This is a genomic window from Enterococcus sp. AZ179, from assembly GCF_050498885.1.
Lineage (GTDB): Bacteria > Bacillota > Bacilli > Lactobacillales > Enterococcaceae > Enterococcus_D > Enterococcus_D entomosocium.
Genome location: NZ_JBMHEO010000001.1, coordinates 1,019,559 through 1,077,229 on the forward strand (window position 1 = coordinate 1,019,559; position 57,671 = coordinate 1,077,229).

At 44.9% G+C, this 57,671-nt stretch carries 53 protein-coding genes and 1 other RNA gene (2 of these 54 cut by a window edge); 12 read left to right on the forward strand and 42 right to left on the reverse strand.

Annotation, left to right across the window (positions count from 1 at the left end):
• The 17 genes from sapS to IGI88_RS04910 form a co-directional block, all read right to left on the reverse strand.
• A protein-coding gene (gene sapS / locus IGI88_RS04830) for a two-component system sensor histidine kinase SapS (protein WP_016621950.1) crosses the window boundary here: on the reverse strand, positions 1 to 489 show its start. The gene continues 549 nt to the left of window position 1, outside the view; 489 of the gene's 1,038 nt are visible here — the first part of the coding sequence; it begins with the start codon at positions 487 to 489; the stop codon falls past the left edge of the window.
• Positions 486 to 1,160 (reverse strand): two-component system response regulator SapR, encoded by a 675-nt coding sequence (sapR, locus tag IGI88_RS04835; protein ID WP_005227794.1) that lies wholly within the window; start codon positions 1,158 to 1,160, stop codon positions 486 to 488. Before sapR ends, sapS begins: the two co-directional genes overlap by 4 nt.
• Before the next feature lie 159 nt (positions 1,161 to 1,319).
• Complete coding sequence (locus IGI88_RS04840; protein ID WP_005227790.1) at positions 1,320 to 1,523, reverse strand: hypothetical protein; 204 nt, start codon at positions 1,521 to 1,523, stop codon at positions 1,320 to 1,322.
• Between the two features lie 19 nt (positions 1,524 to 1,542).
• On the reverse strand, positions 1,543 to 3,048 hold the full coding sequence (locus tag IGI88_RS04845; RefSeq protein ID WP_005233485.1) for a phosphoglucomutase: 1,506 nt from the start codon (positions 3,046 to 3,048) through the stop codon (positions 1,543 to 1,545).
• A 103-nt stretch (positions 3,049 to 3,151) separates the two neighbouring features.
• Entirely contained in the window at positions 3,152 to 3,646 is a 495-nt protein-coding gene (locus IGI88_RS04850) for a methylated-DNA--[protein]-cysteine S-methyltransferase (RefSeq protein ID WP_005233483.1), read from the reverse strand.
• A gap of 201 nt (positions 3,647 to 3,847) precedes the next feature.
• Positions 3,848 to 5,770, reverse strand: a complete 1,923-nt coding sequence (locus tag IGI88_RS04855) for an ABC transporter ATP-binding protein (protein ID WP_228085046.1) — start codon at positions 5,768 to 5,770, stop codon at positions 3,848 to 3,850.
• The gene (locus IGI88_RS04860) at positions 5,709 to 7,448 is read right to left on the reverse strand and encodes an ABC transporter ATP-binding protein (RefSeq protein ID WP_042890682.1); all 1,740 of its coding nucleotides are present in this window, start codon (positions 7,446 to 7,448) and stop codon (positions 5,709 to 5,711) included. Before IGI88_RS04860 ends, IGI88_RS04855 begins: the two co-directional genes overlap by 62 nt.
• 186 nt (positions 7,449 to 7,634) lie before the next feature.
• Positions 7,635 to 9,182: a PASTA domain-containing protein gene (locus IGI88_RS04865; protein WP_005233477.1), complete on the reverse strand. Its 1,548-nt coding sequence runs from the start codon at positions 9,180 to 9,182 to the stop codon at positions 7,635 to 7,637.
• Entirely contained in the window at positions 9,175 to 9,849 is a 675-nt protein-coding gene (locus IGI88_RS04870) for an ABC transporter ATP-binding protein (RefSeq protein ID WP_005227776.1), read from the reverse strand. The genes IGI88_RS04865 and IGI88_RS04870 overlap by 8 nt, the downstream gene beginning before the upstream one ends.
• Positions 9,850 to 9,861: 12 nt before the next feature.
• The gene (locus tag IGI88_RS04875) at positions 9,862 to 11,412 is read right to left on the reverse strand and encodes an ABC transporter permease (RefSeq protein ID WP_016621953.1); all 1,551 of its coding nucleotides are present in this window, start codon (positions 11,410 to 11,412) and stop codon (positions 9,862 to 9,864) included.
• Positions 11,413 to 11,725: 313 nt separating this feature from the next.
• Positions 11,726 to 12,172: a D-aminoacyl-tRNA deacylase gene (gene dtd, locus IGI88_RS04880; protein WP_008382058.1), complete on the reverse strand. Its 447-nt coding sequence runs from the start codon at positions 12,170 to 12,172 to the stop codon at positions 11,726 to 11,728.
• 6 nt (positions 12,173 to 12,178) lie between these two features.
• A complete protein-coding gene (locus IGI88_RS04885; RefSeq protein WP_005233463.1) occupies positions 12,179 to 14,389 on the reverse strand; it encodes a RelA/SpoT family protein in 2,211 nt (736 codons plus the stop codon).
• Between the two features lie 187 nt (positions 14,390 to 14,576).
• Positions 14,577 to 15,242 (reverse strand): deoxyribose-phosphate aldolase, encoded by a 666-nt coding sequence (locus IGI88_RS04890; RefSeq protein WP_016621954.1) that lies wholly within the window; start codon positions 15,240 to 15,242, stop codon positions 14,577 to 14,579.
• A gap of 4 nt (positions 15,243 to 15,246) precedes the next feature.
• Positions 15,247 to 16,002: a 16S rRNA (uracil(1498)-N(3))-methyltransferase gene (locus IGI88_RS04895; protein ID WP_429969524.1), complete on the reverse strand. Its 756-nt coding sequence runs from the start codon at positions 16,000 to 16,002 to the stop codon at positions 15,247 to 15,249.
• A 1-nt stretch (position 16,003) separates the two neighbouring features.
• The gene (gene prmA, locus IGI88_RS04900) at positions 16,004 to 16,951 is read right to left on the reverse strand and encodes a 50S ribosomal protein L11 methyltransferase (RefSeq protein ID WP_005233456.1); all 948 of its coding nucleotides are present in this window, start codon (positions 16,949 to 16,951) and stop codon (positions 16,004 to 16,006) included.
• Positions 16,952 to 16,962: 11 nt separating this feature from the next.
• On the reverse strand, positions 16,963 to 17,451 hold the full coding sequence (locus tag IGI88_RS04905) for a DUF3013 family protein (protein WP_034872159.1): 489 nt from the start codon (positions 17,449 to 17,451) through the stop codon (positions 16,963 to 16,965).
• Positions 17,387 to 18,085 carry a DNA-3-methyladenine glycosylase gene (locus IGI88_RS04910; protein ID WP_042890686.1) on the reverse strand — a complete coding sequence of 233 codons (699 nt, stop codon included), beginning with the start codon at positions 18,083 to 18,085 and terminating at the stop codon, positions 17,387 to 17,389. Before IGI88_RS04910 ends, IGI88_RS04905 begins: the two co-directional genes overlap by 65 nt.
• A 216-nt stretch (positions 18,086 to 18,301) precedes the next feature.
• On the opposite strand from IGI88_RS04910, the gene IGI88_RS04915 reads away from it, so the two are divergent.
• The 4 genes from IGI88_RS04915 to IGI88_RS04930 all read left to right on the forward strand — a co-directional run bounded on the left by IGI88_RS04915 (position 18,302) and on the right by IGI88_RS04930 (position 20,862).
• Positions 18,302 to 19,579, forward strand: a complete 1,278-nt coding sequence (locus tag IGI88_RS04915) for a replication-associated recombination protein A (RefSeq protein ID WP_008382049.1) — start codon at positions 18,302 to 18,304, stop codon at positions 19,577 to 19,579.
• 85 nt (positions 19,580 to 19,664) lie between these two features.
• A non-coding RNA gene (ssrS, locus tag IGI88_RS04920) (6S RNA) lies at positions 19,665 to 19,859 on the forward strand.
• Positions 19,860 to 20,027: 168 nt separating this feature from the next.
• Complete coding sequence (locus IGI88_RS04925) at positions 20,028 to 20,318, forward strand: hypothetical protein (protein ID WP_005233435.1); 291 nt, start codon at positions 20,028 to 20,030, stop codon at positions 20,316 to 20,318.
• 64 nt (positions 20,319 to 20,382) lie between these two features.
• Positions 20,383 to 20,862, forward strand: coding sequence for a universal stress protein (locus tag IGI88_RS04930; protein ID WP_005233432.1), 480 nt, complete (start codon positions 20,383 to 20,385; stop codon positions 20,860 to 20,862).
• Between the two features lie 284 nt (positions 20,863 to 21,146).
• Here IGI88_RS04930 and IGI88_RS04935 read toward each other — a convergent pair whose 3' ends face one another.
• Positions 21,147 to 22,727 carry an ABC transporter gene (locus IGI88_RS04935; RefSeq protein WP_086298415.1) on the reverse strand — a complete coding sequence of 527 codons (1,581 nt, stop codon included), beginning with the start codon at positions 22,725 to 22,727 and terminating at the stop codon, positions 21,147 to 21,149.
• Positions 22,728 to 23,483, reverse strand: coding sequence for an ABC transporter ATP-binding protein (locus IGI88_RS04940; protein WP_008382046.1), 756 nt, complete (start codon positions 23,481 to 23,483; stop codon positions 22,728 to 22,730).
• A gap of 270 nt (positions 23,484 to 23,753) precedes the next feature.
• Between IGI88_RS04940 and IGI88_RS04945 the strand changes: the two genes are divergently transcribed.
• Complete coding sequence (locus IGI88_RS04945) at positions 23,754 to 25,754, forward strand: KUP/HAK/KT family potassium transporter (RefSeq protein ID WP_008382045.1); 2,001 nt, start codon at positions 23,754 to 23,756, stop codon at positions 25,752 to 25,754.
• A 313-nt stretch (positions 25,755 to 26,067) separates the two neighbouring features.
• Complete coding sequence (gene abc-f / locus IGI88_RS04950; protein ID WP_101699431.1) at positions 26,068 to 27,651, forward strand: ribosomal protection-like ABC-F family protein; 1,584 nt, start codon at positions 26,068 to 26,070, stop codon at positions 27,649 to 27,651.
• A 96-nt stretch (positions 27,652 to 27,747) separates the two neighbouring features.
• Here abc-f and IGI88_RS04955 read toward each other — a convergent pair whose 3' ends face one another.
• The 15 genes from IGI88_RS04955 to IGI88_RS05025 all read right to left on the reverse strand — a co-directional run bounded on the left by IGI88_RS04955 (position 27,748) and on the right by IGI88_RS05025 (position 39,878).
• The gene (locus IGI88_RS04955; RefSeq protein WP_005227746.1) at positions 27,748 to 29,208 is read right to left on the reverse strand and encodes a peptide MFS transporter; all 1,461 of its coding nucleotides are present in this window, start codon (positions 29,206 to 29,208) and stop codon (positions 27,748 to 27,750) included.
• Between the two features lie 357 nt (positions 29,209 to 29,565).
• The gene (locus IGI88_RS04960) at positions 29,566 to 30,750 is read right to left on the reverse strand and encodes an acetate/propionate family kinase (protein ID WP_005233419.1); all 1,185 of its coding nucleotides are present in this window, start codon (positions 30,748 to 30,750) and stop codon (positions 29,566 to 29,568) included.
• Between the two features lie 24 nt (positions 30,751 to 30,774).
• Positions 30,775 to 31,779, reverse strand: coding sequence for a class I SAM-dependent methyltransferase (locus IGI88_RS04965; RefSeq protein WP_005233418.1), 1,005 nt, complete (start codon positions 31,777 to 31,779; stop codon positions 30,775 to 30,777).
• A 167-nt stretch (positions 31,780 to 31,946) separates the two neighbouring features.
• Positions 31,947 to 32,318 carry a competence type IV pilus minor pilin ComGG gene (gene comGG, locus IGI88_RS04970; RefSeq protein WP_008382038.1) on the reverse strand — a complete coding sequence of 124 codons (372 nt, stop codon included), beginning with the start codon at positions 32,316 to 32,318 and terminating at the stop codon, positions 31,947 to 31,949.
• Positions 32,281 to 32,706 carry a competence type IV pilus minor pilin ComGF gene (gene comGF / locus IGI88_RS04975; RefSeq protein WP_005233416.1) on the reverse strand — a complete coding sequence of 142 codons (426 nt, stop codon included), beginning with the start codon at positions 32,704 to 32,706 and terminating at the stop codon, positions 32,281 to 32,283. The genes comGG and comGF overlap by 38 nt, the downstream gene beginning before the upstream one ends.
• Positions 32,696 to 33,010: a hypothetical protein gene (locus tag IGI88_RS04980; protein WP_005233415.1), complete on the reverse strand. Its 315-nt coding sequence runs from the start codon at positions 33,008 to 33,010 to the stop codon at positions 32,696 to 32,698. Before IGI88_RS04980 ends, comGF begins: the two co-directional genes overlap by 11 nt.
• Positions 32,991 to 33,455, reverse strand: coding sequence for a competence type IV pilus minor pilin ComGD (gene comGD / locus IGI88_RS04985; RefSeq protein ID WP_005233414.1), 465 nt, complete (start codon positions 33,453 to 33,455; stop codon positions 32,991 to 32,993). Before comGD ends, IGI88_RS04980 begins: the two co-directional genes overlap by 20 nt.
• Positions 33,439 to 33,744, reverse strand: a complete 306-nt coding sequence (comGC, locus tag IGI88_RS04990; protein ID WP_005233413.1) for a competence type IV pilus major pilin ComGC — start codon at positions 33,742 to 33,744, stop codon at positions 33,439 to 33,441. The genes comGD and comGC overlap by 17 nt, the downstream gene beginning before the upstream one ends.
• Entirely contained in the window at positions 33,741 to 34,769 is a 1,029-nt protein-coding gene (comGB, locus tag IGI88_RS04995; RefSeq protein ID WP_016612983.1) for a competence type IV pilus assembly protein ComGB, read from the reverse strand. Before comGB ends, comGC begins: the two co-directional genes overlap by 4 nt.
• Entirely contained in the window at positions 34,723 to 35,685 is a 963-nt protein-coding gene (comGA, locus tag IGI88_RS05000) for a competence type IV pilus ATPase ComGA (protein WP_101699432.1), read from the reverse strand. Before comGA ends, comGB begins: the two co-directional genes overlap by 47 nt.
• Positions 35,686 to 35,773: 88 nt before the next feature.
• Positions 35,774 to 36,430: a tRNA (guanosine(46)-N7)-methyltransferase TrmB gene (gene trmB, locus IGI88_RS05005; protein WP_005233410.1), complete on the reverse strand. Its 657-nt coding sequence runs from the start codon at positions 36,428 to 36,430 to the stop codon at positions 35,774 to 35,776.
• Positions 36,431 to 36,487: 57 nt separating this feature from the next.
• Positions 36,488 to 37,267 carry a phosphotransferase family protein gene (locus IGI88_RS05010; protein ID WP_005233409.1) on the reverse strand — a complete coding sequence of 260 codons (780 nt, stop codon included), beginning with the start codon at positions 37,265 to 37,267 and terminating at the stop codon, positions 36,488 to 36,490.
• A gap of 104 nt (positions 37,268 to 37,371) precedes the next feature.
• On the reverse strand, positions 37,372 to 38,583 hold the full coding sequence (locus IGI88_RS05015; protein WP_087664548.1) for an ABC transporter permease: 1,212 nt from the start codon (positions 38,581 to 38,583) through the stop codon (positions 37,372 to 37,374).
• Positions 38,580 to 39,314 (reverse strand): ABC transporter ATP-binding protein, encoded by a 735-nt coding sequence (locus tag IGI88_RS05020; protein ID WP_005233406.1) that lies wholly within the window; start codon positions 39,312 to 39,314, stop codon positions 38,580 to 38,582. Before IGI88_RS05020 ends, IGI88_RS05015 begins: the two co-directional genes overlap by 4 nt.
• Before the next feature lie 84 nt (positions 39,315 to 39,398).
• Positions 39,399 to 39,878 (reverse strand): hypothetical protein, encoded by a 480-nt coding sequence (locus IGI88_RS05025; RefSeq protein ID WP_005233404.1) that lies wholly within the window; start codon positions 39,876 to 39,878, stop codon positions 39,399 to 39,401.
• Between the two features lie 211 nt (positions 39,879 to 40,089).
• Here IGI88_RS05025 and IGI88_RS05030 point away from each other — a divergent pair, with 211 nt between their 5' ends.
• From IGI88_RS05030 to IGI88_RS05040, 3 genes are all read left to right on the forward strand, one after another.
• Entirely contained in the window at positions 40,090 to 40,515 is a 426-nt protein-coding gene (locus tag IGI88_RS05030; protein ID WP_005233401.1) for an HIT family protein, read from the forward strand.
• The gene (locus tag IGI88_RS05035) at positions 40,516 to 40,890 is read left to right on the forward strand and encodes a YtxH domain-containing protein (protein ID WP_005227717.1); all 375 of its coding nucleotides are present in this window, start codon (positions 40,516 to 40,518) and stop codon (positions 40,888 to 40,890) included.
• 115 nt (positions 40,891 to 41,005) lie between these two features.
• Positions 41,006 to 42,040, forward strand: coding sequence for a peptidylprolyl isomerase (locus IGI88_RS05040; RefSeq protein WP_061053367.1), 1,035 nt, complete (start codon positions 41,006 to 41,008; stop codon positions 42,038 to 42,040).
• 169 nt (positions 42,041 to 42,209) lie between these two features.
• Here IGI88_RS05040 and IGI88_RS05045 read toward each other — a convergent pair whose 3' ends face one another.
• The 5 genes from IGI88_RS05045 to IGI88_RS05065 form a co-directional block, all read right to left on the reverse strand.
• Positions 42,210 to 43,154, reverse strand: coding sequence for a 3'-5' exoribonuclease YhaM family protein (locus IGI88_RS05045; protein ID WP_034872173.1), 945 nt, complete (start codon positions 43,152 to 43,154; stop codon positions 42,210 to 42,212).
• A gap of 16 nt (positions 43,155 to 43,170) precedes the next feature.
• Positions 43,171 to 45,846: an AAA family ATPase gene (locus IGI88_RS05050; RefSeq protein WP_176257010.1), complete on the reverse strand. Its 2,676-nt coding sequence runs from the start codon at positions 45,844 to 45,846 to the stop codon at positions 43,171 to 43,173.
• Positions 45,843 to 47,033: a metallophosphoesterase family protein gene (locus IGI88_RS05055; RefSeq protein WP_034878261.1), complete on the reverse strand. Its 1,191-nt coding sequence runs from the start codon at positions 47,031 to 47,033 to the stop codon at positions 45,843 to 45,845. The genes IGI88_RS05050 and IGI88_RS05055 overlap by 4 nt, the downstream gene beginning before the upstream one ends.
• A gap of 193 nt (positions 47,034 to 47,226) precedes the next feature.
• Positions 47,227 to 47,568: a YlbF family regulator gene (locus tag IGI88_RS05060; RefSeq protein WP_005227708.1), complete on the reverse strand. Its 342-nt coding sequence runs from the start codon at positions 47,566 to 47,568 to the stop codon at positions 47,227 to 47,229.
• Positions 47,569 to 47,638: 70 nt separating this feature from the next.
• On the reverse strand, positions 47,639 to 49,801 hold the full coding sequence (locus IGI88_RS05065) for a PBP1A family penicillin-binding protein (RefSeq protein WP_008382020.1): 2,163 nt from the start codon (positions 49,799 to 49,801) through the stop codon (positions 47,639 to 47,641).
• A gap of 191 nt (positions 49,802 to 49,992) precedes the next feature.
• On the opposite strand from IGI88_RS05065, the gene IGI88_RS05070 reads away from it, so the two are divergent.
• A complete protein-coding gene (locus IGI88_RS05070) occupies positions 49,993 to 50,847 on the forward strand; it encodes an RluA family pseudouridine synthase (RefSeq protein ID WP_016620005.1) in 855 nt (284 codons plus the stop codon).
• A 96-nt stretch (positions 50,848 to 50,943) separates the two neighbouring features.
• Here the strand turns inward: IGI88_RS05070 and IGI88_RS05075 are convergent, their stop codons facing one another.
• The 3 genes from IGI88_RS05075 to IGI88_RS05085 form a co-directional block, all read right to left on the reverse strand.
• Complete coding sequence (locus IGI88_RS05075) at positions 50,944 to 52,020, reverse strand: M23 family metallopeptidase (RefSeq protein ID WP_016620004.1); 1,077 nt, start codon at positions 52,018 to 52,020, stop codon at positions 50,944 to 50,946.
• A 141-nt stretch (positions 52,021 to 52,161) separates the two neighbouring features.
• Positions 52,162 to 52,881, reverse strand: coding sequence for a pseudouridine synthase (locus IGI88_RS05080; protein WP_101699435.1), 720 nt, complete (start codon positions 52,879 to 52,881; stop codon positions 52,162 to 52,164).
• A 69-nt stretch (positions 52,882 to 52,950) separates the two neighbouring features.
• Positions 52,951 to 54,597, reverse strand: a complete 1,647-nt coding sequence (locus IGI88_RS05085) for a putative polysaccharide biosynthesis protein (protein ID WP_008382016.1) — start codon at positions 54,595 to 54,597, stop codon at positions 52,951 to 52,953.
• Positions 54,598 to 54,796: 199 nt separating this feature from the next.
• Here IGI88_RS05085 and murE point away from each other — a divergent pair, with 199 nt between their 5' ends.
• Both murE and IGI88_RS05095 read left to right on the forward strand, forming a co-directional pair.
• The gene (gene murE, locus IGI88_RS05090; RefSeq protein ID WP_101699436.1) at positions 54,797 to 56,317 is read left to right on the forward strand and encodes a UDP-N-acetylmuramyl-tripeptide synthetase; all 1,521 of its coding nucleotides are present in this window, start codon (positions 54,797 to 54,799) and stop codon (positions 56,315 to 56,317) included.
• A 200-nt stretch (positions 56,318 to 56,517) separates the two neighbouring features.
• Positions 56,518 to 57,671, forward strand: the 5' portion of a protein-coding gene (locus IGI88_RS05095) for an ISL3 family transposase (RefSeq protein WP_086298954.1). It continues 142 nt past the right edge of the window; the window shows 1,154 of its 1,296 coding nt (coding positions 1-1,154); it begins with the start codon at positions 56,518 to 56,520; its stop codon lies off the right edge, out of view.

The window sequence follows — 57,671 nt, forward strand, 5'->3', positions numbered from 1 at the left end:
TTCATTTTCTAGTAAGATGAATTTTTCATCTGGAATATCAAATTCGATCGAATGCAAAAGCAATCGTGATGCGGCTAAAGGTACTTTGATTTCATGGACCCACGAATCGATGTATTCCTTTTGTTCTTCTTGATTGCTGACGACTTGCTGCATCAATTCTTGGTGCTCTCGGATCAACTGATTGATGTAAGATTCGATCCGTTCTTCTTCCGCCGAGCGTGCTCCTTGCAAGTAGTTTTGCAGCAAGCTGTCTCCGGGCTTGGGGGTGATTTTTTGCCAAAAACGCCGCTTAGATAAGTAGCTGATTGCCAAAAAGAACACCATCAAGACACTTTGCATCAAAAAGAGATAGCCGACTGTACCCCAATCCATCGGGGAATGAGGAGTCAGCCAAAAAACTAAGACCGTCAACACGAAAAAGACCAGCCAGCCAATAAACAGCAGCCAACGATCTTTCAAAAAACTGCGCAAAACCCGCCACTTTGTCATGGTACGATATACCCTTGACCAACCTTGGTTTCAATGTAGCCATTCATCCCCGCTTGTTCGATTTTTCGTCGCAAACGATTGATATTGACCGTCAAGGTATTGTCATCTACAAAACGCTCGTCATCCCATAAGGCCCGCAAGAGTTTTTCACGACTTAAAATCTTGCCGTGATTTTTCATCAAAATATACAGCAGGCGGTATTCGTTTTTGCTAAGATCGATGCTTTCGCCATTGATATACATGCTGCTGTTGTCGATATTGAGGGTCAAACCGTTATGCACTAACGTCTCGCTGCTGCTTTCTACATAGTTGTAGGAACGGCGCAATAAGGCATTGATTTTTGCAATCAGAACGTCGATCTCAAAAGGTTTTGTCACAAAATCGTCCGCCCCCATATTCATGGCCATGATCATATCCATATTGGTATTGCGACTGGAAATAAAAATGATTGGTACTTTGGAAGCTTCGCGGATTTTTTGACACCAATAGTAGCCATCAAAAACCGGCAAATTAATATCCAGTAAAATCAGTTGGGGCTCTTGTTCTTCAAAGTCAGTCAACACTTGATGGAAATCCGTCGTGCCAAAGGTCTCAAACTGCCATTTTTCTAGTTCTTCGATAATCAGTTGGCGAATCACCGCTTCATCTTCTACTACCATTATTTTTGCCATATCCGTGAATTCCCTCACTTTGCGTAATTTTCTCCTCTTTACTTTATCAAATATCAAAAACGAATGCGAACATTAATCGCCGTTTTTAGCAAACCCTAAAAAACCTCTTCACTGTCCTGAGGAATCAGTGAAGAGGCAAACAAAAAACGGACGACTAGGTTACTCGATGATCTCAACAGTCTCAATTAGTAGTTTTCCGATAAACAATAAAATCCCATCGAAAAAAAGCACACTCATGTTGACACCTAATAGCATTGATAACCGTTCAACGACATCGATTTTTGGTCGTTTGTTCAAATAACGAAACAAGAAAAAATTCACACCATACGTCACTGCCATGATCAGCAGCATCAAGATCACCATTTTAGTTCCCTGCTTTTCTTCAAATTTTTGGTTGCTGTGCTAAAAACTGTGTCAGTTTGCTTTGATCGATGGCTTCATACTGCGATAGGAAGCGACCGATTGCTTGAACGACTGCCGGTAGATGACCCGCTTCATCATTTTCGATCTGCAGCACCAGCAGTGGTTCGTGCAAGCTCATTCGCAGCAAGAACCAGCCTTGGCCATAGGGCGCTGTCAAGTTGATGCGAATGCCTTCCTCATTTTCTGGATCGATCTGCCAGCCTGGCAGCAAATGATCGGCTAAATCCGCGATCACTTGGCGACCATAGTCTTGATAGTCGGCTTTTTGGATCGCAAAGCGCAATTCTTGGGTCTCGGCGGGTTGTTGCAACGCCGCGATCAGCTCATCCAGTGTCGTGCCTTGCTGTTGCAATTGTGGCAGCATCATCAAGAGCTTGGCGATCACGTACGCCCCGTCATCTAAAAAGAAATTTTCTTTAAACGCGGCATGCCCGCTGGTTTCGATGGCTAACTGTGTGTCCAGTCCTGCTTCATTCAATTCAATCGCTTTGTTGATCACATTGCGGTAGCCAGAAATATAGCGTACTTGCTGTCCTCCCAGTGCTTCGATAAAAGTTTTTAAATGATTGGAGGTTGGCGAATTGGTGACGATGCGCGTGCCTGGGTGTTCCGCTAAGATGATCTTGCTTAATACAGCAATCATATTGTTGCGGTTCAAGGGCTCACCGCTTTTGGTCACGACAGCCGAGCGGTCGACATCGGTATCGAAAATAATGCCTAGATCGGCTTGTTCTCGTAAGACGGCTTCACGAATACTTGCCATCGCCTCTTTATTGTCTGGATTAGGGATATGATTGGGAAAATGCCCATCCGGTTCTAAAAATTGCGAGCCATTCGTATCTGCCCCTAGCGGCAGCAACACTTTTTCAGCAAAAAAGCCGCCGGCACCATTGCCTGCATCAACAATGATCTTTAATCCAGCCAAAGGTTTTTCCTCATTGGTTCCCATCCCTTGGCGAATTTTTTGCAGTAGATCTTGGGCATAGGGCGTCAGCAGGTCTTTTTGCTGATAGCTTCCTTTTTCCGCTGCCTCATGAACGGTAGTGTGGGTCAAAATATAGTGGATATCCATTTTTTCGGCACCGCCTTGGCGGCTGAAAATTTTTATTCCATTAAAGTAATAAGGCAAATGACTAGCTGTCAGCATCACACCAGCATCACAGTCGAAATCCGCAAACTGTGTGCTCATAAACATGGCTGGTGTCGTTGCCAAGCCACAATCGATCACTGCCACGCCTTCTTGCTGCAGCTGTGCCATCAACACTTCTTGCAGTGCTTCGCCACTCAAGCGACTGTCACGACCGACTGCCACGCGAAAAGGTCCGCTGCCCTTTGTTTCCAACCAGTTGCGCAAGCCCGAAGCAACTTGCCGAACCGCTTGCTCCGTCAGCGTCACCTGTTCTTTTTCTGTTGCGATCGCAATCCCTCGAATATCAGAACCATTTTGCAAATCAACGATGTTCATTTCCTCCACCCCTTCTTGTAACCGGAATCAATTTTATTATACCAGAGAAAAAAGGAAATGAAATTGCTTTTTAGTATTTTTTACTATAAATAGTTTGCTTTCCTTATTCTTTAAACGGAATCCCTTCCAGTTGCAGTAGTCGGCGTTTGGTTGCTAACCCGCCCCGATACCCCGTCAAGCGGCCGTTTTTTCCTAACACCCGATGACAAGGAACCACGATCATCATTGGGTTACGCCCCACTGCGTTGGCGACAGCTCGGACAGCGGTCGGACGTTGAATGCGCAGCGCCAAGTCACTGTACGTAGTGGTTTCACCATAAGGAATTTGGGTCAGTGCTTGCCAAACGGTTTGTTGAAACGGTGTCCCTACAAAATCAAACGCAAAAGTAAACGTCACTGGTTCCCCTGCAAAATAAGCTTGCAGCTGCGTTTCAATTACTGGATCAAGGTCAGCTATACTACTGATTTCAGCCAATGGAAAGAATTTGAGTAATTCATGATGATCCTGCTGCCGACCAAAATACACTAGCCCTTTTTCCGATTGGACCACCTCATACCATTCTTCGTCTAAAACGATCTTTGCCAATGCTAGTTTCATATTTTCACCTCGTGGAATCCATTTTCCGCAGCACAACTGCTTACGTGCTGCCGCCGTTCTACGGCTGTCTCAGTGACAGTATACCATTTTTTCGAGCTGCGCAAAAAAGCCGACTGGCTTACTGCCAATCGGTCGTTGCAAACAAGGGGAAAATAGGCAGATCGCCAGTCGCTGCAGCTTCAAGCCGTAGCAATGGCAGAATCAATCCAATTCGATTTTCCCAGTATATAGCTGATAATAGGTGCCTTTTTCTGCCAACAGCGTTTCATGGGTCCCCCGCTCAATGATACGGCCATGATCCATCACCATGATGGCATCGGAGTTTTGGATTGTAGACAATCGATGGGCGATCACAAACACGGTCCGTCCAGACATCAAACGATCCATCCCTGATTGGACGATCCGCTCTGTACGGGTATCGATGCTTGAGGTGGCTTCGTCTAAGATCATCACTGGCGGATCAGCGATCGCTGCGCGAGCAATTGCCAACAGCTGCCGTTGACCTTGGGAAAGCCCTTCGCCATCGCCCGTGATCACGGTGTCGTATTTTTCTGGCAAATGATTGATAAACATGTCGGCATTGGCTAGTTTCGCTGCTGCCAGCACTTCTTCATCACTAGCATCCAGTTTTCCGAAGCGAATATTCTCGCGAATCGTTCCAGTAAACAAATGGGTGTCTTGCAAAACGATTCCTAATGAGCGACGGAGGGATTCCAGATGGATTTTTTCAATATTGATACCATCATAGCGAATCTTCCCGTCTTGGATGTTGTAGAATCGATTGATCAGATTGGTGATCGTTGTCTTACCAGCACCTGTTGCACCAACAAAGGCAACTTTTTGCCCAGGCTCTGCATACAGATTGATCTCATGTAAGACCAGTTGATTATCGACATAGCCGAAATCAACATCTTCAAATCGCACGTCTCCCGTCACTTCCGTATAGGTAATGGTTCCATCCTCGTGGGGATGTTTCCACGCCCACGTGCCTGTTCGTTCTTTGGTTTCAACTAGTTGACCTTGCGACCATTTGGCATTGACCAGTGTGACGTAGCCATGATCGATTTCTGGCGTTTCATCTAATAGGTTGAAAATTCGCTCAGCACCGGCTAATGCCATGATCACAAAGTTGATTTGTTGTGATACTTGGCTGATAGGGCCATTCAATGAACGGCTCAGTTGCAAGAAAGAAGCGATCATCCCGACCGTCAGTCCAGAAACACCATTGATGGCAAACAGGCCACCAATGATGGCGATCAAGACATATTGGACATTTAGTAAGTTCATCATGATCGGCATCAAGGTATTGGCATTGACATTGGCTTTAGTGGCACTTTCTTGCAGTTGATCATTTAAGGCATCAAATTCTTCCATGACGATTTTTTCATGATTGAAGATTTTGACGACTTTTTGTCCGTGCATCATTTCTTCGATATACCCGTTGACAGCGCCTAAATCTCGTTGCTGTGCGCCAAAGAAGCGGCCGCTGCGGCGAGAAATGATGCGGATCACATTCAGCATCAAAATAACCGACAGCATCACGAACAGAGTCAATGGAACACTGATGGAGAACATGGCGATAAAGACAGAACAAAAGGTTACCGCCGCCATCATCAAGTTTGGAATACTTTGGGAGATCATTTGACGCAACGTATCCGTATCGTTGGTAAAGTGACTCATGATGTCGCCATCTGAGCGGGCATCAAAGTAGCCGACTGGTAGAGACTGCATATGTGTAAACATTTGGTCACGGATTTTTTTTTGCGTGCCCTCACTGATCTTGACCATCATAAAGTTATAGATCAGTGCGGCCAAGATCCCAATCAGGTAGATGATCGCCATTTGGACGATCGCCCGAAACAAGCCGCCAAAATCAGGATTGGCTTGCCCTAAAAGCGGTGTGATATGATCGTCGATCACGACTTGTAAAAACAACGAACCACGAACGTTGGCAAAAGCACTTAACAAGATCATAACAACGACGAATAGGAGTTGTCCTTTGTAGTCGCCAAACATCGTTCGCAATAAACGTTTTAATGTACGCTTGGGATTTGCTGCTTGTCTATTCTTCACCTTCACCAAATCCTTTCTGCTGCGAATGGTACACTTCTTGATAGATGGCATTGTTTGCCAACAATTCTTCGTGGGTACCGATGCCATTGATTTTGCCATCATCCATTACGATGATCCGGTCGGCGTCTTCGATCGAATTGATCCGTTGGGAAATAATGATCGTCGTCGTTCCCGGAATTTCTCGTTTCAAGCCTTCGCGGATACTGCGATCGGTTTTGGTGTCGACGGCACTAGTAGAATCATCGAGAATCAAGATTTTCGGTTTCTTTAATAAGGCACGGGCAATCGTCAACCGTTGTTTTTGCCCACCGGAAACATTGTTCCCTCCTTGTGAGATCTGCGTTTCATATTTATCAGGAAACTCTTGAATGAAAGGATCGGCTTGTGCGATCGTCGCCACGCGCTGGATCTCTTCATCCGACGCCTCTTCATTGCCCCAACGTAAATTGTCGTTGATGGTGCCGCTAAAGAGTACATTGTTTTGCAAGACCATACTTACTTGGTCCCGCAATGCTTCTAAATCATAGTCGCGAACATCATGACCGCCGACGATGACACGCCCTTCAATCACATCATATAAGCGGGGGATCAGCTGGACGAGGGTGGATTTCCCGCTCCCGGTTCCACCAATGATCCCAATGACTTCACCGGATTCGATGCGTAGATTCGCATCAATCAGCGCCAACTTGTTTTTGTCATTGGCGTAACTAAAGCCGACATTTTCAAAAATGATGGAGCCGTCTTTGATTTCTTTGACTGGTTCGGCGGGATTTTTCAAGTCACTTTCTTCATCTAATACTTCCACGACCCGTTCTGCCGACGTTCGTGCGATCAAAATCTGCACGAAAGCCATCGACATCATCATCAAGCTCATCAAAATCTGCATCGTGTAGTTGAACATGCTGACTAATTCACCAGTCGTCAGGCTACTTTGTTCCACGATCAACTGGGCACCAAACCATGACAAGAGCAACATACATGTATAGACTGCAAATTGCATCAATGGCATGTTAAAAGAGACGATTCGTTGCGCGAGAGTGAAATTCCGATAAACATCGGTGGACACTTCGCCAAACAGTTCTTCTTGTTGTTCTTCCCGGACATACGATTTCACAACGCGAACCCCTTGTAGATTCTCTTGCACCACATTATTCAAGCGGTCATAAATGCGGAATACTTTTAGAAATAGCGGGTGGGCAAAACGAATCACTAAGGCAAGGCCAATCGCTAAGATCGGTAAAACAACTAAGTAGATCGTCATAAGTTCTGGGCTGATGGTGCTAACCATTGCAAGTGAGAAAATCAGAACTAACGGACTGCGGACCAGAATACGAATAATCATTTGATACGCATTTTGGACGTTGGTCACGTCAGTGGTCAAGCGGGTGATCAAACTGGAGGAAGAAAAGCGGTCAATGTTTGAAAAGGAAAAATCTTGGATTCGGCGAAACAGATTGTGCCGCAGGTTGCGGGCAAAACCAGCCGAAGCGATCGCTGCCGTTCGTCCGCCAAGCGTTCCTAAAAGTAATGCGATCAAGGAACATAAAAAAAGCAAGCCGCCATCTCTTAGAATCACACCGGCGTCTCCTTTTTCGATCCCTTGGTCGATCATCATGGCCATGATCAGGGGCATAATGACATCTAAGGCAACCTCTCCTGCTACATACACAGGGGTCAGCAAGCTGTCCTTCTTATAGCTGCCAACATTCGCGAGTAATTTTTTTATCATTTGTTTCGTCCCTTCTATAGATGGCACTGCGGAGCCATTTTTTCTCGTTACCATCAAGTTTACTTTATCGATCCAGCGATTTCAAGCGGCTCGCTCGTGTTTTTTTTACAATTAGTAAGTAAAAACACCCTTCCAAGGAAGGGTGCTTACCTTTTGATGCTGTGTGAAAAAGTGTCGGTTGCGAGATTATTCGGCAGCAGATGAACTAGCGGTACTGACCGGTTCATCCGCCTCCCCGCCATCCTCTGCCGGCGGTGTTTGGGTACTGCCTTGCAGATTGCCGCGGCTGATACCGATGGTGATCCACGTTTCTAGGGGAATGAACTCGCCGTAGCGGCTCATTTCAACGACGGTTCCTTTTGGTTCCGCCGAATCGACATAGTAGATTTCGTAATAGACATTGGCGCCTTTTGATTTGTATTCATCAAAGAATAGTTTTGGCAAGTCGCCTTCCGTTGCTTGGAAACGGATGTCTTTCAAATACGGTCTGCCTAATGAGTAGACGACTTTGACAGTTGGCAAAGTATCGCTTTCGCTGTACTCTTTGCCCGCTTCCTCCGACTGACTCAAGAAACTACCATACGCCACTTGATCGGAATAGACCGTGCTGACTTGCAGCGGGATTTTTGATTCTAGTCCTTGGGCTTCTTCGATCGTGTATTGTGAAAAATCTGGAACGGTCAAAGCTTGGCCTTTTGAGACCTTCACCACAAATTCTTCTTTTTTCGCAAGTTTGCTGCCTTTGACTGGTTCTTGTGAAACGACCAGATCCAGGGCGACACTGTCAGAAAAGACGGTTTCTTCTTTGTATTTCAAGTCATTCTTTTTCGCCCATTCAGAAGCTTCACTTTTGGCTTTGCCTGTAAAATCAGGTACTTCAATATTTTTTTCAAAGACTTCTTTGCCCTTTGAATAGTAGACACTCAAACGGTCTTTGCGTTTGTATTCGGCTAAATCAAGCTCTTTGTTGGCCGCCTCTTGTTTGATAAAAGCTTCTGCTGCTACATTGTCGTCAAATTGTTCGATCAAAGAGAGGTTTTCGGCTTTATTGCTAGCGATCCAATCTTTTGCTTCGGTCACTTGCATCGCTGAAAAATCCGGTAGCTCTAAGCGTTCTTCAGGATCAGGCCCGAGACTCGCCGTCAGTGTCAGTGTGGCACCCTTCTTGATTTTTTTCTCAGGGTCGACACTTTGGTCGATTACTTGGTTGACGTCTTTGTCAAAGTCATATTCTTGCTCCACTTTGATAGCGACGCCTTCTTCCATGCCCCACGTCCGCGCTTCTGACAGATCTTGGGCAGTGAAATCCGGCACCTTCACATGGGTCATCTGATAATAGACGATCCCGATCACGGCAACCGCCAAGGCGGTCAGTAAAGCAATCAGCAAGATTTTTTTCTGCTGACGCTTTTTGTAGGTCGGATCAAATTCCGTTTCTTCTTTACCAAAACGGCTGACTGGTTCCTTTGATGCTACCTTCTCAGTCCCAGAACTCGCCGCTTTTGCTTCAGTCGTCTGTGTTTGTTGACGGGCTGCCGAGCGACTCATCGGCTCACTAGCTGTCGGCTCTTCTGATTGGTGAACCGTCGTTGGCTCCGCTGGTTTGCTCGCTTGCTCCGCGCCTCTTGCATTTTGATCTCCGACAGGTTCGCTAGTTTTTTTCTCGCTATTGCCAGCGGATTTCTTTTTGCCATCATAGTTGTCCGGGCTAAAATTTGATAAAAAATCACTCATGTTTACTCAACACACCTTTACGTAAATACAAGACTTCATCCGCTTGTTGAGCGATCTCGTTAGCGTGGGTCACGACGATCACACATTTGTTGTGGACGTGTGCCAGCTCCTTAAAGATATCGATGATCTCTTGTTCCATTTCTTCATCCAAATTCCCCGTTGGTTCGTCCGCTAAAATGATATCGACATTGGTGGCTAACGCCCGGGCGATCGCTACCCGCTGTTGTTCTCCACCAGATAATTGATTGACGAGCCGATCGGCTTTTTCTTTGGTGATGCCTATATAATCCAGTAAATTGTATGCCACTTCTCGCTGATTGTCTGGCAGCTGATTTTTCGTGATCGCCATCGGCACTAAGACATTTTCAACTGCACTTAAATAGGGAATCAGATTATAGCTTTGGAAAATGATACTGATGTCGTCGCGGCGATAATTTTCATGCCCAATTTTTTCGATATCGGTGCCTTCATAAAGTACTTGACCGCTTTTCGGACTATCCAACGCACTGATCAAGGATAAAAACGTCGTTTTTCCCGAACCAGATTGCCCTAAGATGGCATAGAAAGTCCCTTTTTCAAAAGAAACAGAGGTCTCTTTCAGTATATAGCGGCGCTGATCGCCGTCTTGGTAATAGTAATCGACTGCTTTGGTTTCTAATAAAGTCATCGTTGGTTCCTCCTACATCATGATTTTCTTTGGATTCAAGCGTAAAATATACAACAGCGGTAAAATAGCTGAGAACAAGACGGTTCCTAAACCTAACAGCAGATACGTAATGATGTAGCCTGCTGAGAAGGACACTTGATAGGCATTCTTGATATCCATGTAATCAATATCAGCTGCCATCAAACCGCCAGAATAAACACCGCCCATATCATTTTGATTGCTCATCCAATCGTTTTGCATCAAGGTATTTGAAACGGCACCACCTAATAAGTTCCCGGTCACTAAGGACAATAGCAGTGCGGCTAAACTAACCAGCAAGACTTCAATCACGATCTGTCCAATGACTTTCCCACGGCTTTCCCCTAAGGAGAGATAGATGCCCAATTCTTGTTTCCGATCTCGTAAGAAAAGCAAGACCACTAAGGAAATAATAAAGATGGTTGCGATAGACGCAATGATCACGATGTAATTTGCGATCACCCCTAACCGAGTAAAGCCACCGGCGATCTGCTCGTATTGATCCGTATTAGCAATGATACGATAATATTGGGGCAATAACGCACCGGCTTCTTGTTTAAAGGCTTCGACGTCATCCGTTGAATTTAGGACAAAGATCGGTTGATAATAGGCGTCTGACTCTTCTTCGATCACTTCTTGACCCCAAAGTTTTTCAGACTGCAATTTGTTAAAATCTTGCACTAAATTATTGCTAGCATAAAAGGTATTGATTTGTTCCATCACTTGCCATACCTGATCACTATTTTGTGAATCACTTTGATCTGATGAACTACTTTGATTGCTTTGATCCTTTTTAATTACAGAAAAGATCCCTGCAATGGTCACGGGATAATCAAAGGTCGCGACACGATTGCCACTCTCAGCCGTTTCGTCCGTCGCATCCTCACTATCATCACTTACTCCCTCGCTTGAACCACCTTCCATCATGACTTCTGCCCGTGTATCCCATACCAATTGATCACCGACACTCAGGTTATTCAATTCTGCGATCTCTTTACTGATCAATACCGCGTTCGTCAATTCACTGACATCTTTTTCTGTCAATCCCTCGCCTTCCTCCAAGCGAATCAAGCCTTCTTGCATGTCTAATGGCTCAACCAAATTTCCGCCCTTCAAAGAGAAGTAGTTGCCACCCATGCCGACCGATCCATCCTCCGGCGTATAGGCTTTCAATTTTGTTGTTTCTAACCAAGCTTGATTTTGGTAATCAAAATATTTCACATAGCTTAATTGACCGATTTGCTCATAAAGATCCAGCGCTGGTGGTTTCGGATAAAAATCTTCTTGTGACTGCTCTTCCTCCGAAGCATCCGCATGGTCTTTTTCAAAACCTTCCCAATCCATTTCCACCGTAGCTACGTTCCCCATTTTGCGTTTCGTCTCTCGCTCCACGTTGGCAGTGGATTGTTGAATTGCTACAGCACCAGCGATCACATTGCCTAAAATAAATAGAACTAAAAATAAAATAAATGATTTCCCTTTTCTTCTGGTGATACTCTTTATTGCACGCTGCCAAAAGTTCATTGTTATTTCCTCCAGTGACATTATTTTTTAACAATTATTCCATACTTCTCCCTCAAGAACAATCGCAATAAAGGATCGTTTTTCGAATTTAAAATATTAAAAAACGGGTGAAAAAGATATTTCCATTTAATAACCCTTATAAAAGAACAAGAAAAAGATGTTAAATAACAAATAAAAGAATGGAATTTTTGCTAACAGTTTTGTAAGATTTCCCGATTTCAACTTAGATTTCACTTGGATTCCATCAAAAATGCTTAGCGCTTTCGAGAGTATAAAAAAAACGAAGGAATTCTCCGACTCTTTTCCAGCGAGAAAATCCTTCGTTTTGTATTCCCTATTTTTCTTTCGTATCGATCACGATCGTCACCGGGCCATCATTGACCAAGGCGACTTGCATATCTGCGCCAAATTTTCCAGTAGCAACAGTGATGCCTTCGGCTTGTAAACCTTCATTAAAGGCTTCGTAAAGCGGGGTCGCAATACTTGGCGGTGCCGCTTGAATGAAACTAGGGCGATTGCCTTTCTTGGTCTCCCCATAAAGGGTGAACTGTGAAATACTCAAGACCGCGCCGTTTATGCTTTCCAGTGACCGATTCATTTTGCCCTCTTCGTCTTCAAAAACCCGCAGATTTTTGATTTTTCTTACGAGATAAGCCACATCGTCGCCTGTATCCTCATGGGTGATCCCCAACAAAACCATGAACCCTTGTTGGATCGCACCGACGATATTGTCCTCAATCGACACGCTTGCTTGACTGACTCGCTGGATCACTGCCCGCATTCTTTCTCACCCCTTCGTACGTCTGACGCTGTAAACATCTGGAATCTGCTTGATTTTATCAACGATCGATTTCAAATGAGTCAAATTCTGAATCGCCACCGTGATACGGATCGTTGCCATTTTGTCTTTATTGGTTTTGGCTTCGACACTCACTAAGCGTTTCGTGACGCTATTGACCGTCTGCAAGACATCGTTGAGCAACCCAGACCGATCATAGCCGTAGATCTCAAGATCGGCATCGTATTCTTTGTTGATGTCGGTGGCATCTTCCCACTCAACATCGATCAAACGGTTCGCTGCCTCTTTGTTTTGAACATTGGGGCAATCGCTGCGGTGGATCGAGATTCCCCGCCCTTTAGTAATATAGCCGACGATCGAATCCCCAGGAACCGGATTGCAGCAGCGGGAGATGCGGATCAACAAGTTATCGACCCCTTCAATGACAATGCCGCCTTCGTGACGAACCTTCATTTTTTCTGGTTCTTTTTTCGCCGGTTGATTGATCATCTCTTGGACTTGCTGCTTTTGCTTCTCGATTTGTTTCTCGCGCCGTTCTTCTTCGGTCAAACGGTTGGCTAAGGTCGTGGGACTGACTTCCCCATAGCCGACAGAGGCAAACAGGTCATCTTCTGTTTGATAATTGAATCGTTCGCAAGCTTCCGCCATTTTGCTTTTCGTCAAGAATTCTTTTGGCACAAAGCCCATATCTTGTAAGGTACGAACCACTGCCTCATGTCCTTTGATGATATTCTCATCACGATCTTGGGCTTTAAAAAATCGTTTGATTTTGTTCTTCGCTTTGCTGGTAGCCACTAGTTTGACCCAGTCGCGGCTTGGCCCAAAGGAATTCGGTGATGTCAGAATCTCAATAATGTCGCCATTTTTCAGCTTATAGTCTAATTGGACCATTTTGCCGTTGACCTTGGCACCAGTAGTTTTGTTGCCGATGTCGGTATGGATGCTATAGGCAAAATCCAGTGGACTGGAGCCTTGAGGCAACTCCGTCACATCACCTTTTGGCGTAAATACATAGACTTTGTCGCTGAAAATATCGCCTTTGACACCTTCCATAAATTCAGAAGCATCATAGCTTTCATCTTGCAGTTCCAAGATTTCACGGAACCAGCCAACTTGTTGGGTCATCTTGTCGGCTCGGACTTTTTCGGTCTTGCCTTCTTTATAGGCCCAGTGCGCAGCAACCCCAAATTCAGCGATCTCATGCATTTCATGGGTCCGAATTTGGATCTCGACAGGATTGCCTTTGGGACCAATGACCGTCGTATGCAGCGATTGGTACATGTTGGCTTTTGGCATAGCGATATAGTCCTTGAACCGCCCAGGCATTGGTTTCCATTTTGTATGGATCGTTCCCAAAACCGCGTAACAATCTTTGATGGAGTCAACGATCACTCGGATCGCCAACAAATCATAAATTTCATTGAACTGTTTCTTTTGGTCTTTCATTTTGCGATAGATCGAGTAAATATGCTTTGGTCGACCATAGATCTCAGCATAGATATCTAGTTCCTCCGTAGCGATCCGAATCTCTTCCACGGTTTCGGAAACGTAGGATTCCCGTTCTTCTCGTTTGGTCTGCATCAAATGCACGATTCGGTAATATTGCTGTGGATTCAAGTAACGCAAAGAAATATCTTCTAGTTCCCATTTGATTCGGCTGATCCCTAAACGATGAGCCAATGGGGCATAGATTTCCATCGTTTCTTGGGCGATGCGGCGTTGTTTGTCTTCCCGCAGATGTTTCAACGTACGCATATTATGTAAACGGTCAGCCAGTTTGACCATGATGACCCGTAAATCTTGCGCCATGGCGATCAACATTTTCCGATGATTTTCTGCTAATTGTTCTTCATGAGATTTGTACTTGATCTTACCCAGCTTGGTCACGCCATCCACTAGCATCGCTACATCGGCACCGAATTCTTCTTTCAGATCGGCTAACGTCACATCGGTATCTTCGACGACATCATGCAAAAAACCAGTTGCAACGGTATGAGGGTCCATCTGCAATTCTGCCAAGATCCCCGCAACTTGGATTGGATGAATAATGTAAGGCTCGCCGGATTTACGGAATTGTTCTTTATGGGCTTCTGTCGCGTAATCTAATGCTTTTTGGACAAAGGCAACATGTTCTTCACTCATATAATGAGCGACCAATTTGATGACATTGGGCCCGGTCAATATAACTTCTTTTGCCATTCATTCCGCCTCCTGCTTTTCTTTTTTGTGCTATCAAAAAGGCAGACAGAAGTCGCTGTTAACGTTTCGTCACGCACCCAAAGCCTTGCGGACAAACGTTCTAAGCATGGGACTCCTGTCTAACCTGCAGTTCTTATTTAGTAGTATTATTATACAAATTTTTCAGCTATTTTTCAATCGCTGTTGTTCAAAGCACATCGGGTGCCGGCTTGTCCTTAAGCAATTCTTCAAAAACATGATACGAGAGCCCGATTTTCTCGGCGCCGGCAGCCTGTAGTGATTGCATAGCTTGTTCATCTATTGTGTCAGGATTGATCTGGATCGACAGTTGACTGCCACCATCTAAGGAAAACAAGCTCACGTCGTGCAATGCTTCTGCTAGTGGTTGTTTTTGTCCTAACACGATCTTTGGCCATGCTTCTTCTTTCAAGCGTTGTGCCACTTGGATCTTCGTCAATTCATTCATGATCTCGGTTTGCACAGCTAAGCGGATCTCCCCTCCTGTCAAGGTCAAGGAGCGAATCGTTTCGGTCAATTCCGCAAAGCCACGATCATTTTCCATGAAGGAAGAAGCCGGTAGCCAGACTTCCAAAAAATCGGCACCTTCCATAAACGCCCGACCGATTTCAAACGCTACCTTTGCCAGTGTTCCTTGGGCAAGGGGGTAATCGATCACTGCGCCGATTTGTAAGGAAGAGCCTTGTGCCAAGATTTTCGCCCGCCGAATGGCACTAGGCAAAACGACGACTTCCTTTAAAGCCGTTTTATATTGATTGATAAAATCCTTCAAGACCCAGTCGGTCATATCGGCCGTCAACAAACGGACACTGATTGCTTCTTGGTTCTTATTCATCAACTCACATCCTCTTTAATTCCGTTAGCACACTGACAGCACTTAAAAAATAAAACGGTGCTGTTTCTGTTCGTAAAATCCGAGGGCCTAACCCGCATAATTTAGCGTTGTTTTCCTGGGCTCCTTCGATTTCGGAGGGGGTCAGACCGCCTTCTGGGCCAAAGATCGCTAAAACTTTGCTACCAACGGGCAATTCGGTGATCACTTGCAGCAGCATCGCTACTTCTCCTTGCTTGGCTGATTCTTCATAAGCCACTAGGACCGCATCGTACTGACTGAGGCTTTGCCAAAATGCTTTGGCGTTATCCAGTAGTGTGATGGCTGGTGCGATCTGCCGTTGGGATTGCTCCGCCGCTTCTTTGGCGATTTTTTGCAGCCGCTGCTGCTTTTTCTGTAACTTCTTTTGATCCCATTTCACGACCGAAGTTTGCGCAGGAAAACCGATAAATGCTGCCGCCCCAAGTTCCGTGCCTTTTTGAACGATCAAGTCCAGCTTGTCGCCTTTCGGGTAGCCGCTAGCGATCGTGACCTGCAGCGGCAATTCCTTGTCCTGCTGTTCTTTTTCGACTTCCTCTAAGTAAACCGTTTCTTCATCGGCCTCTTTGATCTTGGCGATGATCGCCAAATGATCCTCAAAAACTAAACCGACTTTCGTGCCGGGAGTCATGCGCATCACTCGGATCATATGGTGGAAGGGTTCTCCCGAAACGGCAAACACCGCTTTTGCTTCATAAGGCTCCTGTAAAAAATATCGCTGCATCTTACTCTACCTCTGGTTTTTTAAAGGCGATCGCATACCAGTCTTTTTGATTGAACAATTGATCGATCTCAAAGCCTTGTGCGATCATGGCATCGATCACTAATTGTTTTTTCGTCTCAATGATCCCAGAAACGATCAAGGTGCCCTCTTGCTTCAATAAACGCCATGCATCAGGGATCATCAATAAAATGATATCCGCTAAAATATTGGCAACGATAAGATCAGCAGGGACCGTCACCCCTTGCAAAAGGTCATTGGCTTGCACGGTCACATCGTGAGCAATGGGGTTCATCGCCATATTTTCTTGGGCGGACCTCACAGCGACTTCATCTAGATCATAAGCAAACACGTCTTTGGCACCTAAATATTTGCTGGCGATACTTAACACCCCTGAGCCCGTCCCGACATCTAAGACGGTTTCACCGCCCCGCAAGTAGACTTCTAGGGCTTGTAATGTCAAGCGTGTCGTAGGATGCGTGCCGGTCCCAAAGGCCATTCCCGGATCAAGGGTGATGATCTTTTCATCTTCTTGCAGCGGTTGATAGTTTTCCCAGCTCGGCACGATCGTCAGATAGCGGGAGATACGGACTGGATGGTAATATTTTTTCCAGGCCGTTGCCCATGCTTCTTCCACGACCTCGCTCGTTGTGATGGTGTTTTTGCCGATTGCCAAACCATACTCCGGCAGACGGTCGATGGCTGCTTTGATCGTCGGCAGCACTTCTGGCAAAAAAATCGTCTCTGGGAAATAGGCACTGACTTGCGCACCTTCTTCTAAGGTCGTATAGGTTTCTTTATCCAAAATTTCGCCATACGCATCGCTTTTAAAATTTTCGACATCTAAAACGTCCTCGATCGCTACCCCACTTGCTCCGTGTTCCATTAAAATATTGGCGACTGCTTCCACTGCTTCGCTAGCTGTCGCTACGGTTACTTCATTCCATTTCATGTTCGTTCTCCTTAGTAACTAGGGTACGGGATCATGGTTTCCCCAGCCCCGGCTTGATAGTTCGTCATTTTCTCCACAAATGCTTCTTCGTTGAATCGCAATTCAAAGATCGCTTCTTCACTGTCATCGTTCAAGAAATCAAGCAGATCGCTTTGGCCTTCTTCTAAAATTTCTTGAATGTAATCAACCAATCCGTCTAACAACGCTTTTTGGATCCCTTTTTTTCCTGCATAAGGAATCGTCGCTAAATAATCTTCTTCATCAAACGTTGATTTTTGTGGATCATACAACAAAATCCCATCTTCAAATTCAATGATCGCTTCCTCTGATGCCACACCTTGCGCATCGTCGATTTGGACTTGTTGAGGATTTTCGGCAAACAAGCGCAACACCAATTCGATGGTATGATTTTTGGCATCCCAATCGATCGCCACATCATAATCGGAGATTTTTTTCGTTAATCGCTGATCTAAGTAAGTCAATATCGTTTCTTTCGCCATCACTATTCCTTCTTTCTAGCCAGCCATGATCTTGCTGAACAGCGGCTTTTCGTATATTTGTTAAATAAGGATTACCAGCTACCGCAAATCGAAGCGGCATCTGAGTCCACTCCCCTTTGTTCGGGATACCAATTCGAGGCAATGCCAAAATTTCTTTTGGGGTACGTCGGCGCTCAGGAACCAAATGCAGCGGACTCGTAAAAATCGATTCGCCGTAAAGCTCAGCTGGAATCTGTAGTGCCTGTACTAGTTTCCCGGGGCCATTGGCTACATCCGGTCCCGTTTTTTGTCGCTGTTGTTCCATCAAGTCAATCCCATCCACCGGTTCTAGCCCGCGAATCATGATTCCTTGTGGGATGCCTTTTGGTTGCGTAATAAAGTTGACAATTCGATGCGTATGCATCGTATATAAATAAATCGTGCCGGGTTCCTGATACATCGCCCGAACCCTTGGTGTGTTTCGCATGCCCACACTATGAGCCGCCAGATCATCGGGACCTAGATACGCTTCACAATCCACGATATACCCACCTAATGTTCCTTCTGGGATCTCATGTTCCAAATACATTCCTAATAAGGCACGTGCGATGGTCGTTGTCGGCTGTGTCGCAAATAGTGCCATTAATTCATCCATTCTCATCACCCTCTTTATTCTACACAATTCTCGGTCAACTTACTATCTTTGACTACAGAGTTGCGGTGATCTCAACGATTTCTTTTCAACGAACCTGTTTTTTGCTGACTGAGTGGAAAATACGCGCCCTTTTGTTTTCGTAAGGACGCAAATCAGCTTGTTTATGAGAATGTACGTTCTTATGTTATACTTACAGGAAAAGGAGAGGATCGTTTTATGCAGCAGCCACTTGCTTATCGAATGCGGCCACGGAACTTAGATGAAGTCGTCGGACAGCAGCATTTGGTTGGCCCGGGGAAAATCATTCGCCGAATGGTCGAAGCCAAAATGCTTTCTTCGATGATCCTATACGGACCGCCGGGAACCGGAAAAACCAGCATTGCCAGTGCGATTGCCGGCTCGACACGCTATGCGTTTCGCATGCTGAACGCCGCCACAGATACAAAAAAAGACCTGCAAATCGTGGCAGAGGAAGCCAAAATGAGCGGTACTGTCATTTTATTGCTTGATGAAGTCCATCGACTAGACAAGACAAAACAAGACTTTTTACTGCCCCATTTAGAAAGCGGCAAGATTATTATGATCGGTGCCACGACGGAAAATCCCTACATTACGATCAATCCAGCGATTCGCAGTCGGACACAGATTTTTGAAGTCAAACCGCTCCAAGAAGAAGATATTTTGACCGCCATTGATCAAGCTTTAGCAGATGAAACTCGCGGACTTGGATCAGAAACCATCGTATTGACCGATGATGCCCGCTTGCATCTCTCGCGAGCGACCAACGGTGATTTACGAAGCGCCCTCAATGGCTTAGAACTCGCTGCCCGTTCCACACCAAAAGGACCAGACGGCATTATTCATTTGACCTTAGCGATCATCGAAGAGTGCGTACAGCGCAAAGCATTGACCCATGATAAAGATGGGGATGCGCACTATGATGTGATCTCTGCTTTTCAAAAATCGATTCGCGGCAGCGATGTGGATGGTGCGCTGCATTACTTAGGTCGTTTAGTAGAGGCAGGCGATTTGGCGATCATTTGTCGGCGCTTGATGGTCATCGGTTATGAAGACATCGGTTTAGCTAACCCAGCAGCCGCTGCTCGAACCGTCAATGCTGTGTTAGCCGCTGAACGTTTGGGCTTGCCGGAAGCTCGGATCCCTTTGGCCGATACGGTGGTCGATCTATGTTTGTCACCAAAATCCAACTCGGCCTACATGGCATTGGATGCAGCGATCGCAGATATTCGTAGCGGTAAAGCTGGAGATGTCCCGGATCATTTACGAGACAGTCATTACAAAGGCGCCGAAAGTTTGAATCGAGGAGTTGGCTATCAATACCCACATAATTTTGATGATGCATGGGTCGATCAGCAATATTTACCTGATAAGCTAAAAGGTACCCACTATTATCAACCGAAAGCCACCGGTAAATATGAGCAAGCGTTGGGCCAACGGTACCAACAATTGCAGCAACGAAAGAAAAAAAACTAGGTGCTTAGAAAAAATAGTGACTTTTTGGCATCGTTTTCAAACAACTTTATTGCACCTTCGTCATTCCTATGCTACTATAAGGGTGGGAATTCTGTGATGTACGAGTTGTCCCTTTTGTGTGTTGACCGAACATTTTTATTGATATCTTGGGATCCGTCTTGTGTCAATGCTGGTAACATGCCTTTTCCTTTGGTAGTTCGAAGCTTAGACCGTGGAACCCACCTGCTAGAATTTGCGGGATCAATACTATGGGAAAAAGAACGGCATCAACGGATATTACCCATTCTTTTTAGAATGTGCCATCTGTTTTTAACAGATGGCTTTTTTGCGTTTTCTAGCCGTTAGAAACCGTGCAACGTCCTCCATCTGATATCAAAGTAAGGGTGGCTTTTGCTATTCTTTCTAGGGTTCGCTATACTAAATCTATCAACTTAGAATAGGATGGCGTATGTTTATGATTCTTCTATTATTTACGATCGTGGCACTCGTATTATTCGGCACCAGTTATTTGCTTTATGCCAAACAAGCGATTTTTTTCACTTTGATCCCTACTACTGAGGCGAATAAAGTCTTCTTAAAAACCTATAGCCTCATTCATTTCCTTTTAGGCGTAGTGGCATTGGTTGTGGGCTTTGTCGATAGAGAGCTGATTGCCTTGTTTTATTTGGCGTTGTTGCTGCTCTCTTCCGCTTCATTCAGCATCTTGCTGGCACAAAAAATGAAAAAAAAGGAAGATTAGGTTTTCTTTTTCCAGAAAAAAGCATTACAATAAAAGTAGAAGATAACAGATGGGAGTGTTTCTTATGTTACAACAATATCAACGAATCATGGTAGCCGTCGATGGGTCTAGCGAGTCAGAATTAGCCTTCAAAAAAGCCGTGAATGTGGCACAGCGGAATGATTCTGAATTAGTTTTAGCACATGTGATCGACACTCGGGCCTTTCAAACCGTTTCTTCTTTTGACGGCATGCTTGCTGAGCAAGCAACCGAAATGGCCAAACAAACTTTGAAAGACTATGAGGATTATGCCCGCAAACACCAAGTAACTGCAGTCAAAACAGTGATTGAATACGGCTCGCCAAAACCAATCATTGCCAAACAATTGCCCGAAGATCACAACATCGATTTGATTATGATCGGTGCCACTGGTTTAAATGCCGTGGAACGAATCTTTATCGGTTCCGTGTCTGAGTATGTCATTCGCCATGCTGGCTGTGATGTGTTAGTTGTGCGGACAGACCTAGAAAACAAAGTCCCAGCAAAAGACCACACGAAAGCTTAATAGTGAGACGACCTGCCGCTGCTTGGCAGGTTTTTTTGTGCAAAAAAAACCGTGACAAAAGCAAAAGAGTTAACGAGCACTTAGGTCTCATTGGTCTTTTTGCCTTTGGTCACAGCTCTTTGACAAGTCGGTTATCCAAACTTGTACAGCAAAAAATGAAAGCAAAGTAATAGGTACTCCTATCTAACCATGTTTCCTTTTGATTGTAAATAGTTTTTCTGAATTTTCTGAATAAATAGTTAATTTACCCATCCTTAAATAAAAAAAGCAAAGCGTCGCTTCCCTTAGGAAAAACGACGCCAAAATCTATGGTGATAATGGGCTATCCAAAGGACGCTGGTCAAGAGGATCACAAAGAAAACCGGACCATTCAATAACCAAAAATCAACCGAAGTCGCAGCAAAGCCATAAAGGATGATAACAATGACGGAAAGAAATAGCGTTGCGACTGTTCCAATGGCTAACCCAAGACTCCCCGCCCCTCTCGTAAACAATTGACTGATATTGGTCCAATCCAAAAGCAGCAATCGATAATCCCGAGCAAAATATTTCAAGCACAAAAGAAAACTGCTCCAAAGTGCTCCTACTAGGAAAGAGATAGCCAAAATCAGCGGCATTTTGAATAAAAGCACTGCTGCCAGCACGATGACTGCCGTTAAGCTCAGCTGCAAAACGACGCCAAAGCGGAATTTTTCCCGCAAGTAGCGCTTCATCGATAGCGGCAAGGAGCGGACAAACAAGAAATTCTCCTGATCCAATGAAATCAAATTACTGATAAAAGAAGTCGGGTTGACCATCAGTGCCGCCAAGGCGATCCCCGCCACGAAAACAACACCGATAAACCGCTCATCCAATTCACTTAACTGAATCGCTCCTGTAAACACAAAAGACACTAAGAAAATGATGGGCATCAGCAACGAAGAAGAAAAGACTTGCATGATCAAATTCGGATCACGGATCAACTGCGAATTGTAATTAAACAACAGCTGGCCCAAGCCTTGATTGGGCTTATGTTTCCGACGAACACTCCCTTGGTTAGGCGCCGCGGCTGCCACTTGCTCATAAAACTTCGGCAAGATCAATCGATAGAGGGCAAAAAGCAGCACGCCTGCTGTGGCGATGATCCCTAGCAAGCTAAGCAAACCGGTCGTTTGAAACGGTGCCACCATCACATAATAAAAAGGCAATAAAAAGCTGATCGCTCCCCGGTCTACCACGTCTGTCTCATAAGTATTCACCTGATTCATCATTAAGACCCCGATCACAACAACCAGCATCGTCACGCCTAGCAATAAACTAGTGACCAATTTTTTATGCTTCAAGAAAAACTTGGTGCGGGTCAGGCTGAAGACGATCAAGCTGCAAATGCTGAAGATCAAGACTAAAAACAAGCCGAACAGCAAGAACGCCCATAAGATCGTCAGCAAGAAAAAGACGTTTGCCCGAATCCCTGTCAGGAGAAATAAGACCAACAAAGGAAAAATAAACGGCGCAACGGTAAGAAATACCACCACGATCTTTGCCAGAAAAATTTCACTCTGTCGAAAGGGCAGCGGCAAATACGCTGGCAGATCTTGACTTTCGAAGAAGACATTGTAAATGGACGAAATCCCTTGGGAAAAGCCTAAGATTCCGAACAAAGCGACATAATAGGTAAAAAAGCCCGGCATCTGACTAAAATCCAATGTGATCATCGTCAAGCCATAGATTAGGAGAAACACTACCCCAGAAAGCGCATATTGAAACAACAGATAACTGGTCAAGGTCGAACCAGCCTTGCCTTTTTTGCGGGCTTTGTCTGTTAGTTGGGGATTGGCATACCGCAAATTAACGGAGGTCAGCGTCAGAAATTGTTGTTTTCGCATCTACGCTTCCTCCGCTTCTGCAAGAATCGCTTCTTCTTGACTTCTCCCAGTCATTTGCAGATAGATCGTTTCCAAAGAAAGCGACGGATGCTGTGCCAGCAAATCTGCCACTGAGCCATTGTACAGCAGCTCACCTTTTTTCAAAATCGCTAATTGATCACACAACTGCTGGGCGGTGTCTAAGACGTGGGTAGAAAAAATCACGGTCTTGCCCTTGGCAGCATGCTGTTTCATCATTTCTTTTAAATCATACGCTGCTTGGGGATCTAAGCCTTGCAATGGTTCGTCCAAGATCCAAATGTCCGGATCGGGGATCAATGCCCCAATCAGCAGCGTTTTTTGCCGCATTCCATGGGAAAAGCTAGCGATGGTCTCTTCTTCATGAGACAGCATATCAAACAAGCGCCCTAATTTTTGCAAACGCTCGGCCTTTTCCGCTGCTGGCACCTCATACGCTGCGGCAATCAAGTCCCAATACTCCCCTGCCGTTAGCTGTAAAAACAAATCTGGCGTGTCCGGCACATAGGCAATTTGTTTTTTTATCGCTTCCCGATGTTCCACGAGGGATTGACCGTCAAAAAAGATTTCCCCACTCGTCGGTTGTAAAATACTAACTAAGCTTTTGATCGTTGTCGACTTCCCTGCCCCGTTGTGTCCCAGAAAGCCAAAGATCTCCCCTTGACGAATCGTCAGGGAAAGATCAGACAATGCTTTTTTTGGTCCATATTGTTTCGTCAGATTCTTGATCTCAATCATTTTCCTGCCTCCTTATTCCATACCTATTGTTATCTTACGCTGAAACGTAGTAAAAGAAAAATGTTTATTGCCATTTTTATCAAATCAATTGACAGGAGCTGCAAAAACAAAGATAATAAGAGCACTTTAGGGGAGTAGCACATGGATCGTTCCATGATCTTAGATCAACAGCAAGCGGGAATCCGCTGGTTTAAGATGTTTCTTGCAAGACCTAAGTGGCAAGGGGCCGCTTAGGTCTTTTTGCAGTTTAAAATGGAGGGAAAACAGTCAATGAGTTCAAGTAAAATGAAAAAAGTGACCGCCGGCGGACTTTTAGTCGCCATGGGGGTGGTCTACGGTGATATCGGTACGAGCCCACTTTACGTAATGAAAGCCCTGGTGGAGGACAATGGCGGACTACGCACCTTAACGCCCGACTTTATCTTAGGCAGCGTCTCGCTCGTCTTTTGGACGCTGACCTTGTTAACGACGATCAAGTACGTCTTGATCGCATTAAACGCGGATAACCATGGAGAAGGCGGGATTTTTTCCCTTTATACCTTAGTTCGTAAAAACAGCCGCTACTTGATTATTCCAGCGATCATCGGGGGCGCAGCCCTGCTAGCAGATGGGGTATTGACGCCTGCCGTGACCGTAACCACTGCCATCGAAGGATTACGGGGAATTCCAGCCTTTTTTGATCGCTTCGGCAATGACCAATCGATCATCGTCGGCATCACCTTAGCAATCTTATTGGTCCTCTTTGCCCTGCAGCGCTTTGGGACTGAGTTTGTCGGCAAAGCCTTCGGACCGATCATGCTAGGCTGGTTCACCTTCTTGGGCATCGTCGGTGTGATGAACTTTGCCGGTGACCTTTCGGTGATTCGGGCCCTTGATCCCCGGTATGCGATCAATCTGCTCTTTAGTCCCGATAACAGCGCTGGTCTCTTTATTCTCGGCAATATCTTTTTGGCGACTACTGGTGCGGAAGCCCTCTACTCGGACTTAGGTCATGTGGGCAAAAAAAACATTTATGCCAGCTGGCCCTATATCAAAATCTGCTTGATGCTGAATTACTTTGGTCAAGCGGCGTGGCTGCTGCAAGTCTATCAAAACCCGACTTATCAAGAAATCGAAAACTTGAACCCATTTTTCCAAGCATTGCCGCAAGGGTGGACAGTCTTTGGTGTCAGCTTCGCCACACTCGCTGCCATCATTGCTTCGCAAGCTCTGCTGTCTGGCTCCTTTACCTTGGTTTCTGAAGCCATCAAGTTGAAACTATTGCCGCGGATGCAAATCATCTATCCGGGGGCGTCTATCGGGCAAATGTATATTCCTGCCTTGAACACCTTGCTGTGGATCGCCTGTTCCGGCGTGGTCTTATTCTTCCAGACCTCTACTCGGATGGAAGCCGCTTATGGATTGGCCATTACGGTAACGATGTTGATGACCACTATTTTGCTGTATTTCTACTTGCACCAAAACAAGAAGACCCGTTTCTTGGCACCGTTCATCACGCTCTTTTTTGCAGCGATCGAAGGCATTTTCTTTATCTCTAGTGCGACGAAATTTTTCCATGGCGGTTACGTTGCCATCTTATTAGCCAGCGTGATCATCGGTGTGATGCTGATTTGGGAATGGGGCAATCGTATTCAAGAAAATGCTGCCGAAGAAGTTGCACTTTCTACCTACATCCCTCAATTGAAACAGTTGCGGGAAGATGATTCTTTGCCATTATCTCAGACGAACGTCGTCTTCATGGTTCCTAAACTGCAAGACGATCAGATCGGTCAGCAGTTCATCTATTCCATTTTAGACAAACGGCCGAAGCGTGCCAAAGTGTATTGGTTCGTCAATGTGGAAGTCACCGATGAACCTTATACGAAAAAATATGAAGTTTCGATGGCAGATACCGATTTTATCGTTAAACTAAAGCTTTATCTCGGCTTTCGGGTGCCGCAAGAAGTCAATCTCTACATTCGCCAAATCATTCAAGAATTGATGAAAGATGGTCGCTTGCCGCTGCAGCCGCAACGCTATTCCTTAACGCCTGGACGCAATGTGGGTGATTTCCAATTCGTGATGATCGAAGAAGAGCTGTCGAATGCAACTGCATTAAGCAAATGGCAGAAGCAAGTCATGCAGACGAAGCTTTTTATCAAACGCCATACTATTTCACCTGAACGCTGGTTCGGCTTAGAATACAGCGATGTGGTTCATGAGACCGTTCCTTTGGTCATCGGTCAGATGAAAGAAAGCTCTCTGACAGAATTACGCATCGAGGAACGCTAAGAAACCGCCAGTACTGGTTGAACTTTCTGATACTTTCAGGTACACTGAAAAGACAAAGACACAAAGGAGGGAAAACGACCATGATGCGCATGACTAAAATAACAAGTAATGAAAATTACCAACGATACCATATCGCATTTAGCCATGCAATTGGTTTTACAGTTGCTGTTGACGGGACGAGTCTGTCCAAAACAGTTAAATTTACGTAAAATCAATGGCCATCTCAAGGTATTTTTCTCAAAAAAATCTGAGTTTAAATAACACTGGCCATGGATATCCATGGCCTTTTTGAGTGGTCTCAAGGAGAGAGATCATGATCATACAAGCAATTGCTATTAAAAAAACCATCGGCGGGAATCCGTTATTTGAGGAGTTATCCTGCCAAATCGAAGCTGGGGAAAAAATTGCCCTAGTCGGCATCAACGGAACGGGCAAATCAACCTTTTTACAAATCTTGACTGGCAGTGAAGGTGTCGATAGCGGCGTTATCAGCCGCCAAAAAGGCTTGAGGATCGGGACGGTCGAGCAAGAGCTGACAGTTTCTGAAGCAACCGTTACCCACTACCTGCTCCATTCTGCAGCTAACATTCAAGAACTCAAACAGCAAATGAGCCATTACGAAGCCTTGATGGCAGAACCCGATACTGATTTAGAGAAGTGTCTGATCCGTTATGGCGAGCTGCAGCAGCGCTTTGAAGAGCTGGGCGGTTATGGATTAGAAGACCGAATTTCCGCGATCTTACAAGGGTTAGGAATTCCCCATCGGCAGGACGCACGGTTAACAGACCTTAGCGGGGGTGAACGGGTCAAAGTCGCTTTAGCCAAAGTGTTAGTCACCGATGCTGACTTGCTGTTACTGGATGAACCAACCAATCACTTGGATCTTTCAAGTATCCGCTGGTTGGAAAATTATTTACAGAATACGAAAAAAGCGGTTCTAGTCGTTTCTCACGATCGACACTTTCTCGATCAAGTCACCACCAAGACCTGGGAACTGGAAGAAGGCGCCCTGATTGAGTATCCTGGGAACTATAGCCGATTTCGTGTCTTGAAAGAAGCTCGCTTGGCGGAGCTGACCAAAAATTACGAACTGCAGCAAAAAGAAGTCCAGCGACTGAAAGTCATGATTCGTCGATTTCGTCAGTGGGGCCATGAAGGAGACAATGAATCCTTCTTCAAAAAAGCCAAAGAATTGGAACGCCGCCTAGCGAAACTTACACTGGTCAAACCGCCAGCGCCCCCGAAAAATCGGCTGCAAGGCTTGGCAAATGGCGGAAAATCAGGTAAAGAGGTGTTCATCGTTCGCGACTTGCACCAGCAATATGCCGATCAGCTCCTATTCAAAGACAGCAGTTTTGCAATCTACCGTGGGGAGCATCTAGCCATCATCGGCGACAATGGTACCGGAAAATCAACCTTACTCACATTACTTCTCGGTGAGGAGCTTCCTAGCGGCGGCACTATCAAGCGCGGCAGCAGCTTACAAATCGGCTATTTGCCCCAACAGCTACAGTTTGCCGATACTGAGAGCCGCTTGTTGGCCTACGTACAGACGTTGACAGGAAACGAAGAGGCTGCTCGTCGGCAATTGGCCAAAAGTGGGTTTTATCAAAGTGATGTGGCCAAACGAATCAAAGATTTATCTGGTGGTGAAAAAATCCGTTTGGCGTTACTGAAACTCTTTTTAGAAAAAATCAACGTCCTGATTTTGGATGAACCAACCAATCACCTCGACAGCTATGCCCGAGAAGAAATTGAAGAAATGCTGCAAGATTATCAAGGGACCCTGCTGGCAGTCAGCCATGACCGCTACTTTTTGCAGCAGCACTTCCAAGAAGCCCTGGTCATTGCACAGCAGCAGATCACACGCCAGCCACTAAGCCCATTGATTGACTAAGACATTGATTCGCAACAAAAAAAACTTGATTTTCCTACAGTAAGCATGGGTTGTTCAATCCATGCATAGGCGGAAAATCAAGTTTTTATTTTTTGATCAATGAATGTTGCCGATCAAGTTGCGGATCGGTTTTCTAGCTAAATACAAGATGATGCCGACAACAACGGCTACTCCGCCGACGATGCCATAGTACATCCCTTCTGTTTGTGGTGTATAGAACCGAGCGATTTGCGCATTGATGGCTTGTGAAGAAGCGTCTGCTAACAACCAAATCGCCAAGGTTTGTGCTTCGAAAGCTTTCGGCGCTAGTTTGGTCGTCACCGACAAGCCCACCGGTGAAAGACACATTTCCCCTGCAATCATGATGAAGAAGCTCAATACCAACCATAATGGGCTGACCCGTTCTTCTACTCCAAACAAGAGGCTTGGCAGCATTAGCAATAGAAAGGACAAACCGGCTAAGACTAAACCGATGGCAAACTTCACTTCTGTCCGTGGCTGACGAGAGCCTAGTTTGGTCCACAACCAGACAAAGACAGGTGTCAGTAAGACGACAAAAAGTGGATTTAAGGTTTGATACAAACTTGCTGGAATATTGATGCCGAATAACGTTGATTGCGTACGGTCAGCAGCAAACAATGCCAAGATCGATGAGCCTTGTTCTTCTAAGGACCAAAAGACGATCGCTGACAAGAACAGCGGAATGTAGGCCAACACTTTTTTCTTTTCATCTGGTGTGACATCTTTCGAACGCAGCATTTTGGTAAAGTAGTAGATCGGCAAGAAAATACCTAAAACACTGATGAAGTTGATGAAGAAATCAACCGTCAGATGGCCTGTTGCAGCAGCTGCGCCAAATAACACTGCCAATGCGAGAAGAACTAGAACGACTGCTCGGAAGAAGGTTTTCTTTTCGGCTGCCGATAAGGGATTCGTTGGCGCGATCGCTACACTTTTCAACGTGGTTTTTCCTTGCACATAATACTGCACCAAACCGATAAACATCCCGATAGCAGCAATCGAAAAGCCTAAGTGGTAGTTGACCTCTTGTCCTAAGATCCCGACGATGATCGGTGCTAACAAGCCACCGATATTGATCCCCATGTAGAAAATTGAGAAACCAGCATCCCGACGGATATCGTCTTTGCTGTACAAATGCCCCACCATACCCGACACGTTGGATTTCAAGAGTCCGGTTCCGATGACGATCAGCATCATGGACACAAACAACGCTGGAATCCCTAAAGGTGTTGCCAAGACGATGTGTCCTAACATGATCAAGATTCCACCATAAAAGACGGATTTATTTGATCCTAAAAGACGGTCCGAGATCCAACCGCCAACAATACTTGACATATACACTAAGGAACCGTAAATCGACATGATCGCCACAGCCGTTCCTTTTGGCAACCCTAAGCCGCCGTTGGCAACTGCATCGTACATGAAGTACACCAAAATCGCCCGCATACCATAATAACTGAATCGTTCCCACATTTCCGTGAAGAATAACGTCGACAGCCCTCGCGGCTGACCTAAGAATGTTTTTTCTTTTTCCATATGTAATGGCCCCTTATAAAAATTAATGAAAATAAAATAGCGGAATTTTTCTGAAAATTCACAAATGCCAGTTTATTCCCATTTGGCAACTTTTACAAGGGTATTTCCCTGAGAACATCTTGTAAAAAAGGAAGGAAATTTAAATTCAAATGAAAGCAAAATGAGAAGCCATCCACCTAGGTGCAGTATGAGCCAATTTTCATATGTATAATTATTAAATTTTCTGTTTAAAAAATTAGAAAATGGTCTTCACCAATTTTTCTCTCTAGTCCCGTTTTGCGGACTTTCCTACAAAAAAACACATGCAAGCATTTCTCTTGCATGTGTTTCAGCTTCTATTCTAAGAAATGTTTTCGCTTAGCCGCGTAAACGTTCCACATCACGAGCGATCATTAATTCTTCATCTGTTGGGATCAAAAGTACTTTGACTTTTGACTCTTCAGTTGAGATCACTAATTCTTCGCCGCGTTTTGCATTTTGATCGGCATCTAATTCGCAACCAAACCAAGTCATGCCTTTGATAACTTCGCTGCGGACGTGGGCATCATTTTCACCGATACCAGCAGTAAAGACGATCGCATCGACACCGTTCATGGTCGTTACATAGCCACCGATGTATTTACGGATGCGGTCAGTAAAGACGTCATAAGCAACTTTGACTTCTTCTTTGTCGTAGTTTGCTTCTAGATCGCGCATGTCGCTGGAAATACCAGTTAAGCCTAATAAACCAGATTTTTTGTTTAAAACATCCACCATTTCATCGATGTTCAAATCTAATTTTTCCATTAAGTAAGGCAAAACAGCAGGATCGATGTCACCAGAACGTGTTCCCATCGTTACACCAGCTAACGGCGTGAAGCCCATTGATGTATCTACTGATTTTCCGCCGTCAACTGCAGTGATCGACGCACCGTTCCCTAGATGGCAAGTGATGATTTTTAATTCTTCGATTGGTTTGCCTAACATTTCTGCCGCACGCTCAGAAACATAACGGTGGCTTGTACCGTGGAAGCCGTATTTACGTACTTTAAACTCGTTATAGTACTCTAATGGCAAGCTGTATAGGTAATTGTGTTTTGGCATCGTTGCATGGAAAGAAGTATCAAAAACAGCGACACTGATGATTTCAGGCAAGATTTTTTTGAAAGCAGTGATCCCCATCAAGTTTGCTGGGTTGTGTAATGGCGCAAATTCAGCCAATGCTTGGATGCGTTCCATCACTTCGTCTGTGATCACAACTGAATCAGGGAAATCTTCTCCGCCGTGAACGACGCGGTGACCGACGCCAGTGATTTCATCATAAGCACCTAAAATGTTTAATTCGATCAGTTGATCCAATAACATTTTTACAGCTACTTCGTGATCGTTGATATCGATGATTTGTTCGAATTTTTGATCTTCCCCATATTTGATGGTAAAGATAGAATCTTTCAAACCGATTCGTTCAACGATTCCTTTAGCGACAACTGTTTCCTCTGGCATTTGATATAATTGCCATTTTAAACTTGAACTTCCAGCATTGATTGCGATTGTTTTTGACATGATGATCTCCTTATCCGAATTATATTACAGATTTGCTGCTTTCCAAGCCGCAAATTGTTCAAAAAGTTTTGTGATGTTCTTTGGTTCTTTCAGTGAGGCTAGCTTGACCAGCAAGACTTCTTCTGCTTGTTTGCTTGTCCCTCCGTGGTTTTGTAAAAGCAATATACTTTTACGTGAATGTTCATTTTTAAAGAGTTCTTCAGGAAGCTGAATCATTCCTTGCAAATAAACCTTTTCTTTCAGCCATTTTTTCAAAAATTCACTCTGTTCCGTTTCCAAGAAATTGCTTGGTAGTAAGAACAAACCGTAACCGCCAGCTTTGACATAGTTCATCGCTTGTTCCATCAACAAATGATGGGCGTAACTGTGTCCTTCTGGAGCCGCCGTAATAAAGCTGCGGGCTTTGTCATCTTGTGGGTAATAGCCCACCGGTAGATCGCTGATCGCCAGATCCATCGGTTCGATCAAAAGCTCTTGCAAGCCATCTTGATGGAACAAATGCAAGGGCGCTTTGGTCCATTCGCCAGTTGCAGCTGCGATCGCCAACAAGGTTTCGTCAATATCCACACCGGTTCCTTCTACTGGACGCTTGGCTAATTGCAGATTCAGCAAGACTGTCAATAAGAGATTCCCCATGCCTACCGATAAATCAAGAAGTTTCACTGGTTGATCGGCACTACTCAACTGCTCGATCAAATAGACGAATAAAAACCCAAGACTATCTGGTGTCAGTTGGTGATTGGCCTGCAGGCGCTCCGTTTGGCTGCCTTTCAACAAAACCAACTGCGCAAGCTTGCGTTTTTCTTCTGCCGATAGTTCCATTGCTCGAATTTCTTGATAGATGGTTTCTAAACGAGCAGCAGTTGCTTCATCTGGTACCCCATCGATCACGCGAACTTGGTATTGATCAACAAAATTTTCGATCGTCTCTACGTAAGCATCAAAAAAAGACGTTTCCAATGCGTTTTGAAGCAGTTGGATCGCTTCAACGGTCAAATGAAAAGACGTTTCCATTTTTTCTGCGGACATCTTGCACCTCTTTTCAAAACTATAACAACATATATACCTGTTTAATTTTAGCCGATTCATCCAAAATAATCAATCGCTTTCGTTTAGAATAATTTGTGAAGCTGTAAACATTCTTTTTCTATTTCTGTATGAAAAAGGATGGTCGAAACAACCATCCTTTTCCTGTACTATTCTTCTTGGTCATCTGTGTCTATTTCAGGCTGCTCTTCAGGCAACAAAAAGGTAAAAGTAAATCGCCGACTTTTGACATAGCATTCGATCTGTAAGCTCTGTCCTTGCCGTTCATAAGTCAACTTTCCTACATTATAAAACCGTGTCCCTCGATCTTCCAACTCGTTTTGCAAGAATTCCGCATGGAAAAGTTCACTCATAATACGGGCTTCATAGGTTTCAATGGTTTTTGTATAAAAAAGGGCTGTTGTGCGGCTGTTTTCTAACACCAGCAATAACATCAAGCTCAACAGCTGCACAAACAACAATGCTGTGAGTAAAATACCGCCTTTATGCCGCCTCTTGTGAGTGTATTTTCCATTGTCCAATTTTCTGGTCTCCATTCTCAAAGGAAACGGTAAAGCGGATCGCTGCGCCAATTTTCTCAAAAGACACATCTGCCACTTCTGTCAACAACGGTTGATAGCCATTGTTGTCCCGTTTCCGCAACACGCGGTTGATGCGATCGATCGTTACCGAATTGTTTTGACTGCTTCGCAAATATAGCGTGTTCTCGCTGACTGATAGATAGACACAGGTACTTAATTCCCGTTCCAACTGAAACAAAAAAACATGCCATTCTTGATCTTTGCGAGCCATGATCTGCTGATTGACCGGTGCGAGGTGCTTGACGATCCCGCTGATCATCAATAAGCAGATCGCCAATACCCATAAAGACAACAGACACTCCAACAAAGTAAAGCCTTTACTCTTCATACACAATCTCCCAGAGCTGTTCGCCACTTTGGATGCGTGCCTGTTGATGCTGCGCTGCTTGCCAAAAGCGAACTTGATAGACCGTCTGACGCTGCGTCGTGTAGGTAATGGTTGACGCATCAAAGGAGTGGTTCTGGACTTCTTCATACAGCACCCGCAGCATTTGGGCTTTTTCCTGCAATGCCGCACTTTGCGTCAGTGAAGCGGTCTGCATCGCTAAAAACAATAACACACAGGTTGCCAACACCCCAAAGCCAATCAGGCTTTCTGCTAAGATGAACCCGCTATTCAACGATTTTTTCATAGCGTCCGCTCCCAAATAAAAACTTATAGCTGATGGTTTGCTTTTTCTCCTGCCAATAGAAAACGATCCTTCGCAGACTGCTATTGTTGCCGGACTGACTACTAAAAAGAATATCGGGAAACGCCTGCATCGCTAGTTGAGGAGGGACTTCGATCTTGGTGACCGGCTCAGTTGCAGCGCCATAAAATGAAACAGTTGGCGTTGGCGCTGCTTGATAAACGGCTCGGGTTTGTGTGTTATCGATGATGGCCGATTGCTGTATGGTATAGAGGCCTTTTTCTAAGCGTGCACAAAAGCCTAAGACTTCAGCAGATCGTTGATAGTACTCGATGGCCACGACGGGAAAAAAGAGAAACATACTACTGACCATGAGGACCAAAAGGCTTTCTATTAAAGTAAAACCAGCAAAAGAGCAACGTCGACAGCCCTTAGTCCCCTTGCTCATAAATCGCATATTGCTCCTCAGATACATACCCTTCAGCGATCAATTCTTCTCTCGAGGGCTCCCGATTTTCATTCAGACGAAAGAGTTCGATCTGGGTTTCCACCACTTTCACGATGGCCGCATTTCCTTTCTCATCAATGATTCCTCTTTGCTTGGCAAGATTTGGGACAAACAACAAAACCAAAATACTGATCACTAATAAAACAACCAACATTTCAACCAATGTAAAGCCTTTTTTGACACGCCAAATCCCCTGCTTGCGAGAAGATGCGACTTTCTTTTCTATCATTCGATCACTCCTTGGATATTTCCATAGATTGGTAAAAACATAGCGGCATAGATCCCAACGATCATTAAAGCAACCAACAAAAAAATCAGAGGCTGAACCCAGTGAATAGCTTTTTCGATTCGTTGAAACAAGCGATCCATCAATAATTGACTGTATAAAAAAAGCTCTTCTCCTAACTTTCCCCGTACTTCTCCTTGAAAGACGATCAAAGAAAATTCTGGTGTGAGAAACGAGAAATGACGAAGTTTTTCTGGGAGTTCTCCGCCAAGTGTCAAGGTCACTCGCAACTCTCGCGCTAATTCTTGGATCAAGGTAGCTTTATTGGTGTGCTCCATACACTCAATGATCTGTTGGATATCTAACCCTTGCTGAAACAACTTGCCCCATTCCAATGCGAAAAAACTCGTGTGATAACTCGTGTACAATGCTCCGAACAATGGCAGGTGGCTGAAGAATACAGCTTTTTGCAAGGCAGTGCGGCGGGCAAATACCCAGCGGCTGATCACAAAAAGCAGCACACTTACCAACAAGAAGAGGATAAGTACTGCTGGTGCCCAAGTGATGGCGCGAATGCCCCAATGACCTTCGTCGATCATGCCAGAGGCTAACAATTGAGGCATTAAAAAGCGATGCATGCCAAAGAGAGCCGCCACTAAAAAGACCAGTAGCAAAAGCGGATAGGCCGCTACTTTGTACAGCAGCTGTTTTTGCTTGTTGACCAATTTGTGGTAGTCGACCATCCGCCGCAAGGTCGTCGTGAGATTCCCATGACTTTCTGCTAAATAAAGCTGATTTTTTTCGGTAGCCGATAAAGACAACGGCGCTACTGCTGCTGCCAAGCTTTGCCCTTGGGCAAGATGGGCAATCAGCTGTTCGATCACAGGTTCAGAAAACTGGCGACTGCGCAGCAACACTTGGAGGCTTTCTTGTAGGGAAAAGCCACTCTCCAATAACACCGTGAAGGTGACCAAGAGGGCTTCAGTTGCACGGCGTGGTAGCTGGGGCTTCTTTTTCATAAACTTCATCGGTGATCCACCCACTTTCTTTCACTCGTTTTAATACGTGCTGCCACTGTTTTTCCACTTGCCCCTCATAAAAGTGATACGCCAGCAATCCATGGGGTTCGTTGACTTCATTCGGCAACAATCGCTGATAAATGATCCCTTGCAACGCGTGCGCCAGAAGATCGTCTGCCCCTAGCAATTCCAGCAGCCGTGTCTTGGTTTCTGCTACGCCTCGTGCATGGATCGTGGCAAATACTCGATGACCTGTCAGAGCGGCTCGTACAGCGGCTTGCGCCGTCTCTTTGTTACGGATCTCACCAATCAAAAGCAGGTCCGGACGATGCCGTAAAGACAAGCGAATCAATTCATCATAGTCTTGTCCGATTTTCAAATTGGTCTGTAGCTGCAAAAAATGCGGCTCTTCAATCTCCACAGGATCTTCGATGGTAATGACTTGTCCCTTGGTTGCCCGTGCTAATTGATACATGAGGGTCGATTTTCCTGAGCCAGTGGGACCAGAAAATAAATATAGGCCTCTTTGTTTGGTTGTCTGTTGGATCTGCTGGACGTCTTCTGCAAAAAAATAGCGCAGATGCTCCTTGTTCAAAGGATAAAGAAACCGCATCACGAGACTTTCACGCCCTTGATAATCACCCACCGTTGAGACGCGCAACCGCTGTAGCTGATCGCCTAACAGATAGCTGACTGCGCCTAACTGAGCTTTGCGCCGTTCTCCCACCTCCATTCCTCCTAAAAATTTGAAGCGGGTGATCAGCTGCTGAGCTTCTTCGTTGGTCAGTACTTGATAGGTCTTTCTGAGATAGCTTTTACTGAAAATCACCTCCATCTGTGTACCGCTAGGCAAAATGGTCAGATCCTGCATGTGTTCTTGTCTCCCATAATGAATCAACTCGTCTGAGAATGCTTGAATATCCACGACTTATCCCTCCTAAAAAGAAATACGCAAACGCTTTGAGAATAGAAAAAAAAGATGAAGCAAATTTGCTTCATCTTTCATCATTCGTTTATTTCTGTGGTTCTTTTGCCACAAATTGGGCTTCCACCCGATAGATCCGCTGCCCGCGGCTTGAGAATTTTTCTTCATATTCCGTCATGATATTGTTCTCAAAGGAACTGTTATGCAAGTCCAACCAAACTTGTTTGATAATCATGCCGTATTGAGAAAAGCTCGCTAAGGAATACTCAAACAATCCTTGGTTATCCGTTTTGAAATGGATCTCGCCGTTGGGACGTAAAATCTGCTCGTCGACTGCTAAAAAGGCTTTGGAAGTCAAACGGCGCTTCTCATGCTTCTTCTTAGGCCATGGATCAGAAAAATTCAAATAGATCTGGTCTACTTCATTGTCTGCAAAATAGTTGGTCAATGCGGAACCATCGACATGCAGCAGTTGCAAGTTCGGGATCTCCTGCTCGATCATTTTATCTAATGCGATCGAAACGACACTAATCTGCATTTCCACACCAATATAATTGATCTCGGGATGAGCTTTCGCCATTTCCGTAATAAATTGGCCTTTTCCCATTCCAATTTCGATATGCAGCGGGTGATCATTGCCAAAGCGTTCATGCCAACGCCCTTTCCATTCAGTAGGCTCTGCCACAACGTATTCTGGATGAGCGTCAATCAGCTCTTTTGCACCTGCACGTTTTCTTACTCTCATGTTTCTTCCTTTCCGAAAAAACAAGATGGAACCAAATTGCCTCGCTCCATCTTCTCTTCATTCGCTATAAATTCGTTTTAATTGTAAAATCTCTGCATTCATGGCTTTGTAATCGCCTCGCAGATAATATTTTTTGACCTCTTGCAGCATACTCAACAATGCGTACCAATAAATCTTTTCGATCACTTCGCTGCTGCTGTGGATACCATAGCGCACGAGCCAATGAGACCAGCCAGATAATGGCACATAGTGACCTAAAATAGTGCCGATATCGATTGCCGGATCTGCAAACATCACGGAATCCCAATCGACTAAATACAAATAGTTTTGACAAACTAGCCAATTTCGATAATTGACATCGCCATGGACGACCGCGGCTTTCTGCTCGTCAAAAGCTGGAATATTGGTTTTTAAATACTCGGTGACCAAATGAATAAAACGGTTTTGGGCGACCGCAGAAGGCAGCTGATCCTGATAATCCATCAGCATCTGTTCAGGCGATCTGACTTGTCCGCCGATTTTGCTTAGCATCTGTGCCAACGTTTTTGAATGATGCAAGTGATACAACACATCAATGACATCATTTCTTTGGCCGATTTCATCGGGATCTAAGACCCGTCCATCCAGCCATTCTTGTGCGGAGAGCGTATCCCCATTTCCCGTCCGTTTCGTCCAGACGAGTTTGGGTGCAATGCCCTCTTTAGAGAGTGCCGCAAGCATCGGGGTCGTATTTCGTTTGATAAAGACTTTGTCGTTGTCCTTGAGCCCGATATAGGCTTTCCCGGTGTCGCCTTTGATTGGCCGCATACGCCAATCTTGATCCAAGCGAATATCCATCCTAGCTTCTCTCCTTATTTCGCAGTACCTCTTATTCTAGCTTCCTAATGGGTCGCCGTCAAGCGCATATGCGTTCGCTTTTTGTAAGAGAGGCCACTTGTGGATCAGGCGTGCATTTTCTTTAATCGCCCTGGCAAGTAGATGCCTAAAAAAAGACCCGCAAACCCTAAGAAGCCAAGAAACGCGATACCGCCTTGCCAAACAAAAGGCAAGCGCAAGCAACAGATCACGCCGAAAAGAACTGCGGTCACCAGTAAGAGTGCCCCAAGAATTTTTTTGATCGCTGCGGCTTTTTGTTTTTCTGGCACGGGATACAGATGTGTCAAAACCATGTATTGAAACTCATTGATCAAAGGAATCAGTTGGAAACCGATCAGATAAAGAAACAAGCAGCCGATCAGCAGACTGATCCAAAGCTCATCGACAAAGAATAAGACGAACCCACCAATCAAAGTCAAACGGACATAAAGCCCGCCATATTGCCCCCCACGGATCACTCGGCGCAAGTAAAGATAGAGGTACGTATTGCTGTGCACTGGTTTGATCTTTGCCAGCAGCCAGTCGAGGTATTTGCGCCGTTTGGCTTCCGTCGTGATTTGGGGAACATCTGTAAATAAGTTGATAAACCGATAGATACGCATTAAGCGCGACTGTTCGGCTTGGATCATATAGTCCCAATCCAAAAGCTGGCTATTGGCTTTCAGTCCAAAGAGGAACCAGATTGCTTGGAAGATGCTGATCCCCAACCCTAGCCAAGGTGCTACATAAATACTGGCAAGTGTGGCAGCTAACGCACTTGCGAACCAGATGCCTCGCTGCTGTTTGACTTGCTGCTGAGTTTCTTGATACAAACGAATCCGTTGTAGTGAAAGATCCCCCAGTTTTAAGAGCCACATCATCCCTAAAAAGTATGGGAATGAGGCAAAGGTGCTGTTTGCTGTGACCACGACCAAAGGCATCGTTGCCCCTACGGTTAAAAATAAAACCCCAAAGGGCAGCCAGAGGGAATAACGTAACGCTTGGCTGAGATAACTTGTCATTTGTCCTTCTTTGGCTAACAGAAAAATCAAATCTGCCGGTTTCGTCAGTGTCGCTAAGCGTCCCAGCGGTAAAACAAAGAGCCAAACAGCGACCACGATGATGCCGCCTAATGGAAACGGCCGCGGCAATGTTTTTAGCAATTCAGAATAATAGAGCCCCAGACCTCCGACTAAGAAGGTGCTGATCAAAGCAAAATGATCATTGAAGACATAGCGCAAATAGCGTGTCATCTGTTTTTGATGCCGCTGTAAGCGTTGCGAGAAAAACTGCTTCATGCTTGACTCTCCTTTGTCAGTGCGAGGTACAGATCATCAAGGGAGGCTTCTGGTGCTTGAAATTGGCTTCTTAGTTCCGCCAATGTCCCTTGTGCGCGGATCTCACCGTTATGCAAGAGGATGAATTTGTCACAATACTTCTCTGCGGTTGCTAAAATGTGGGTGGACATCAAAATAGATGCCCCGGTTTGTTTCATCTCATTCATCAGTTCCAATAACGCATTGATCGCTAAAGGATCTAATCCTAGAAAGGGTTCATCAATGATGTAGACACTCGGCTCAATCAAAAAGGCACACAGTACCATAACTTTTTGTTTCATCCCTTTTGAAAAGTTTGCCGGGAACCAATCGAGTTTGTTTTCTAAGCGAAAGGTTTTTAGCAGGCGTTCTGCTCGCTTCATGGCTTCTTCTTGTGGAAGATCGTAGGCCATCGCCGTCACTTCAATGTGCTCTCTTAAGGTCAATTCTTCATATAAAGAAGGGGTTTCGGGGATATACCCGATTTGTTTGCGGTATTGCTCTGGGTTTTCTTTAAGGGTCAAGCCATCGATCGTGATGGTGCCGCTATGAGGTTGCAGTAAACCGATGATTTCTTTGATCGTCGTACTCTTCCCTGCCCCGTTCAAGCCGATCAAGCCAACGAGCTCCCCATCGCCGATCGTAAAATCAATATTTTTTAAGACTGGCAGCTGATTGTAGCCGCCTGTCACGTTTGCTACTTGTAAAGTCATTTTTTCCCTCCGATTCGCCTGATTATGGCTCTTTGTCAACGTAGGCTCTTTTTGTTCAATTCAGTCAGCTGGCAAAACAGTTGTTTATTTTTCTTTATTCGTGACTTGCAGGATAAATTCATTTTCTCCCACTGTAATGATTTCTTGCGCTAGTTCTTGGCTGCCAAAGCGCTCTTGCCACGTTTGTGCTTCGCTGGCTGGAAAGACGACCATTTGGATGGCACCAGCGGCAAGACGGGTGGTAAAGGCTTGGACAGCGGCTGGTTCGGCATAAGAAACCAGGCTGATCCGCAGCTCTTCTTTTTGATACCCTTGATCTATTGCCCATGCTTCAACGGCTGCTTCCAATTCACTTTGCACCGCAGGGTCCATTGCTGTTTCAGTGACAATGGCGGCATTGACTACTTCTTCTTGCGGACGTGTCAGAGAATAAGTGATTGAACCAGCAAACACCACAAACAGCGTGATCGCGATCAACCACTCTTTATAGGCATAGGCTAAGTAGCGAAGCTTCGCTGAAGTCGTTGTTTTTTTCTGTAAGGTTTCTTTAATGATCGGTTTCATAGGTTCCTTCTTTCCAAATGATTTCTGATATTAAGTCTAGGGTTGTTGGAATCTAAATGCAAGCGTTTCTCGCTTGCTTTTCGCATTTCTTTAAAAAAGCGCCTTTGTTGAAGGAACAGTTGCCTTGTTCCGACTTTTTCAAAGAGGAAACCAGACGAAAAAAAGCAAAATATGGTAAAGTAGAGGTAATAGATCAAGGAGGTTTTTTACAATGGAAAATTGTATTTTTTGTAAAATCAATAATCGTGAGATTCCTAGCTACAAAGTCTACGAGGATGAGCAAGTCTATGCCTTTTTAGATATTTCCCAAGTCACCCCTGGTCATACATTGGTCATTCCCAAAACGCATGTGACGGATATTTTCGAGTACGATGAAACGTTGGCAGCAGCGGTTTTTGCCCGTATCCCTAAGATTGCTCGGGCGATCGAAAAAGCATTCCCTGAGATCGAAGGCTTAAATATCATCAACAACAATAAAGAATTGGCGTACCAATCCGTCTTCCATTCCCATGTCCATTTGATTCCTCGCTACAGCAAAGACGATGATTTCAAGATCCATTTTGGCAATCATGCAGAGAATTACACGGGGGAAGAGCTGGCGGCAATCGCCGAAAAAATTGGAAAGCAGGTGAACTAAATGATCGGTAATTTTCTTAAAGGACTTTTGTTCGGTTCCATCGCCGGCGGCTTAGGCGGTTTGCTTTTTGCACCAAAAAGCGGCAATGAAACCCGTGAAGAATTGATTCGCTATTTAGATGACACGACAGAAGCGACCTTAGAATTCAATGACAGTGTCAAACAGCTCAAAGATGCTGTGATGGTAACCCGCAAAACGATCGACGAAACGATCCCAGTTGTGACCGAATCTTTCACGAAAGATTTGGAAGCCTTCAAATTCCAAGCACAACCGCGCCTTGCTCGGATAAAAACCCAAATGGAACAATTGAATCAGCACATCACGACGATTCAAGCCCAAAGCGCCGAGGATGACAAACAAATCGAAAATTTGTAGTTTTTATGAATTTTGTTTGAAACATCCGCTGTTTTCTTTCCAACCATTTCTAGAAGTGGTATAGTAGGTGCAGTGATTATTATGAATCTTTTTAGAATTAGGAGTGCTTAAACGAATGAAGAAAAAATTAATTTTAGTAGCAGTCAGTGCAATGAGTCTTTTTGCATTAGCGGCTTGTGGTAACTCAAGTGAGGAAATCGCAACAATGAAGGGCGGTAAAATCACTGTTCAAGATTTTTATGACCAAGCAAAAACAAGTTCAGAAAATCAACAAGCGTTGCGTCAAATGATCGTCTTAAAAGTGTTTGATGAAAAATACGGTGATGACGTAACAGAAGAAATGATCGACGAACAATTCAATAATGTGGCTGAACAATATGGCGGCAGTGATTCCTTTGAATCAACATTGACTGCCTCTGGTTATACGGTGAAATCTTACCGTGCAGAATTGAAACAACAACTTGCGTTACGTGAAGGCTTAAAAGCCAACATGGATATCACTGATGAAGACATGAAAACTGCTTGGGATTCTTTCCACCCTGAAGTAGAAGCACAAATCATCAAAGTAGCAAGTGAAGATGATGCCAAAGACGTCTTAGAAGAAGCGAAAAAAGATGATGCAGACTTTGGCGAAATCGCTAAAGAAAAATCAACGGATGCGGCAACAAAAGAAGATGGCGGAACGATCAAATTCGATTCTACTTCATCAGCTGTACCAAGTGAAGTAAAAACAGCCGCTTTTGATTTAAAAGATGGTGAAATCTCTGAAGTGATCTCTGCAACCAACACGTCAACTTACACGACGGAATACTATATCGTGAAAATGGTGAAAAACCAAGACAAAGGCAATGATATGGATAAATACAAAGATGAATTGACTGAAATTGCTCAAAACACTTTGTTGAATGATTCAACCTTTATGGCAGCAACGATCGGTCAAGAATTGCAAGCAGCTAATGTGAAAATGAAAGACTCTGACTTAGCAGACTTGCTTTCTGATTACATCACAGCGGCCGAAACAGAAGATTCAACTGCTGACTCTTCTGCTACCGATGCAACGGACAGCTCAGCGGCAGATTCTTCTGCTACTGATGCAACCGATGATTCTACTGCAACGAGTGAGAGTGCTACAGATTCTTCTGCTGAATAAACGAAAAAAGAAGTGCCGTCGTAGCGGCGCTTCTTTTTTTATGCTAATTAGGTTAATATTGCCGATTCAGCTACTTTTTCCAACATCTGAAAAACCACGCTAAGCAAGCCTAGCGTGGTTTTTGTTCTTTCCGTCATTCACTTTGGTTGATCGTGCTACAAGGTCACCGCTACACTTCTTTCGGTACATAAAAACTCCGATTGTCCATGCCAAAAATTCGGTCTGTGTATTGACCAGGTTCCGTTAAACGAATCGACGTCAGCATCATTTGCATGGAAGCATCCAAATTATCGATTTGATGGAGGATCTCCGCTTCCATTATGCGGGGGCGAACAGGTGACCCATATTCTAATAAGCCATGGTGGGCTAAAACCATATGCCGCAAAACAACGATATCTTCTTCTTTGTCATCAAATTTCAAAGCCATACAGGCTTGCGTGATTTCTTCATCCACTAAGACCAAATGCCCTACTAGATTCCCCGCCAAGGTATACTCTGTCGTCATCGGACCTGTCAACTCGATCACTTTTCCTAAATCATGCAAAATGATACCCGCATACAGTAGTGAAGCATTCAATTCAGGGTACTCTTTGACGATTGCTTTTCCTAACCGCAGCATAGTGGTCGTATGATACGCCAATCCACTGGCGAAGGCATGGTGATTGCGCTTCGCAGCTGGAAAGTCAAAGAATTCCTTTTTATACTTGTTCAGTAAGAAACGGACGATTCGATTCCAGTGAGGATTCGTGATCTCAAACAAGGTTTGACTGATTTCTTCTTCCATCTCTTCTTTTCGCAAGGGTGCTTTTTCCATGTATTGGCTTGGTTCATGGGGCTCTTCCGGTTTCGCTAAACGCAAATGCATGATTTTGACTTGCGGATTGCCTTGGTAGACCTCCCGTTTTCCATCTAGCAGTACTACTTTCCCGGGTTCAAAACGGGCGATTTCTTCATCTGATGCATCCCAGAACTTTCCGTCGATCGTGCCGGATGTATCTTGAAAGGTGAAGGCAATAAATTTTTTGCCGTTTTTCGCGATCCGCACATCGGCATTCTTGATCAGCAAGAAAAGTTGAAACGTTTCATCAACAGTTAATTCACGAATTTTTTTCATGGGCTTATTTGGCCGATCAGCCAAATCTTTCACTTCCTTTACTCAGATCCTGGATAGGCTGCTGGTACTTCTGATAATAGCTTACCATTTCTTGGTCAGAAGACAAACAAATTACTTGATAACTTTGCCCAAACTCTTTTAACAGTGCGGCAAACCGTTCCTTACGAACACTATCATAATGCAGCCAACCATCATCAATAATGATTGGACACAATGGGTGATTTTTTTGCAGTGCTAGATAACCGAAGCGTAACGCCATGATTAACTGATCCTTCGTGCCTGTGGACAGGTCGATGATCGAAAACGTCTCGCTGGCATTTGCCGCTACCAACAAGCCATTTTCCAAAAGAATCTTTTGATAACGTCCGTTTGATAGCTGTTCAAAATAGGTTGAAGCAGCCGACAATAGCTGCGGCAATTGCTGTTCTGACAACTCGGTCGTGACATCCGTTAAAATCGAAGCCGCCAACTGACGACTCCCCCATGCCACAGCAAGTTCTTCAATGACCGCCTTTAGCTCACTTTCTTCTTGATAAAGCTGATTCAAGGTGCCATTTTTTTGACTAGCTGCTGCTTCTAATTCCAAACGCTGTTTTTGCTCCGTCAACTGCTGTATTTGTGCCTGAAGCTGTGTTTGCTGCTGCTTGATCTGGTCTTTTTGCTGCAGCAATTCTGCTTGCGTCACTGGTTTAGGATAAATCGGTGTTAACATCACCGCCAATTCTTCTGCTCGCTGCTGCGTGCGTTGCGCCGCTTCCCATTGCTTCAACCAGAGGCTGATTTCTGCAGGGTGATCTAAGCCTTGTTGCTGTAAGAGATCACTGGCCTGGGAAAGCAGCTGGTCGCGTTCATTGCGGGTGCGGGTCAACTGTTGGGCCAGCAGCGTGCTAGGTTGTTGCAGTCGTGAAAGCTTGATTGTTTGCATCTCTTCATTAAACCTCTGCAAGATCGCTGCTTTTTCTAACAAGGTTTTGTTTTGCAACGGCAGCCACTCAGCATAAGGTCGGAACTGCTCGTCAAAGGGTGCCAGTTCTTCTGCGACGGCTTGCCGTTCTTGATAGGCTTGTTTGCGCTGCTGTGAGTAGGCTTGATAGCTAGCAACATCTTCATCATAGGCTAATAAATACGACTGCCAGCTTTCCACCGGCAAATTACCAAAAAAGGGTGTCAGGGCTTGGTGGGCACGATCGATCTGCTGCTGCTTTTGCTGCTGTTCATTTCCCAGCTGCGCCAACTCTTCTCCCAGCAGATCCAGCTGCATGAGAACCGTCTGCCATTCCTGTTTGATGCCTTGCTGTTTGTTTGGCGCTGCTTTCATCAACGGCAAAACACTGCCAATGATCGCTGCGATCCCTACACCTAGAGCAAGCCAGCGCCACGGACTCGGCAAAAAGATACCGATCACTACTAGCAGCCCACCGACGATCCCTAGCGGCCATAGCGGGCGAGAAACCGGCTTGCGGCCAATCAATTGAGGATGCTGCTGTTCTAAGCGAGCTGCGGTGGCTTGCAAAGGCTGCGCTTTTTCTTCTAAACGCATCATGCGCTTTTCGAGCTCTTCTAACTGCACACGTTCTTGTAGTAAACGTGTGGTTTGTTCATGGATCGAAGCCGTTACTAGCGGCGGCGATTCTCTGCTCCATTGGCGCTTTTCGACCAAGCGATTCAGCTCCGTGATGGCGACGGCTTCTTGATGATTGGCCGCTGCTTCACGATCTGCCAAACGCGCCATCGTCACTTGCTGCTGCAGCAAGTGATTGATTTGGTGCTCGTGATCAAGGTAAAAGAAATACTTATCTGATTCTTTTCCTTGCTCCAACTGATCTAATTCAGCTTCTTTTTTGCGAATTTCTTCCGTCAGCTGCTGATACTGCTGATAAAACTGTTTGATGGCTTGGACTTGCTGAGGATCGGCTAACGTATCTGCTGGTGCCATTTGCTGCCACTCTTCATAAAGCCCCCAATGACTCAGCTGCTGCTGATTTTCCTGATAGGCTTCATTCAATGCTTGAAACTGGTGTCGCAAGTCTTGGATCTGTTCTTGCAACTGGGCGATCTGCTGATACTGCTGTTGGATGCGGCTTTCTTCGCTTTCTTTTTCCGCAATCGTTTTTTGCAGTTTTTCTAATTGTTTTAACGCCTGATTCAAAGGCAGCTTTTGCCCCCGTGGCTTGTATTGCTGCTGATTGATGGTTTCATATTGTGCCACTTGCTGCAGCATTTTTTGACTGCCGCTGATTCCCAGAGAAATCAACGCTTGGTGCAGCTCATTTTCTTCTAGCTTATCGATCTGGGTCAATTGCTCTTGCTGAAAGGTAAAGACATCGAAGAACAATGCTCGATTGAGGGGCTGCAGGTGTTGTGCCAGCCATTGCTCATCGACCGTCTGACCAGCGACATGGACTTTGGCACGACCGCGGTCTACATGCCGATAGCGTTCCACGATCACTTCGCCGAAGGGTTCCAGCGCCAACCATAACTTGCCACCGTAAGCTGCACCGTTTTTGGGGGTATAGTCTTTTTTCTTGGCTGTCTTTTTCGGAAAGCCAAATAAGATGGCGGCAATAAATTGATACAACGTCGATTTTCCGATCTCGTTGTGCCCAAAGAGCAGCTGATTTTGCGGATGAAAGGCAAAGCTTTGTTCATGGTATTTCCCAAAACCGGTAATCTCTGCTTTTAAAATTCTCATGACTGCTCCTCCCATTGAAAGTCGTCTTTCAACAATTGCTTGGCTTGCTGCAAGACTTCTTCTTGAAATGATTCATGGGTGATCCCCCGCTGGATCAGCGGATGCTGCAATAGATCGGACAGTCGGTCCGCAAAGATCTCTGGTGACTCATACATCGCTAAAAACTGCAGCATATAGTCTTGTGGTACCGCCAATGCGATCTTGTCTTCATTGGCTTGCTCGACTTCAAGGGCATAGATTACTTGCAGCGGCTCTGTTTGTGCCAACCGTTCATTGAGGTAGGTCAGCCATTCATTTTTTTCCGCAGCTGGAAACCAATCTGGCGGCAGCTGCTGCACATCGGTCAACACCAGATGCAGCAAGCGCGAACGAGGACTTTTTAAGCGCTCGATGATCGCTGGCAATACGGCATTCGAGGCGGTCACATCCGCTAAGGAGACCACTTGCTTTTGCCAAGCGATTTCCGCGATCTCCAAGCGCTCGATTGTTGGTCCTTGTGGCGATAATTCTGCCAAAATCACCCCAGTCGCCTGCTCTTTCTTGGTCTTTCCTTGAGGCGTACCGGGATAGAGGATCGGTGGTTGCTCTGAGAGCGTCTTAGGTACATGGATGTGCCCCAAGCCCCAATAATCATAGCCTTTTTGCTTCATTTCACTGATTGAAAAGGGGGCATACCGTTCACCGGCTTGATCCCCGTGGTAAAGCCCAATATGGTAATCCACCGCTGCTCTTGCGGGAAATTCTGTTACTTTATTTTCAGCGATCCAAAGATGTTGGTAGCTAAATCCACTGATTGCATAGGTTTCACCGTTTTTCGTTGTTCCTTGTACCGTTTGAACTTCTTCCGATGAAAAGAGAATGACGTTTTCTGGAAAAGCAAACCAATACCGTTGCGGATCATAATAATCATGGTTGCCGAAAATCATATAGACTGGGATCTCTGCTTCTCCCAGTCGTTGCAGTTGGGCAAAAAAGTCATGCTGCACTTTTAGACTCGGCCGTGCTTGATGGAATGTATCCCCAGCCAGCAAAACAAAATCGACCGCTTTTTCTAAAGCAACATCCACCAAATTACGGATGATTTTTTGATTGATAGCAGGGAGTTGGGTCTTCACTTTTTCAGATAACAGATGGACCCCTTCAAATGACCGGTCGATATGCAGGTCTGCACTATGTAAAAATCGCATTTCTTTCTCCCTCCTTAATGCTTCTATCATAACATTTATCAGTCATTCCGTCAGCAAAATACGAAAATTTGTTCGCCTTTTTCATAAAAAAAACCAAAGAAGCGCTTTTGAAACTTCTTTGGAAACGACTCTTGCAGTTGCAGCCGATTTCTCTGAAGTTTCACTTGCTTCTTTGGTCTTTGTTTGTTGGCGATTACGCTTCGTATAGATCTCTTACAGGACCCATGATGATGCGGTTCAAGTCATTGGCCACTAAACTGAAGGCTTGCTCTTTTTGCATCAAGTCAGAAACGATGCCGTCTTGTTGAATTTTTTGCGATAATTCTTGGGCTTTTTGCGCTTCTTCTTCCGTCATTTCTTCGCCAGCCATCATTTTTTGTTGCAGGCTTTGTTGCAACTCTTGAAACTCTTTGAATAACGCGTACGCTTCTTCATTTGCTTTCAAACGGTCGAAAGAACCTTTCAGATCTTGAAATTGTTCTGACTCCCGTAATTCACGTTCTAATTGGTTTGCTGTATCATAAATATTTGCCATTTTGACGCCTCCTCTTTTTTTCTAGTATACCATTCTTCTCAGGTTCTAGACTAGCAGTTGCCTAATTCCTTTAATTTCCACTAATGGAATTCCACAAGCCGCCAAACAATTCTTTCGTTCCTTCTTTGATCTTGCTGCCGAATTCCTTCATACCTTCTTTGGCGCTTTCGGCAAAGTCATCGATGGTTTGTTGCCAATCATTGCTATTTTGTGACGTACTGCTATCAGGATCTGGTACCTCATCGGCTGCCATTAATTTTCCGCCTGTCCAATAAGCGTCTGCAACTTGGAATTGGGTGCCTTGACTATAAGGCAGTAAGCTTTCGGCCTCTGCTTTAAATATTTTCCCAACAACTTGTCCGCTAGTTCCCGTTAAGTAATGATCTTCACTCACATGTTCAAATCCTAGCCAGGTTGACAGAACCATATCAGGAGTATAGCCGACGATCCATTGGTCATTGACCTTAGAAGCATCAAAGTTGGTCTCTGTCGTACCCGTCTTACCGGCGATCGTAAAGCCGTACGGACTAGCACTAACCCCCGTCCCGTTAGAGAAGGTTCCTAGCATCATGCTCGTCATTTTATCAGCGGTCTCTTTAGAAATCACGCGTTTGCCTTGCACAGACGTATTGTCAACGATCACGGCACCAGTTGAATCAACTATTTTGGTGATCAAATGCGGTTTGTAGTAATACCCGCCATTAGCGAAAACGCCATACGCTGCTGCCATCGTCATTGGAGATTCCCCTTTTTCCAAACCACCTAATGCTAAGCCATAATATTTGTCGGATTCGGTCAAGGAAAGACCGAATTCTTGTGCTTTGCTATACCCGCGATCTAAGCCGATCTCATGCAGCAGCCAAACTGCTGGCAGATTCAAACTTTGGGCGAGGGCTTGGTACATGACTGCTTCGCCAGCATAGGTCCCGTCAAAGTTTTGAGCATCATAAAAATCAAGGGGCTCGTCTTTCAGGACACTGTCCGGTTCAAACCCAGCTTCTAGGGCAGGGGCGAAGACGCTGATCGGTTTGATCGTGGAACCTGGTGAACGTTTCATTTGCGTGGCAAAATTAAATCCTCTAAAGACGTGCTCACCACGACGACCCACCACCGCTTGCACCCCACCGGTATTCGGATCAAGTGCAACAGAGCCAGATTGCACCATCGTGCCATCAGCGGCATTTTCAGGGAACAAGGCATCGTTTTTATAGGCAGCTTCCATTTGTGCTTGGTAGTTTTGATCCAGGGCTGTATAGATCTTGTAGCCGCGATTCATGACATCATCGGCGTCCAACCCATAGGATTCGGCTTCGTCGATGACCGCATCGAAATAATAAGGATACTTATAGCCAGATTCTGAATTGCCAAATCCATCATAAAGTAAATTGGCTAAGGCAACTTGTGATTCTTGGTCAGCAACGGACTGGTCCAACTTGCCGTTATCCACCATCAAACTCAAGACGGTGTCGCGACGGTTCGTGGCGTTTTCCAGATTGTCGATCGGGTTATAGATCGAAGGACCTTTGAGCATCCCCACCAACGTCGCAGCTTCTCCCACGCTTAGTTCAGAAGCATTGACACCGAAATATTTTAGCGAGGCATCTTGAATGCCCCAAACCCCGTTACCGAAATAGGAACTGTTCAAATACATTTCTAAAATCTCATCTTTAGAATATTTCTTCTCGATCTCGATCGCTAAGAAAAGCTCCTTGGCTTTTCGACTAAAGGTTTGATCCAAGGACAGATAGGCATTTTTAGCAAGCTGCTGGGTGATGGTACTTCCCCCACCGCCTTCGGCACTGCGGTTGACCAGCATACGTAGGGCTGCCCGAGCGATCCCTTTGATATCAAACCCGTGGTGATTATAGAAGTTGCGGTCTTCAGTTGAGATCAAGGCGTTGACCACATCACTGGAGATGGCATCAAGAGAAACGTACGTGCCTTTTTGCGAGTACAACTGCCCTGCTTCATCACCATTGGCATCAAAAATCACCGTCGATTCTTTCAGACCTGACTCTAATTCACTGACTTTCGTATTTTTGGCGATATAAAATAAATACCCGCTCATGATTAAGATAGCAACTAAACTAAGTAAAATAAAAATTTTATTTACGTGGTATTTTTTCCAAACCCGCTTGCGCCATTGATGAAATTGCTGCAAATACGGTTTTAACCAGCGCCAAAAGGTCAGCCAACCGGTCTTTATTTTGTGAAGGATGTGTTTCCAATCCATTACTTCACGCTCCTTTGGTTAAGTGTAGCATAAATGACTTTCTTTGTTATACGGCTCTAGACGTAATTTCATTCGAAAAGAATGCTTTATTATTCTAGCATTGAATACTCTGTTTTTTATTGTTTTTTTTATAAGAAAAGCTTAAAGATGCTATAATAGTCGGTAGCGAATAGCAAAGAAAGGACGTTATTATGGAATACACCATGACTTTACCCGAAAATCACCCGCCCATGCCGCTTCGCGATTTGTTGGAACAGGAGTGGCTCGTTCCACGAAAAGTGCGCCATTTTCTGCGCACACGGAAAAATGTGGCCGTCAATCAGCAGCCCGCGATGTTTCATCAAGAAGTTCGTGGCGGCGATCAAATCACTTTGATCATTGAAGACAGTGATTACAGCTACCAGCCGATCCAGTTAGGCCAAGCGGACAAAGTCGACGTACTTTTTGAAGATGAACACTTATTGGTGCTGAACAAGCCTGCCGGGGTCAAGACGCACCCAAATCAGCCATTAGAAGCCGATACTCTGTTGAATGATGCAGCTGCTTACCTTGCGCCGAAACAGCAGCAGCCTTATGTGGTCCATCGTTTAGACAAAGAAACCAGCGGTGTGGTTTTATTTGCAAAAAATCCTTTGGTGTTGCCGATCTTGGGCCGAATGCTGGAAAACAAACAGATTTTCCGTCGCTATCAAGCCACTGTTTTGGGGAAACTTACGCAAGATCAAACGATCGCCAAAAAAATCGGTCGTGACCGTCACGATCGTCGCAAGCGGATCATTGACTCCCGCAACGGTCAGTCAGCCGTCACCCATGTAACCATCGCCCACGCCCAACAAAAGACAACCAATGTGTATTGTGTGTTAGAAACTGGTAGGACCCACCAAATTCGCGTCCACCTTGCCAGCATCGGTCATCCAGTCGTTGGCGACCCGCTTTACCAAAACAAACCAGCGCCACGTTTGCTGCTGCATGGCTACGAATTGCATCTAGAGCATCCTTTTACCAAAGAACAGTTAGTGATCATCGCTCAACCGGGCTTGTGGTAAGCAACCAAAAAGCATGACGACTTGAGGAATCCCTCTTGTCAGTCATGCTTTTTGGTTTCAGATGATTTTCTCCATGCTTCTACTTGGTATTTTGGTTTATAGCGGTAAGTAAGCTGCTGGATCAACGAAATCTGACCACAACGTCTTACTCAGTCCAAAGTGCAGATGGACGCCTGTCGAATTTCCAGTCGTCCCCATCGTACCGACTTGGTCGCCGACTGCAACGGTCGCCCCCTTTGAGACACTGACAGCTGTTAAATGAAAATAATACGAGTAAAAGCCATTATCGTGAGCCAAAATCACGTAATTTCCAGTGCTTGGGCCATAGCCAGCATCTTCTACCTGTCCATCACGAGCGGCGACGATCTTCTCCCCCGCTTGACCTGTGAAGTCGATCCCGTCATGCTGCGTCCCTGAAAAACCAGTCGGGTCTGCTCGAGTACCAAAACCGCTGGAGATCGACACGGAGCCAGTGATTGGCAGTGAAAATTCACTGGCTGCCGCTTTCTCCGCTGCTTCTTTGGCTTTTTGTTTCGCTTCTTCAGCTGCTTTTGCTTCTTGCTCCACTTTTTCTTGTAGGTCTTGCACTTGGGCTTGCGTCTGCTGCAGCTGCTCTTGTTGGGACTGCAATTCTTTTTTGGCTGTTGCTAATTGTTCTTCGCTATGTACTAATTGGGCTTGCGTCAAGGTTTGGTACGAAGTGATTCGTTGTTGTTCGGCTTCTTTTTCCGCCAATTGTTGGTTCACTTCCCGTAAAGCCGCTTGTTGTTCACTAAACTTGCGTAGTTGCTGGATCGTGGCTTGCGGTCCATCGACTACCAGACTGCTTTGCGCTTGGCTTCCTTGGTGCTGGGCTTTTTGATCATTCAGTGCAGTGATCTGCGTTTGAACTTCCTTGCTTTCTTCTGCCAATTGGCTTAATTCTTCCTGATAATCCGCTAATTGACTTTCCAACGCTGTGACTTTCTGTTGGCTGGTGGTGACTTCGTCTTCATAAGAGGCTAGTTCTGTGGTCAAAACCGTCAGTTCCTCGCTGCTCTTGGTTTCAGCAGCATAACTGATAGCTGGCTGGAAAAGAGGCAACGTAAGGGCGAGCAATAAAAAAATCTTTTTCTTCAATGAGGTAACTCCTTCTTTTTTTAGTAGCTTGGCTACTTTAACATGCTTATTCATGAAAAAAAAGAGGGTTTTTCCAACAGTTTAAAGTCTATTGTTGCAAACTTTCATGTAAATCACCTATAAAACGGGCTTTTTTTACAAATATTGCAGCCGAATAACAACTTTCATAAGAATTTCTTTAGCTCGCCGATCGTCTTATCCTCGCTCTTGCAGCTTCGCCAATTCCTCAGGAGTCAATTCCCGATACTCGCCTAATGCCAAATCATCTGGCAGGGACAGGCCTCCCATGCGAATCCGTTTCAAATAAACGACTTCTTTTCCTACTGCATGGACCATCCGTTTGACTTGATGAAACTTGCCTTCATGGAGGATCAGTTTGATTTCGCTGCGCGTTTCGTCTTCATCGACGTTGAGGATCTGCAGTTCAGCCGGCAAGGTCCACTCGCCGTCTAATTTGATGCCTTTGGCAAAGTTTTTTTGATCCTCCGCTGTCATGATTCCCTCGACTTGGGCATAATATTCTTTTTCCACATGCTTCTTAGGCGACAATAATTGATGCGCCAATCCGCCATCGTTCGTAATCAGCAAAAAGCCTTCGGTGTCTTTATCCAACCGTCCTACTGGAAACAAATCTTCGCGAAACGCTTCTTCAGAAAACAAATCTAAGACCGTCTCTTCATAGGAATCGACGGTTGCCGAAATCACTCCAGCGGGTTTATTCAGCAAATAATAAAACTGGCTTTGATAGACGATGGGTTCCCCCTCAAAACAAACGGTATCTTGTGTTTCTAGTACTTGCGCTTTGTCACTCTTGATGACTTGTCCATTGACGGTCACGAGACCTTTTTTGATCAACTGTTTCACTTCTTTGCGGGAGCCATAGCCCATATCCGCTAAAAACTTGTCTAAACGCATCGGTTTCTTCCTTTCATATAAAACAGCCGCCAAGGTCTCGCAAAGGAGGCTCAGCGGCTGCTTCTAGTTTTATTTGATGTGTAATTTCTGGCGTAAACGAACCATTGATGAGCCGAGTAGTTTTTCAGCTAAACGCAATTTCAGCGCAATGTAGATGTACACACTGCCACCGACTCCTGCTACTAGCAAGCTCAAGATAAAGGCTTGGACTTTTCTTTCCGAGCTAAAGATGAGACCAAAGAGTTGGCGGGCGATCAACGCTGCGATCACCATAATGATCGTCATCGCGCCAATCAATAACGTCCGTCGCAACGTTAAGTTTACATTGAAATGGCCTTTGCGAATCATCTTGCGAATGTTCAGCCAGCAGACGATCCCTAAAGCAATCGTCGTGGAAACTAATGGGCCATAAACTTGGAACAACCGAATCGCTGGATACTGCAGGATCAACTTCACCAGCAATCCTACAAAGAAGAAAACAACGGCTTCTTTGTTGTGGTACATTCCTTGCAGCATACTAGAACTAAGCATAAACAAGCCCAAGACCAGACCAGACAGACAGGCAGCGACTAAAACGCTCGCTCCTAACGCATCTGGACGATAAAACAAGGTGTATAAGGGATAAGACAGCACGATCATCCCGAAGGTCGCTGGGAACATTACAAAGGAATACAATTGTAAGTTGTTGCTGATCAATTTAGCTAAGTTCTTTTTGTCTTTTTTGGCGACTGCTTCACTGATCAAAGGCAAGCCTGTTGAAGCCATGGAAGTAGCTAATCCGATAACCACCATCGTCAACTTATCAGGGTTGCTACCGAAAATCGCCATTAATTCTAAGAGCTGATCATTTGAAAATTCAGTAAAACTACTCATGATCCGCACAAAGGTGTATTGATCCACCAATTTTAAAATCGTGATCCCAGAACCAACGATAATAAAAGGGATCGCTTCTTTGATGGTCGCTAAAACCAATTCTTTGGTTTGCAACACGGTTTCTTCTTTGCTCATATCGACTAAGACGTCCATCCGCACCCGTTGCTTTTGGAAGTAATAGCCTAAAACCAAAATACTGGCTAAGACACCGATAAAGGCGGCAAAGGTCGATTGCGTCACAGCCGCCGTGTATTCGCCTTCGATAACCCGCATAATGATGAAGGTCGCCAAAAGCATATAGCAGACGCGGGCGATTTGTTCGACAACTTGCGAGATCGCAAAAGGTTTCATGTCTTGGTTTCCTTGGAAGTATCCTCGCATAACACTCATACAAGGAAAGACCAATAGTGCAATGCTCAATGAGCGCATTGCAGGAATCAATTCTTCCCCGCCACCTGAAGCCGTTGCCAACCATGGGGCTGCCAAATACATGATTCCGGCGGTCACCACGCCAAAGCCTGCCATCAATTGGAAGGCCCTTAAAAAGAGCTTCTGGCTGGTGCGGTATTCTTGGCGAGAATTATAAAAAGAAATCTGCTTGGCAATTGCCGATGGGATCCCAGCAGTTGAGATCATTAAAAATAAGGCGTAAACATTATAGCCCATCCCAAATAACGCATTTGCTTTATCGGCATTTGCCCCCATCCAATAATACCAAGGTAAAATGTAAATGGCGCCAAGCAAACGTGAACCGATATTGCCCATTGTCATCCAAGCAGATCCTTGAGCCATTTTTTCTTGTGTAGTTAATTCTTTTGACACTGAACGCATGTGATTATCCATCGCCATTATCTCCAACTTTCTACAAACATATCCCTTCCATTTTAATTCGAAAAAGAGTTGGTCGCAATCTATTTTTGCAACATCTTAAAGTTTCTTCAAAATAAGAAGAAAAAAAAGAAAACTTTTCCCTCCTAAACGGCGGTTTTTAGGAGTTATGCTATAATAAGAGAAATCTTTAGAGGAATGAAGGAGAACAACGATGCAAAAGGAACTCATTACCGTGCCACAGATCCGCAAACTCTTATTGCAGGAAAACCTATTAAAAGAAATCATCACCCCCACTGATTGGGTTTATACCGTGCCGCAAGAAATGACTGATATTGCCTTTACCTCCTTAAGTTACGACTCGCGAACGGCCGATGCGGCAACGCTTTTTTTCTGTAAAGGGGCTTCTTTTAAAGAAAGCTATCTAGCCGCCGCCATTGATCAAGGCATTCAGTGCTACATTTCAGAAACACCTTATGACAACTTCGCAACCTACGGGATCATTGTTACGGACATTCGAGAAACGATGGCAGTGATCGCTCAAGCGTTTTATGGCAACCCGCAAGAACAGCTGGTGACCATCGGCATCACTGGCACCAAAGGCAAAACCAGCTGCGCCTATTTTGCTCGGGCGATTTTAGCAGAATCGACGGGTCAAAAAGTAGCATTCTTTTCATCTGAGGAAAACTCAGTCGATGGAAAAACCTTTAATAAAGCAGTGTTGACGACTCCCGAAACACTGGATCTTTATAAAATGATGGCTGAGGCTGTTGCAAACGGCATGACCCATCTTGTAATGGAAGTTTCTTCTCAAGCGTATAAAACCAAACGGGTCGCCGGCATTACCTTTGATATTGGCGCGTTCTTGAATATTTCGCCTGATCACATTGGACCGGTGGAACATCCAACTTATGATGATTATCTTTACTGCAAACGGGAACTGATTCGCAACAGCAAACAAATGATTTTAAATCGTCAAAGCGATCACTACCACTTGCTGCGAGAAACTTGTGAAGTCCATCAAGTTCCTTATATCACCTACGGACGTTCAGATGCCGATTATGTCGTTCAAGAAGGAATGGACCTAAAGAGTTTCGCCCTGACAGCTGCTTCTGATGTCTTGCAAGTCTCTGGTGAATATCAACTGGGGATCTTAGGTTCTTTCAACCATGAGAACGCCGCAGCGGCGATTTTGGCTGCCTGCTTAGCGGGTGCCTCTCGTGAGGACGCTCAGAAAGTCCTGCCGACAGTGATCATCCCTGGACGAATGATCGTTTTAGAAAAAGAAAATGGCGCCGTCATGATCGTTGACTATGCCCACAATTACCTGAGCTTCCAATCATTAAGTGAACTTGCCCGTCAATTACGACCAGATGGCCGCCTGCTTTTTGTCACTGGCAGTGCTGGCGGAAAAGCCCAATCTCGCCGAGCAGATATGGGACGAGCGCTAGGAGAATATGCGGACAAAGTCTACCTGACCAGCGATGATCCTGATTTTGAAGAAGCAGCTGCGATCGCAAAAGAAATTGCAGATGCTATCACCAATCCTGAAGTTGCCATCATTCATGAGATGGATCGGGCTCAAGCCGTCAAATTGGCGATCGCTGAAGCAGACGGTCGTGATATCGTGATTATTGCGGGCAAAGGCGCCGAACAATACTTGAAAGTCGCTGGAAAAAAAGTCCCTTACATCGGTGACTTGACCTTAGCGCAGCAGCAAGCCAAGCACCAATAGCAACAAGTTGTCTCAACAAAAAAAGCTTTCAGATGATCCATTAAATCATCTGAAAGCTTTTTTCGGCTCTATAATTTATGGGACTGATGAATCAGAATTGATTCTTCAGTCCCATTTTCATTTTAGGTATTAAAAAACATATCGTTCTCTAGTATGATTAAATCACCACAAAATAAACAACTGAGAGGACGATATGCTATATGAATGATTCTATCAAAAAAATGCTGAGAATAATAGAGAAAGATTTGATGATTATAGAGGTCTCTTACGAGACCCTTCAGAAGAAAAAGACGTTGGTCGTCGATGCTGTTCTCTCGCCTGCTCCTCGTGCTTGTAGAAGTTGTGGTTCTACTGTGGTAGATGGAAACGGGAAAGCAATTATAGTGAAAAATGGGAAGAAGGAAACGATTGTCCGTTTTGAACAATACAATCATATGCCTTTGGTTATGCGCCTAAAAAAACAGCGCTATACCTGTAAAAACTGCCGAACCCATTGGACTGCTCAAAGTTATTTTGTCCAACCCAGACATTCAATCGCAAATCATGTTAGATATAAAATTGCTTCTTTACTGACTGAAAAAGTATCTTTATCTTTTATTGCGAAAAGCTGTCAGGTATCTTTGACCACCGTTATTCGTACATTGAAAGAGTTTAAAAGCTATTTACCAAAGCAATCTAAGAAGATTCTCCCCAGAGTATTGATGGTTGATGAATTTCGTTCGCATGCTTCCATAGAAGATAAAATGAGCTTTATTTGCGCAGATGGCGAAACAGGAAAATTAATAGATGTTTTGCCTACGCGTAAATTACCTCGATTAACAAGCTATTTCTTAGGTTGTACCAATCCAGAAGAAGTAGAATTCTTGGTTACAGACATGAACGCTGCCTACTTCCAGCTCACCAAACGTGTTCTGCCAAATGCGAAAATAGTGATTGATCGGTTTCATATTGTCAAACACATGAATCAAGCGTTCAATGAGTTGCGTATCCGTGAAATGAATGAACTTCGTAAAGTAGGACAGAAAAGCCAGGCAGAAAAACTGAAAAAGAACTGGCGCTTTTTGCTAAAAAATCGTGCAAACATCAACCATTATGAATACAAAACATGGAAAAGTTTCCGAGCACCAAAATACCCATTTCTTACTGAAGCAATGATGATTGATCGATTGCTTGAGTTTTCTACGCCCCTGAAGGAGGCGTATCCCTTTTTTCATGAATTAGTTGAAGCCTTTCGAGACAAAGACCCTGACTTATTTTTCTGCATATTGGCAGAACTTCCCGAAACGTTAGATGACGGCTTTCGGGAGAAGCTTCAAAACCTTCTGACCTATGAAGAAGGCATCACCAACGCAAT

Coding starts and splice junctions, on each gene's coding strand:
- sapR (WP_005227794.1), bottom strand. CDS start 1,160: ATGGCAAAAATAATGGTAGTAGAAGATGAAGCGGTGATTCGCCAACTG.
- IGI88_RS04840 (WP_005227790.1), bottom strand. CDS start 1,523: ATGGTGATCTTGATGCTGCTGATCATGGCAGTGACGTATGGTGTGAAT.
- IGI88_RS04845 (WP_005233485.1), bottom strand. CDS start 3,048: ATGAACATCGTTGATTTGCAAAATGGTTCTGATATTCGAGGGATTGCG.
- IGI88_RS04850 (WP_005233483.1), bottom strand. CDS start 3,646: ATGAAACTAGCATTGGCAAAGATCGTTTTAGACGAAGAATGGTATGAG.
- IGI88_RS04855 (WP_228085046.1), bottom strand. CDS start 5,770: ATGCCATCTATCAAGAAGTGTACCATTCGCAGCAGAAAGGATTTGGTG.
- IGI88_RS04860 (WP_042890682.1), bottom strand. CDS start 7,448: ATGATAAAAAAATTACTCGCGAATGTTGGCAGCTATAAGAAGGACAGC.
- IGI88_RS04865 (WP_005233477.1), bottom strand. CDS start 9,182: ATGAGTGATTTTTTATCAAATTTTAGCCCGGACAACTATGATGGCAAA.
- IGI88_RS04870 (WP_005227776.1), bottom strand. CDS start 9,849: ATGACTTTATTAGAAACCAAAGCAGTCGATTACTATTACCAAGACGGC.
- IGI88_RS04875 (WP_016621953.1), bottom strand. CDS start 11,412: ATGTCACTGGAGGAAATAACAATGAACTTTTGGCAGCGTGCAATAAAG.
- dtd (WP_008382058.1), bottom strand. CDS start 12,172: ATGCGGGCAGTGATCCAGCGAGTCAGTCAAGCAAGCGTGTCGATTGAG.
- IGI88_RS04885 (WP_005233463.1), bottom strand. CDS start 14,389: ATGGCAAAAGAAGTTATATTGACCGGGCCCAATGTCATCAAATTGGTC.
- IGI88_RS04890 (WP_016621954.1), bottom strand. CDS start 15,242: ATGAATAAGAACCAAGAAGCAATCAGTGTCCGTTTGTTGACGGCCGAT.
- IGI88_RS04895 (WP_429969524.1), bottom strand. CDS start 16,002: ATGCAGCGATATTTTTTACAGGAGCCTTATGAAGCAAAAGCGGTGTTT.
- prmA (WP_005233456.1), bottom strand. CDS start 16,951: ATGAAATGGAATGAAGTAACCGTAGCGACAGCTAGCGAAGCAGTGGAA.
- IGI88_RS04905 (WP_034872159.1), bottom strand. CDS start 17,451: ATGGCGAAAGAAACGATATTGACTTACTTAGATCAGCGATTAACGAAA.
- IGI88_RS04910 (WP_042890686.1), bottom strand. CDS start 18,085: ATGGATGAATTAATGGCACTATTTGCGACACAGCCGACAACGACCATC.
- IGI88_RS04915 (WP_008382049.1), top strand. CDS start 18,302: ATGCAGCAGCCACTTGCTTATCGAATGCGGCCACGGAACTTAGATGAA.
- IGI88_RS04925 (WP_005233435.1), top strand. CDS start 20,028: ATGTTTATGATTCTTCTATTATTTACGATCGTGGCACTCGTATTATTC.
- IGI88_RS04930 (WP_005233432.1), top strand. CDS start 20,383: ATGTTACAACAATATCAACGAATCATGGTAGCCGTCGATGGGTCTAGC.
- IGI88_RS04935 (WP_086298415.1), bottom strand. CDS start 22,727: ATGCGAAAACAACAATTTCTGACGCTGACCTCCGTTAATTTGCGGTAT.
- IGI88_RS04940 (WP_008382046.1), bottom strand. CDS start 23,483: ATGATTGAGATCAAGAATCTGACGAAACAATATGGACCAAAAAAAGCA.
- IGI88_RS04945 (WP_008382045.1), top strand. CDS start 23,754: ATGAGTTCAAGTAAAATGAAAAAAGTGACCGCCGGCGGACTTTTAGTC.
- abc-f (WP_101699431.1), top strand. CDS start 26,068: ATGATCATACAAGCAATTGCTATTAAAAAAACCATCGGCGGGAATCCG.
- IGI88_RS04955 (WP_005227746.1), bottom strand. CDS start 29,208: ATGGAAAAAGAAAAAACATTCTTAGGTCAGCCGCGAGGGCTGTCGACG.
- IGI88_RS04960 (WP_005233419.1), bottom strand. CDS start 30,750: ATGTCAAAAACAATCGCAATCAATGCTGGAAGTTCAAGTTTAAAATGG.
- IGI88_RS04965 (WP_005233418.1), bottom strand. CDS start 31,779: ATGTCCGCAGAAAAAATGGAAACGTCTTTTCATTTGACCGTTGAAGCG.
- comGF (WP_005233416.1), bottom strand. CDS start 32,706: ATGAAGAGTAAAGGCTTTACTTTGTTGGAGTGTCTGTTGTCTTTATGG.
- IGI88_RS04980 (WP_005233415.1), bottom strand. CDS start 33,010: ATGAAAAAATCGTTGAATAGCGGGTTCATCTTAGCAGAAAGCCTGATT.
- comGD (WP_005233414.1), bottom strand. CDS start 33,455: ATGAGCAAGGGGACTAAGGGCTGTCGACGTTGCTCTTTTGCTGGTTTT.
- comGC (WP_005233413.1), bottom strand. CDS start 33,744: ATGATAGAAAAGAAAGTCGCATCTTCTCGCAAGCAGGGGATTTGGCGT.
- comGB (WP_016612983.1), bottom strand. CDS start 34,769: ATGAAGTTTATGAAAAAGAAGCCCCAGCTACCACGCCGTGCAACTGAA.
- trmB (WP_005233410.1), bottom strand. CDS start 36,430: ATGAGAGTAAGAAAACGTGCAGGTGCAAAAGAGCTGATTGACGCTCAT.
- IGI88_RS05010 (WP_005233409.1), bottom strand. CDS start 37,267: ATGGATATTCGCTTGGATCAAGATTGGCGTATGCGGCCAATCAAAGGC.
- IGI88_RS05015 (WP_087664548.1), bottom strand. CDS start 38,583: ATGAAGCAGTTTTTCTCGCAACGCTTACAGCGGCATCAAAAACAGATG.
- IGI88_RS05020 (WP_005233406.1), bottom strand. CDS start 39,314: ATGACTTTACAAGTAGCAAACGTGACAGGCGGCTACAATCAGCTGCCA.
- IGI88_RS05025 (WP_005233404.1), bottom strand. CDS start 39,878: ATGAAACCGATCATTAAAGAAACCTTACAGAAAAAAACAACGACTTCA.
- IGI88_RS05030 (WP_005233401.1), top strand. CDS start 40,090: ATGGAAAATTGTATTTTTTGTAAAATCAATAATCGTGAGATTCCTAGC.
- IGI88_RS05035 (WP_005227717.1), top strand. CDS start 40,516: ATGATCGGTAATTTTCTTAAAGGACTTTTGTTCGGTTCCATCGCCGGC.
- IGI88_RS05040 (WP_061053367.1), top strand. CDS start 41,006: ATGAAGAAAAAATTAATTTTAGTAGCAGTCAGTGCAATGAGTCTTTTT.
- IGI88_RS05045 (WP_034872173.1), bottom strand. CDS start 43,154: ATGAAAAAAATTCGTGAATTAACTGTTGATGAAACGTTTCAACTTTTC.
- IGI88_RS05050 (WP_176257010.1), bottom strand. CDS start 45,846: ATGAGAATTTTAAAAGCAGAGATTACCGGTTTTGGGAAATACCATGAA.
- IGI88_RS05055 (WP_034878261.1), bottom strand. CDS start 47,033: ATGCGATTTTTACATAGTGCAGACCTGCATATCGACCGGTCATTTGAA.
- IGI88_RS05060 (WP_005227708.1), bottom strand. CDS start 47,568: ATGGCAAATATTTATGATACAGCAAACCAATTAGAACGTGAATTACGG.
- IGI88_RS05065 (WP_008382020.1), bottom strand. CDS start 49,801: ATGGATTGGAAACACATCCTTCACAAAATAAAGACCGGTTGGCTGACC.
- IGI88_RS05070 (WP_016620005.1), top strand. CDS start 49,993: ATGGAATACACCATGACTTTACCCGAAAATCACCCGCCCATGCCGCTT.
- IGI88_RS05075 (WP_016620004.1), bottom strand. CDS start 52,020: ATGAATAAGCATGTTAAAGTAGCCAAGCTACTAAAAAAAGAAGGAGTT.
- IGI88_RS05080 (WP_101699435.1), bottom strand. CDS start 52,881: ATGCGTTTAGACAAGTTTTTAGCGGATATGGGCTATGGCTCCCGCAAA.
- IGI88_RS05085 (WP_008382016.1), bottom strand. CDS start 54,597: ATGGATAATCACATGCGTTCAGTGTCAAAAGAATTAACTACACAAGAA.
- murE (WP_101699436.1), top strand. CDS start 54,797: ATGCAAAAGGAACTCATTACCGTGCCACAGATCCGCAAACTCTTATTG.